The organism is Azospirillum picis (assembly GCF_017876115.1).
GTDB classification, from domain to species: domain Bacteria; phylum Pseudomonadota; class Alphaproteobacteria; order Azospirillales; family Azospirillaceae; genus Azospirillum; species Azospirillum picis.
Genome location: NZ_JAGINO010000025.1, coordinates 55,860 through 107,201, shown reverse-complemented (window position 1 = coordinate 107,201; position 51,342 = coordinate 55,860). Strand labels below are relative to the sequence as shown.

49 protein-coding genes, 1 tRNA gene, 1 pseudogene and 1 riboswitch (1 of these 52 cut by a window edge) are annotated in these 51,342 nt (G+C 67.9%); of the genes and pseudogenes, 25 read left to right on the top strand and 26 right to left on the bottom strand.

All coding sequences use genetic code 11. The features are described 5' to 3' along the window. Positions 1-190, top strand: a pseudogene (locus J2850_RS26465) (methyl-accepting chemotaxis protein); the annotation flags it as partial. A 51-nt stretch (positions 191-241) separates the two neighbouring features. On the opposite strand, the gene J2850_RS26460 reads toward J2850_RS26465, so the two are convergent. The 4 genes from J2850_RS26460 to J2850_RS26445 form a co-directional block, all read right to left on the bottom strand. Continuing rightward, the gene (locus J2850_RS26460; RefSeq protein WP_209988822.1) at positions 242-994 is read right to left on the bottom strand and encodes an arginyltransferase; all 753 of its coding nucleotides are present in this window, start codon (positions 992-994) and stop codon (positions 242-244) included. Between the two features lie 66 nt (positions 995-1,060). Beyond that, positions 1,061-2,038, bottom strand: a complete 978-nt coding sequence (locus J2850_RS26455; protein WP_209988819.1) for an alpha-E domain-containing protein — start codon at positions 2,036-2,038, stop codon at positions 1,061-1,063. After that, the gene (locus J2850_RS26450; protein ID WP_246513583.1) at positions 2,035-3,423 is read right to left on the bottom strand and encodes a circularly permuted type 2 ATP-grasp protein; all 1,389 of its coding nucleotides are present in this window, start codon (positions 3,421-3,423) and stop codon (positions 2,035-2,037) included. Before J2850_RS26450 ends, J2850_RS26455 begins: the two co-directional genes overlap by 4 nt. Before the next feature lie 289 nt (positions 3,424-3,712). Beyond that, positions 3,713-4,891, bottom strand: coding sequence for a flagellar motor protein MotB (locus tag J2850_RS26445; protein WP_209988817.1), 1,179 nt, complete (start codon positions 4,889-4,891; stop codon positions 3,713-3,715). Between the two features lie 279 nt (positions 4,892-5,170). On the opposite strand from J2850_RS26445, the gene J2850_RS26440 reads away from it, so the two are divergent. Beyond that, positions 5,171-5,737, top strand: coding sequence for a flavin reductase family protein (locus tag J2850_RS26440; RefSeq protein WP_209988814.1), 567 nt, complete (start codon positions 5,171-5,173; stop codon positions 5,735-5,737). 5 nt (positions 5,738-5,742) lie between these two features. Here J2850_RS26440 and J2850_RS26435 read toward each other — a convergent pair whose 3' ends face one another. Beyond that, complete coding sequence (locus J2850_RS26435; protein WP_307354535.1) at positions 5,743-7,164, bottom strand: FAD-dependent oxidoreductase; 1,422 nt, start codon at positions 7,162-7,164, stop codon at positions 5,743-5,745. A 76-nt stretch (positions 7,165-7,240) separates the two neighbouring features. Beyond that, the gene (locus J2850_RS26430) at positions 7,241-8,338 is read right to left on the bottom strand and encodes a polysaccharide pyruvyl transferase family protein (protein ID WP_209988812.1); all 1,098 of its coding nucleotides are present in this window, start codon (positions 8,336-8,338) and stop codon (positions 7,241-7,243) included. 239 nt (positions 8,339-8,577) lie between these two features. Between J2850_RS26430 and J2850_RS26425 the strand changes: the two genes are divergently transcribed. Both J2850_RS26425 and J2850_RS26420 read left to right on the top strand, forming a co-directional pair. Further along, complete coding sequence (locus J2850_RS26425) at positions 8,578-10,530, top strand: acetoacetate--CoA ligase (RefSeq protein ID WP_209988809.1); 1,953 nt, start codon at positions 8,578-8,580, stop codon at positions 10,528-10,530. After that, a complete protein-coding gene (locus J2850_RS26420; protein WP_307354536.1) occupies positions 10,527-11,000 on the top strand; it encodes a hypothetical protein in 474 nt (157 codons plus the stop codon). Before J2850_RS26425 ends, J2850_RS26420 begins: the two co-directional genes overlap by 4 nt. A gap of 63 nt (positions 11,001-11,063) precedes the next feature. Here J2850_RS26420 and J2850_RS26415 read toward each other — a convergent pair whose 3' ends face one another. Then, positions 11,064-12,083, bottom strand: a complete 1,020-nt coding sequence (locus tag J2850_RS26415) for a TerC family protein (RefSeq protein ID WP_209988807.1) — start codon at positions 12,081-12,083, stop codon at positions 11,064-11,066. Between the two features lie 411 nt (positions 12,084-12,494). Here J2850_RS26415 and J2850_RS26410 point away from each other — a divergent pair, with 411 nt between their 5' ends. From J2850_RS26410 to J2850_RS26390, 5 genes are all read left to right on the top strand, one after another. Then, the gene (locus J2850_RS26410; RefSeq protein ID WP_209988804.1) at positions 12,495-12,770 is read left to right on the top strand and encodes an HU family DNA-binding protein; all 276 of its coding nucleotides are present in this window, start codon (positions 12,495-12,497) and stop codon (positions 12,768-12,770) included. Positions 12,771-12,805: 35 nt separating this feature from the next. Next, positions 12,806-13,216 (top strand): Ros/MucR family transcriptional regulator, encoded by a 411-nt coding sequence (locus tag J2850_RS26405; protein ID WP_209988803.1) that lies wholly within the window; start codon positions 12,806-12,808, stop codon positions 13,214-13,216. Between the two features lie 731 nt (positions 13,217-13,947). Next, positions 13,948-14,838 carry an RNA polymerase sigma factor RpoH gene (gene rpoH / locus J2850_RS26400; RefSeq protein ID WP_209988800.1) on the top strand — a complete coding sequence of 297 codons (891 nt, stop codon included), beginning with the start codon at positions 13,948-13,950 and terminating at the stop codon, positions 14,836-14,838. Between the two features lie 346 nt (positions 14,839-15,184). Beyond that, complete coding sequence (locus J2850_RS26395) at positions 15,185-16,531, top strand: globin-coupled sensor protein (RefSeq protein ID WP_209988797.1); 1,347 nt, start codon at positions 15,185-15,187, stop codon at positions 16,529-16,531. A 680-nt stretch (positions 16,532-17,211) separates the two neighbouring features. After that, entirely contained in the window at positions 17,212-17,844 is a 633-nt protein-coding gene (locus tag J2850_RS26390) for a GNAT family N-acetyltransferase (protein ID WP_209988794.1), read from the top strand. Positions 17,845-17,852: 8 nt separating this feature from the next. On the opposite strand, the gene J2850_RS26385 is transcribed toward J2850_RS26390, so the two are convergent. Continuing rightward, entirely contained in the window at positions 17,853-18,335 is a 483-nt protein-coding gene (locus tag J2850_RS26385) for a hypothetical protein (protein WP_209988791.1), read from the bottom strand. Between the two features lie 247 nt (positions 18,336-18,582). On the opposite strand from J2850_RS26385, the gene J2850_RS26380 reads away from it, so the two are divergent. Further along, positions 18,583-19,689: an alpha/beta hydrolase gene (locus J2850_RS26380; RefSeq protein ID WP_246513577.1), complete on the top strand. Its 1,107-nt coding sequence runs from the start codon at positions 18,583-18,585 to the stop codon at positions 19,687-19,689. A 31-nt stretch (positions 19,690-19,720) separates the two neighbouring features. Here J2850_RS26380 and J2850_RS26375 read toward each other — a convergent pair whose 3' ends face one another. The 6 genes from J2850_RS26375 to J2850_RS26350 form a co-directional block, all read right to left on the bottom strand. Then, positions 19,721-20,578 (bottom strand): alpha/beta fold hydrolase, encoded by an 858-nt coding sequence (locus J2850_RS26375; protein ID WP_209988841.1) that lies wholly within the window; start codon positions 20,576-20,578, stop codon positions 19,721-19,723. Positions 20,579-20,620: 42 nt separating this feature from the next. Then, entirely contained in the window at positions 20,621-21,532 is a 912-nt protein-coding gene (locus J2850_RS26370; RefSeq protein WP_307354537.1) for a lytic transglycosylase domain-containing protein, read from the bottom strand. 95 nt (positions 21,533-21,627) lie between these two features. Beyond that, positions 21,628-23,769 carry an excinuclease ABC subunit UvrB gene (uvrB, locus tag J2850_RS26365; RefSeq protein WP_209988786.1) on the bottom strand — a complete coding sequence of 714 codons (2,142 nt, stop codon included), beginning with the start codon at positions 23,767-23,769 and terminating at the stop codon, positions 21,628-21,630. A 142-nt stretch (positions 23,770-23,911) separates the two neighbouring features. Beyond that, positions 23,912-24,298: a DUF6285 domain-containing protein gene (locus J2850_RS26360; protein ID WP_209988783.1), complete on the bottom strand. Its 387-nt coding sequence runs from the start codon at positions 24,296-24,298 to the stop codon at positions 23,912-23,914. Then, a complete protein-coding gene (locus tag J2850_RS26355) occupies positions 24,298-25,380 on the bottom strand; it encodes a phosphotransferase family protein (RefSeq protein WP_209988780.1) in 1,083 nt (360 codons plus the stop codon). Before J2850_RS26355 ends, J2850_RS26360 begins: the two co-directional genes overlap by 1 nt. Positions 25,381-25,571: 191 nt before the next feature. After that, positions 25,572-28,217, bottom strand: a complete 2,646-nt coding sequence (locus J2850_RS26350) for a glycosyltransferase (protein ID WP_209988777.1) — start codon at positions 28,215-28,217, stop codon at positions 25,572-25,574. Between the two features lie 216 nt (positions 28,218-28,433). On the opposite strand from J2850_RS26350, the gene J2850_RS26345 reads away from it, so the two are divergent. Further along, a complete protein-coding gene (locus J2850_RS26345; protein ID WP_209988774.1) occupies positions 28,434-28,649 on the top strand; it encodes a hypothetical protein in 216 nt (71 codons plus the stop codon). A 68-nt stretch (positions 28,650-28,717) separates the two neighbouring features. Here J2850_RS26345 and gcvPB read toward each other — a convergent pair whose 3' ends face one another. The 5 genes from gcvPB to J2850_RS26320 all read right to left on the bottom strand — a co-directional run bounded on the left by gcvPB (position 28,718) and on the right by J2850_RS26320 (position 34,146). Further along, a complete protein-coding gene (gene gcvPB / locus J2850_RS26340; protein WP_246513575.1) occupies positions 28,718-30,289 on the bottom strand; it encodes an aminomethyl-transferring glycine dehydrogenase subunit GcvPB in 1,572 nt (523 codons plus the stop codon). Next, positions 30,286-31,644, bottom strand: coding sequence for an aminomethyl-transferring glycine dehydrogenase subunit GcvPA (gene gcvPA, locus J2850_RS26335; RefSeq protein ID WP_209988771.1), 1,359 nt, complete (start codon positions 31,642-31,644; stop codon positions 30,286-30,288). The genes gcvPB and gcvPA overlap by 4 nt, the downstream gene beginning before the upstream one ends. A gap of 1 nt (position 31,645) precedes the next feature. Further along, on the bottom strand, positions 31,646-32,020 hold the full coding sequence (gcvH, locus tag J2850_RS26330) for a glycine cleavage system protein GcvH (protein ID WP_209988769.1): 375 nt from the start codon (positions 32,018-32,020) through the stop codon (positions 31,646-31,648). Positions 32,021-32,129: 109 nt separating this feature from the next. Next, positions 32,130-33,242, bottom strand: a complete 1,113-nt coding sequence (gcvT, locus tag J2850_RS26325) for a glycine cleavage system aminomethyltransferase GcvT (RefSeq protein WP_209988762.1) — start codon at positions 33,240-33,242, stop codon at positions 32,130-32,132. A gap of 168 nt (positions 33,243-33,410) precedes the next feature. Further along, positions 33,411-33,524: riboswitch (glycine riboswitch) on the bottom strand. Positions 33,525-33,618: 94 nt separating this feature from the next. Beyond that, on the bottom strand, positions 33,619-34,146 hold the full coding sequence (locus J2850_RS26320) for a hypothetical protein (RefSeq protein ID WP_246513574.1): 528 nt from the start codon (positions 34,144-34,146) through the stop codon (positions 33,619-33,621). Positions 34,147-34,362: 216 nt separating this feature from the next. On the opposite strand from J2850_RS26320, the gene ispH reads away from it, so the two are divergent. After that, positions 34,363-35,349: a 4-hydroxy-3-methylbut-2-enyl diphosphate reductase gene (ispH, locus tag J2850_RS26315; RefSeq protein ID WP_209988746.1), complete on the top strand. Its 987-nt coding sequence runs from the start codon at positions 34,363-34,365 to the stop codon at positions 35,347-35,349. Between the two features lie 159 nt (positions 35,350-35,508). Here the strand turns inward: ispH and J2850_RS26310 are convergent, their stop codons facing one another. The 4 genes from J2850_RS26310 to J2850_RS26295 are packed head-to-tail and all read right to left on the bottom strand — an operon-like array spanning position 35,509 to position 38,684. After that, positions 35,509-36,990: a cobyric acid synthase gene (locus tag J2850_RS26310; RefSeq protein ID WP_209988744.1), complete on the bottom strand. Its 1,482-nt coding sequence runs from the start codon at positions 36,988-36,990 to the stop codon at positions 35,509-35,511. A gap of 4 nt (positions 36,991-36,994) precedes the next feature. Further along, positions 36,995-37,636, bottom strand: a complete 642-nt coding sequence (gene cobO / locus J2850_RS26305; RefSeq protein WP_209988740.1) for a cob(I)yrinic acid a,c-diamide adenosyltransferase — start codon at positions 37,634-37,636, stop codon at positions 36,995-36,997. After that, positions 37,633-38,169 carry a bifunctional adenosylcobinamide kinase/adenosylcobinamide-phosphate guanylyltransferase gene (gene cobU, locus J2850_RS26300; protein WP_209988833.1) on the bottom strand — a complete coding sequence of 179 codons (537 nt, stop codon included), beginning with the start codon at positions 38,167-38,169 and terminating at the stop codon, positions 37,633-37,635. Before cobU ends, cobO begins: the two co-directional genes overlap by 4 nt. A 14-nt stretch (positions 38,170-38,183) precedes the next feature. Next, on the bottom strand, positions 38,184-38,684 hold the full coding sequence (locus J2850_RS26295; protein ID WP_209988737.1) for a cupin domain-containing protein: 501 nt from the start codon (positions 38,682-38,684) through the stop codon (positions 38,184-38,186). A gap of 173 nt (positions 38,685-38,857) precedes the next feature. Here J2850_RS26295 and J2850_RS26290 point away from each other — a divergent pair, with 173 nt between their 5' ends. Continuing rightward, positions 38,858-39,664: an alpha/beta hydrolase gene (locus J2850_RS26290; protein WP_209988736.1), complete on the top strand. Its 807-nt coding sequence runs from the start codon at positions 38,858-38,860 to the stop codon at positions 39,662-39,664. 88 nt (positions 39,665-39,752) lie between these two features. On the opposite strand, the gene J2850_RS26285 is transcribed toward J2850_RS26290, so the two are convergent. After that, complete coding sequence (locus J2850_RS26285) at positions 39,753-39,941, bottom strand: hypothetical protein (RefSeq protein ID WP_109443668.1); 189 nt, start codon at positions 39,939-39,941, stop codon at positions 39,753-39,755. Positions 39,942-40,014: 73 nt separating this feature from the next. After that, entirely contained in the window at positions 40,015-40,203 is a 189-nt protein-coding gene (locus J2850_RS26280) for an entericidin A/B family lipoprotein (RefSeq protein WP_307354538.1), read from the bottom strand. 241 nt (positions 40,204-40,444) lie between these two features. On the opposite strand from J2850_RS26280, the gene J2850_RS26275 reads away from it, so the two are divergent. The 4 genes from J2850_RS26275 to J2850_RS26260 all read left to right on the top strand — a co-directional run bounded on the left by J2850_RS26275 (position 40,445) and on the right by J2850_RS26260 (position 45,642). Next, the gene (locus J2850_RS26275; protein WP_209988732.1) at positions 40,445-41,815 is read left to right on the top strand and encodes an MATE family efflux transporter; all 1,371 of its coding nucleotides are present in this window, start codon (positions 40,445-40,447) and stop codon (positions 41,813-41,815) included. 171 nt (positions 41,816-41,986) lie between these two features. Next, positions 41,987-44,794 carry a DNA gyrase subunit A gene (gene gyrA / locus J2850_RS26270; protein WP_209988729.1) on the top strand — a complete coding sequence of 936 codons (2,808 nt, stop codon included), beginning with the start codon at positions 41,987-41,989 and terminating at the stop codon, positions 44,792-44,794. 26 nt (positions 44,795-44,820) lie between these two features. Then, positions 44,821-45,384 carry a pantetheine-phosphate adenylyltransferase gene (gene coaD / locus J2850_RS26265; RefSeq protein ID WP_209988726.1) on the top strand — a complete coding sequence of 188 codons (564 nt, stop codon included), beginning with the start codon at positions 44,821-44,823 and terminating at the stop codon, positions 45,382-45,384. A 182-nt stretch (positions 45,385-45,566) separates the two neighbouring features. Further along, positions 45,567-45,642: transfer RNA gene (locus J2850_RS26260), tRNA-Lys, on the top strand. A gap of 90 nt (positions 45,643-45,732) precedes the next feature. Here J2850_RS26260 and J2850_RS26255 read toward each other — a convergent pair. Further along, entirely contained in the window at positions 45,733-46,278 is a 546-nt protein-coding gene (locus J2850_RS26255) for a hypothetical protein (RefSeq protein ID WP_209988722.1), read from the bottom strand. A 184-nt stretch (positions 46,279-46,462) separates the two neighbouring features. Here J2850_RS26255 and J2850_RS26250 point away from each other — a divergent pair, with 184 nt between their 5' ends. From J2850_RS26250 to J2850_RS26215, 8 genes are all read left to right on the top strand, one after another. Beyond that, entirely contained in the window at positions 46,463-46,756 is a 294-nt protein-coding gene (locus J2850_RS26250) for a helix-turn-helix transcriptional regulator (protein ID WP_209988720.1), read from the top strand. 46 nt (positions 46,757-46,802) lie between these two features. Continuing rightward, complete coding sequence (locus J2850_RS26245) at positions 46,803-47,186, top strand: hypothetical protein (protein WP_209988717.1); 384 nt, start codon at positions 46,803-46,805, stop codon at positions 47,184-47,186. A 239-nt stretch (positions 47,187-47,425) separates the two neighbouring features. After that, on the top strand, positions 47,426-47,782 hold the full coding sequence (locus J2850_RS26240; RefSeq protein ID WP_209988714.1) for a DUF968 domain-containing protein: 357 nt from the start codon (positions 47,426-47,428) through the stop codon (positions 47,780-47,782). Beyond that, the gene (locus tag J2850_RS26235) at positions 47,779-48,399 is read left to right on the top strand and encodes a hypothetical protein (protein WP_209988711.1); all 621 of its coding nucleotides are present in this window, start codon (positions 47,779-47,781) and stop codon (positions 48,397-48,399) included. Before J2850_RS26240 ends, J2850_RS26235 begins: the two co-directional genes overlap by 4 nt. A gap of 53 nt (positions 48,400-48,452) precedes the next feature. Then, complete coding sequence (locus J2850_RS26230; RefSeq protein ID WP_209988708.1) at positions 48,453-48,935, top strand: hypothetical protein; 483 nt, start codon at positions 48,453-48,455, stop codon at positions 48,933-48,935. Further along, the gene (locus J2850_RS26225) at positions 48,935-49,360 is read left to right on the top strand and encodes a hypothetical protein (RefSeq protein ID WP_209988704.1); all 426 of its coding nucleotides are present in this window, start codon (positions 48,935-48,937) and stop codon (positions 49,358-49,360) included. Before J2850_RS26230 ends, J2850_RS26225 begins: the two co-directional genes overlap by 1 nt. Before the next feature lie 3 nt (positions 49,361-49,363). Next, positions 49,364-51,223, top strand: a complete 1,860-nt coding sequence (locus tag J2850_RS26220) for a DNA polymerase III subunit beta (protein ID WP_209988701.1) — start codon at positions 49,364-49,366, stop codon at positions 51,221-51,223. 2 nt (positions 51,224-51,225) lie between these two features. Further along, positions 51,226-51,342, top strand: partial view of a DNA cytosine methyltransferase gene (locus J2850_RS26215; protein WP_246513570.1) — the start only. It continues 1,965 nt past the right edge of the window; only the first 117 of its 2,082 coding nucleotides appear in the window; the start codon lies at positions 51,226-51,228; the stop codon falls past the right edge of the window.

Genomic DNA, 51,342 nt, shown 5'->3' with positions numbered 1-51,342 from the left:
CCGCAACGTCCAGCAGGCCGCCTCCGGCACGCAGGAGGTCTCAGGCAGCATCGTCCAGGTCAATCAGGCCGCCGACGAGGCCGGCAGCGCCGCCGGCCAGGTGCTCACCGCGGCAAGCGAGCTGTCGCGCCAAGCCGAGATGATGCGACGCGACGTCGAGACCTTCCTCGGCGACATCAAGGCCGCCTGACCGCCGGGCGGGGCAGCAGGGAGCGGGGAGCGTCGCCGCCCCGCCCCGCTCCTAATCCAGTCCGCCGGCATCCGGCCCGACCGGCATGGCGCGCCAGCCGTCGTCGCCGAGACATTCCAGCGGGTGGAACTTGGCCTTGTAGGCCATCTTGCGGCTGTGAGCGATCCAGTAACCGAGATAGACGTAGGGCATGCCGGCAAGCCGGGCCCGCTCAATCAGGCCAAGGATCATGAAGGTGCCGAGGCTGCGGCGATCCTGGGCGGCATCATAGAAGCTGTAGACCGCCGAATACCCGTCGGCCAGCCGGTCGGTCAGCATGCAGCCGATCAGCCGGCCCTGCTCGTCGCGGGCCTCCAGCAGGTTGGTGTCCGCCCGCCCCTCGTCCACCATGGCGGCGAAGTCCCCCATCGCCATGCGGGCCATGTCGGAATCGCCGTGACGGGAGTTCTGGTAGAGCGCGAACAGCCGGTACTGTTCCGATGTGGCATAGGCCGGCCGTTCGCTCAACGTCAGCCCGGCATTCAGCTTCAGCACCCGCCGCTGCGACCGCGAGGGGATGAATTCGCCGACCGGCACCCGAACCGGCACGCAGGCTTGGCAGTTCGGACAGACCGGCCGGTAGACGATGTCATGGCTGCGGCGGAAGCCGGCCCGCGACAGGGTGGAATTGACCTCCGTCGCGTAGGGGCCGATCAGCCGGGTGAACAGCTTGCGCTCCACGCGCCCGGGCAGGTAGGGACACGGCATCGGCCCCGACCGGAAGAACTGCTGCAAGGGACGCTGGGGCGGCTGGATGACCGACATTCTGACCGCGAACCATCACGACTGTGACCGGGAGGCGGAGGGGGGCTTCCCCTCCGCGGCGGCAGCTTACTGCGACTGGCTCTGAACTGCCAGAGGCGGCTGGAAGCCGAAGAACGCCTGCGCGATCTCCGTGGTGATGCGGCTCAACTGAAGCTGTATCCAATCGAGATATTCGTGCAGTCCATCCCGCAGCACCGCGTCGATGGGGCGCGACATGAGCGCCGCCAGCAGTTCGTCCACCTGCTCCATCGCCGCGGCCCCGCCCCGCATCTCGTAGCGCGAACGCATCCGGGTGAGGACGCCGTCGATCTGGCGGACGCACATCACCAGCGAGCGCGGGAAGCCTTCGTTGTACAGCATGAAGCCCGCCACCGTGGCCGGCGACATGCCGCGCGGATAGACGCGGCGGAAGGCGTGATAGCCGGCGGTGGAGCGGAGCACCGTCATCCATTGGCTGGCGTCCAGCGGCGAACCGACGTCCAACGGCGAGGGCAGCAGCGTGTGGTACTTGATGTCGAGCAGGCGCGTTGTCTGGTCGGCCCGCTCGATGTACTTGCCCATCTGGTAGAAGTACCAGCCCTGGTCGCGGTAGAAGGTGCCCTCGGTGATGCCGGAGTGGGTCTGGCACTCCTCCTTGATCCAGGTGCAGATCTTGGACAGGTTCTGCGCCGCGACGTCCTTGACGGACATCTCAAGCAGCTTGTTGTGGAACACGTTGATCTGCGTCCACATCTCGGTCGAGATCCAGGGACGCAGGGTCCGCGCGTTCTCCCGCGCCATGCGCAGCATCGACAGCAGCGAGTTCTGGTTCTGCGCGTCGAACATGTAGTAGTGGACCACCGCATCCGCCGTCGGACGGTCGTGGCGGCTGAAGAAGTCCTTCTCGTCCGCGTTCAGTTGGACGATGGAGAACCAGTTGGTGGCGCCGCGGGTGTCGCGCGCAAAGGTCTCGTGCACGTCGAGGATGCGGGCCATGTTCTCGGCCCGCTCCATGTAGCGGGCCATCCAGAAAATGCACTCGGCATAACGGGCGAGCAGGTTCATGCCGCACCACCTTCCAGAACCCAGGTGTCCTTCGAGCCGCCGCCCTGGGACGAATTGACGATCAGCGTTCCCTTCTTCAGCGCCACGCGCGACAGGCCGCCCGGCAGGACCCAGGTGCTCTTGCCGGTGATGGCGAAGGGACGCAGGTCGACGTGGCGCGGCTCGATGGCGTCGTCGCAGACCGTCGGGCAGACCGACAGGTCGACGACCGGCTGGCTGATGTAGTTGGCCGGATCGGCGAGCAGCTTGGCCCGGCAATCCTCCAGCTCGGCCTTGCTGGCGCGCGGGCCGATGGTGATGCCGTAGCCGCCGGCCTCGCCGACCGGCTTGACCACAAGTTCGCTCAGGTGGTCGAGCGTGTATTGCAGCGCATCGTCCTCGCGGCAGATGCGGGTGTCGACGTTGGGGATGATCGGGTCCTGGTCCAGGTAGTACTTGATCATCCGGGGAACGTAGCAGTAGACCGCCTTGTCGTCGGCGACGCCGGTTCCGATCGCGTTGGCCAGCGCCACGTTGCCCTTGCGGTAGGCCTCCAGGATGCCCGGCACGCCCAGCAGGCTGTCGGGATTGAATGCCTGGGGATCGAGGAAGGCATCGTCGAGCCTGCGGTAGATCGAATGGACCGGCGCCAGACCGTTGGTGGTCTTCATGTAGACGCGGTCGTTCTCCACCACGAGGTCGCGCCCCTCCACCAGCGGCACGCCCATCTCGCGGGCAAGGAAGATGTGCTCGAAATAGGCGGAATTGTAGGTGCCCGGCGACAGCAGCACAACTTGCGGGTCATCGACGCCCTGCGGCGCGATCTCGACCATGGCGTCGAGCAGCCGGTGGCCGTAATTGTCGACGGGGCGGATGCCGATGTCCTGCATCAGGTCGGGGAAGACCCGCTGCATCATGTGCCGGTTCTCCACGACGTAGGACACGCCCGAGGGCACGCGGCCGTTGTCCTCCAGCACCCGGAAGGTGCCGTGCCGGTCGCGCACCAGGTCGGTGCCCATGATGTGGATGTAGGTGTCGAAGGGAACGTCCAGCCCGATCATCTGCGGCCGGAAATTATGGTTTCCCTCCACCAGCTCGCGCGGGATGATGCCGTCCCGCAGGATCTTCTGGTCGTGATAGATGTCGTGCAGGAACAGGTTCAGCGCAGCCACGCGCTGCTTGACGCCCGCCTCCAGGTGCGACCACTCCGGCGCGGAGATCACGCGCGGGATCACGTCGAACGGCAGGATGCGGTCGACGGCGTCCTTGTCGGAATAGACGATGAAGGTGATGCCGAGGTTGTAGAGCTCCCGCTCCGCATCCTGGGCGCGCCTGCGCAGCTCCTCGAAGTCGAGCGCTGCCAGCCGCTGTCGGATCAGCGCCGTGTGTTCGGCCGGCAAATCCATCGATCCGAACAGTTCATCGAAGTACAGCCCGGGATCATAGGATGACAAAAGGTCGGACGGTTTGCCCTCGGGTACGCTCACAGACTCCCCCGCGCTTGTATCTGACCGATCGTCGTGGGCCGGTCGGCATTGCGCCGGCCCCGGCCGCATTGTGCAGGAAGTATGACCCATCGCCGCGCGATTTGAACAGGGCATTCGAGCGTTCTGTTGTGCGACGCAATGGTAAAGCAAGAATTCAAGCAGGAGAGCTTAAGGATTTTAGCGCCAAAGTACCGGCTTGGTCCGGCTATTACCGTGCTTTGGTCGTATTCGGCGAGGAAGTCGGGCCGGTTGCTGCGGGGGATTGCCCGCCTGCCGCCGGCGCGGCCTGGGTTTCGCGCAGCAGGACCATCGTTATGCGGCGGTTGCGCGGGCTGTTGGGCTGGTCGGGCACCAGCGGATCTCGGTCGGCCTTGCCGACGACATCCTGGATTCTCGTCGGATCGATGCCGCCGGCCAGCAGGGCGCGCCTGGTCGCATTGGCCCGTTCGGTGGAGAGATCCCAGTTGTCGCGTCCCGCCCCCGACCCGAACGGCGTGGAGTCGGTGTGGCCGCTGATCGACAGCCGGTTCGGCAGCTTCGACAGCGCCTTGGCCACCTGCTGCACCAGTTGGCGCGTCTGCGGGTACATCTGGCCCGAACCGCCCGGGAACATCGAAACCCGGTCCTGGTCGACGATCTGGATGCGCAGGCCGTCGGGGGTCTGGTCGATCATCAGGTTCTGGGCCAGCGGCTCCAGTTCCGGCACCGACTGGATGGCCTGGCGGATCTCGCTGGCCGCCTGCTGGAACTGGCGCGCCTCCTTGGCGGCGCCCTGCAGGCTGTCGGCCGCCTCCTTCACGCGGTCGGCGAAGTCCGACAGCCGTTCGCCGGACTTCTGCCCGGGAATGCCGAGCTGCTTGGCCAGCTCCTCCATCCGCTTCTGGTACTCGCCCCGCGTCTCGTTGGGCTTCTGGTCGCCGAGGTCGGTGGCCTCGCCGGCCGAGGCGCTGCCGTTGGCGGCGGCGTTGCTTCCCGACTGGCCGGGCCCGGTCCCCTGCCCGGGGCCGGAGGCGGACTCGGTGGGATCGTCGGCGTCCTCCGTCTGCTGGGCGGAATAGCCGGGCGGACCGGACACCGGCACGTCGGCCGACATGGGCGAACTGGGCGAAACCTGGGCGCCCGGCACGGTGATCGTCTTGCCGCCGAGCATGCCGCCGGAGCCCGACTGCTCGCGGCTGACCGACACGGGCGAGAAATAGTCGGCGATGCCCTTGCGCTGGTCCGAGGTGGTGACGTTCAGCAGCCACAGCAGCAGGAAGAATGCCATCATCGCGGTCACGAAGTCGGCATAGGCCACCTTCCAGGCGCCGCCATGATGGCCCCCGTGCCCGCCCTTCTTCTTCTTGATGATGATCGGCCGCTCGTTGCCGCCGGAATTCCCGCTCATGCCCTGGCCGTGGCGAAAGGTTCGGGGCCCGAAGGCCCTGTCACCCCGGCGGCCGTCCCGCGCACCAGGGCACGGCTGTCGCCGCCGCTGAACCGTGCAGGGGTTTGATTAAGATCCGTTTAATGACGTTGTCTGGGGCGCGATCCGGGCTTGCCACGGGGTGCGTGCTGGATTAATTCCCCGGATTTCCTACCTTGAGTGTTCACCGGCCGGCTCTGCCGTCCCGGCCACGCCACCGCCGCCAGCGCGACCACAGCGCGGGACGCCCACAGGACGCCCATGACCCCTGAACAGCCGACCTCCGAACAGGCGACCGCCGACAACCTGACCGCCGAAAGCCCGGCCTCCGAAAGCCCGGCTGCCGAAAACCCGATCGATCCCCGGGCGTTCCGTTCCGCCCTCGGCTGCTTCGCCACCGGGATCGCCGTCATCACCACCATCGCACCGGACGGCCTTCCGATCGGCGTGACGGTGAACTCCTTCTCCTCGGTGTCTCTCGATCCGCCGCTGGTGCAGTTCTGCATCGGGCGGGCCGCGATGTCCTTCGCGGCCTTCACCACGGCGCGGCACTTCGCGGTCAACATCCTGGCCGCCGACCAGCAGGACATGTCGTCCCGCTTCTCCCGCCGCGACCTGCAGGAGCGTTGGAGCGGCCTGGACATCATCACCGGCCGCGGCGGCGTCCGCCTGCTGCCCGGCTGCCTCGCCACGCTGGAATGCGACCGCGAGCACCTCTACGACGGCGGCGACCATCTCATCGTCGTCGGCAGGGTGCGCAACCTGACGGCCCGCGAGGACGGCGAGCCGCTGCTGTATTTCCGCGGCGCCTACGCCCACCTGACCTGACCCGCCTACTCCACCGGCCGCAGCATCGCGCCCTGGCGCAGCAATTCCGCCTGCACCGCCCGGTGATGGATGTCGCGCGGCTGTTCGGTCCGCCGGCTGGCGAAGGCCGCGCAGACGCCGGCCGCCTGCCCCGTCGCCATGCAGGTGGGCGTGACGCGGTAGGAGGAATGGGCCTCGTGGCTGCCGGAGATGCAGCGGCCGGCGACCAGCAGGTTGTCCACGCCCTTGGGCAGCAGGGCGCCCATCGGGATTTCGTACCACTCCCCGGACGGCACACGCTTCAGTGTCGTGCCCTTGCCGGTCGGGCTGTGGATATCGACCGGGTAGGTGCCGCGCGCCACCGCGTCGTCGAACTTGGCGGCGCCCAGCACGTCCTCCACGCTCATGCGGTACTGGCCGACGATGCGGCGGGTCTCGCGCACGCCGGCGGCGACGCCGGTCTGGCACAGGTGGGACTCGGCGAAGCCCGGCACGTACCTCTTCATGAATGCGGCGATCTGTGCCGCCTGCCGCCGGCTTTCCCACTCCGCCCGCGTCAGGTCGAAGACGTCGGTGCCGAGCACGCCGGTGACGCGGGTGCAGTTCAGCGCCACTTCGTCGGGATGGGTGGTGCCGAAGAACAGGATGTCCTCGCGCGCGAGCGCCAGATCGCCGTTGGCGGTCGCCTTCGACACCAGGTCCCACAGCCCGTGGACGCCGCGCCATTGCGTCGGGTTCTCGTGCACGAAGGCGGAGAAGAGGCCATGGTCGAAACCGACCATGCGGAACATCAGCGTCATCGGCTGGGTCAGCCCGTCCTCCTCGCGGCCGATCTCGTAGTCGGCGCCGGACAGGGCGGCGATGTCGCCGTCTCCGGTGCAGTCGACGATGGTCGCCGCTTCGATCACCAGCGGCCCGGACTTGGTCTCGAAGACGACGCCGGACGGACGGCCGCACTCGCCGACGATGCCCGATGCGAAGGCATGCAGCAGCACCCGCACGCCGGCCTCGTCCAGAACCTCCTGCGACACCGCCTTCAGGATTTCCGGATCGAACGGCACGGTGAAGCCGGTGTCCGCGGACGGCGGGATGGCCCCGTGGGCGGCATAGAGCCGGCCGAGGAACACGGCCAGCGCCCCGCCCACCACCGGCTCGCCCGGACCATGGTCCTGCGGCATCAGCTTGGTGTTGTCGACCTCGGCGACGGAGCCGCGCTGGGTGTAGAAGCTCATCCAGGGCATCACCAGCGCCACGGTGGCGTTGCCGCCGAGGAAGCCGTAGCGCTCGACCAGGATGGTGTCCGCGCCCGCCTGCGACGCGCCGATCGCCGCCGCCATCCCCGCCGGGCCGCCGCCGACGACCAGCACGTCGCAGCGCCCGACGCGGGTGGCGGAACGCGGCGGCAGCGTGATGGTGGCAGGGTTGTGGGGCAGCGTCAGGACGGGCACGGGTCGATCTCCCAGTTTCGTTGCGCCACTTGGCGACGAGGGCGTTACGTCCCCTGGCGACGAGGGGGCGGCCGGATCAGGTGGTGCCGCGCGTGGCGAGGGGGGCGGTCCGGCGGGCGAGCTCCTGCAGGTGCGGGACGCGGTCGCGCAGCAGCGCCTGCTGGTCGGCCCGGTGGTCCCACAGCCGGTCGAGGTCGGCCAGGAAGGTGCCGGCGGTGGTGTGGGCGGCGGTGGAGCGCGGCTCCATTCCCAGCGACCCCAGGAAGTCCGCCACTTTGGAGGCATAGGGCAGCGCCATCACCGGCGTGCCGGTGATGGCGGCGAAGATCAGGAAATGCAGGCGCATGCCCAGCACGAGGTGGAGATGCTCCATCAGCCCGATGATCTGCCGCGGGCTGTACTGGTACTTCAGCAGATGCGCGCGCTCGGCCATGCTCATATGGCCCATCACGCGGTGCGCCTCGCGGACGTCGGCGCGCTCCATCGGGACGAACAGGACGTCGGCGTCGAAGCGCTCAACGATGAAGTCGGCGGCCTCGGCCAGAAGCTGGTGGTAGGCCGCCTCCGACAGCTCCGGTGCCGCCCCGCCGCGTTCGCGCACCGACAGCCCGACCAGCGGGCGGCCGCGCGGGATGCCGGCCTCCGCCAGCATCTCGGCGGTGAAGGGCTCCGGCGTCAGCAGCAGCGCCGGGTCGGCAGTGACCTCCACCGGCACCCGGACCCCAATCTCCTCGATCAGCCGCTTCGCCGACGGCTCGCGCACGGTGATGCCGTCCATCTGGTCGAGGCCGGCGCGCACGGCGTCGCGTTCCGTCTGGTGCTTCAGCGGCCCGACGCCGATGGCGAAGGTGCGGGTCGGGATGCCCAGCCGCTGGGCGATGGTGACCTCGCGCAGGTAGGTCTGCGCCTCGCTGTCGTAGAGGATGCCTCCGCCGCCCAGCAGCAGCAGGTCCAGCCTTTCCACCTCGGGCATGATCTCGTCGCGCATCGCCTCGCGCGGGTTCAGGACCCGGTCGACGGCATGGTTGGCGCGCGTGTGCTCCGCATCGCGGGTGAAGACGACGATTTCCACCCCCGGCACCGTCGCGCGCAGTTGCTCGACCGCCGAGGTCAGGATCGCTTCGTCCCCGAGGTTCAGGCCACCGTAGGAGCCCGATATTCCGATCACCGCCATCACGCCCCCCCCCGACAGCTCCGCGCCCTTGCAGCCGGCGCCATCCAGGGAAAACCCGGCGCGTCGCGGTGAAGTTCCCTGTGCCCGCGGCAGCACGATTGTTCAGCGAATGCAACGCTTAAGACCAGACAAGCCGCGGGAAGCTGCGCTATGCTGCCCTGCAATCCGCGGGGCGAAGCACCCGCATGGGCCAAGAGCATCGACAGCAAGACCGACAACGAAGCCTGAGGGAACCGAGAATGGACACTCCGCTGTGGAGCCCGAGTGAGGAACGCGTCGCGCAGTCCAACCTGACCGCCTTCCGCGAGGCGGCGAATGCGCGCTTCGGGCTGCGGCTGGACGACTACGAGGCGCTCTACAACTGGTCCATCGCCGAGAAGGAGCGCTTCTGGCGTTACCTGTGGGAATGGGCCGGACTGACCGGCGAGCTCGGCGCGGTCGACCTGCTCGACGGCGACAGGATGCCGGGCGCCCGCTGGTTTCCCGAGGCGAGCCTGAGCTACGCCGAAAACCTGCTCGCCGGCGCGCCGGACGGCGATGCGGTCGTCTTCTGGGGCGAGGACAAGGTGAAGTACCGCTGGAGCGGGGCCGAGCTGAAGGACACGGTGTCCCGGCTCCAGCAGGCGCTGAAGGCCACGGGCGTCGGCAAGGGCGACCGGGTGGCCGCCATCATGCCGAACATGCCGGAAACCCTGGCGGCCATGATCGCCACCGCCAGCCTGGGCGCGGTCTGGTCCTCCTGCTCGCCCGACTTCGGCGTGCAGGGCATCACCGACCGCTTCGGGCAGATCGAGCCGAAGGTGGTCTTCGCCCCCGACGCCTACTGGTACAACGGCAAGAGCCACGACGTCCGCGCCAAGGTGGCGCAGGTCCTGACGGACCTGCCGACCGTCGCCGCCACGGTGATCGTGCCCTACGTCGACAAGGCGCCCGACCTGTCGATGGTCCCGGGCGCGGTCGGCTTCGAGGACTTCATGGCGCCCTACCGGGCCATGGAGCCGAGCTTCGAGCGGGTGGCCTTCGACCATCCGCTGTTCATCCTCTATTCGTCCGGCACCACCGGCAAGCCCAAGTGCATCGTCCACGGCACCGGCGGCGCCCTTCTGCAGCATGTGAAGGAGCACCGGCTGCACTGCGACCTGAAGCCCGGCGACCGCCTCTTCTACTTCACCACCTGCGGCTGGATGATGTGGAACTGGCTGGTGACCGGCATCGCGTCGGGCGCGACCCTGGTGCTGTATGACGGGTCGCCCTTCGCGCCCGACGGCAACATCCTGTTCGATTATGCCGACGCGGAGAAGGTCACGCTGTTCGGGACCTCGGCGAAGTTCATCCAGTCGCTGGAGAAGTCTGGGCTGGAGCCGGTCCGGACCCATTCGCTCGCCAGCCTGCGCACCCTGACCTCCACCGGCTCGCCGCTGATGCCGGAGAACTTCGAGTTCGTCTACCGCGCCATCAAGCGGGATCTCCATCTCGCCTCCATCAGCGGCGGCACCGACATCATGTCCTGCTTCGTGCTCGGCAACCCGATCGCCCCGGTCTGGAAAGGCGAGATCCAGACTCGCGGGCTGGGAATGGCGGTGGAGGCGTTCGACGACAACGGCCACGCGGTGCGCGGAGAGAAGGGCGAACTGGTCTGCACCCGTCCCTTCCCCAGCATGCCCGTCGGATTTTGGGCCGATCCGGACGGGTCGAAATATCGTTCGGCCTATTTCGACCGCTTCGCCAACGTCTGGGTCCACGGCGACTTCATCGAGCAGACCGAGCATGGCGGCTGGGTGATCTACGGACGCTCCGACGCCGTTCTGAACCCCGGCGGCGTGCGCATCGGCACCGCGGAGATCTACCGGCAGGTGGAACAGCTTCCGGAGATCATGGAGGCGGTCTGCATCGGCCAGGAGTGGGACGGCGACGTCCGCGTCGTCCTGTTCGTGGTGCTGCGCGAGGGCATGACGCTGACCGAGGAGATGGCCGCGACCATCCGCAAGCGGATCAAGGACAACTGCTCGCCCCGCCACGTCCCGGCGAAGATCGTCCAGGTCGCCGACATCCCGCGCACCCGGTCCGGCAAGATCACCGAGCTGGCGGTCCGCGATGCCGTCCATGGCCGGCCGATCAAGAACACCGAGGCGCTGGCCAACCCGCAGGCGCTGGACGAGTTCCGCGACCGTGACGAGTTGACCGGGACGTGACGACCGGCCGCTCCAAGCCGACGCTGTTCCTCGACCTGGACGGCGTCCTCGCCGACTTCGACCGCGGCGTCGTCGCGACCACCGGCAAGCGTCCCGAGCAATTGGCGATGAAGGACATGTGGCGGGCATTGTCCCGCCACGACGACTTCTTCGGAACGCTGGAGTTCATGCACGACGCGCAGGAGCTGTGGGCATTCTGCGCGCCGCACCGGCCGACCATCCTGACCGGGCTGCCGCTCGGCAGTTGGGCACCGGAGCAGAAGAAGCGATGGGTCGCCCGGATGCTCGGCGCCCATGTGCCGGTCATCACCTGCATGGCGCGCGACAAGGCGCGCTATGCGACACCGGGATCGGTGCTGGTCGACGACCGGGAGAAGGCGCGCGCGCCCTGGGAAGCGGCGGGCGGGCACTTCATCCTGCACCGAAGCGCCGCCGGCAGCATCGCGGAGCTGGTCGCGCTCGGCTTTTGAAAAGGCGTCGTGGAGGGGGCATGACGGCCCCCTCCACGATCGTGCATCGCTTATGGCTTCGCCTTACTCGGCGGGAGCCGCCTTCCTCTCCTGGCTGGTCTTCCACAGGGAGACCAGCACGCCGCCGCCGATCAGGGCGAAGGTGACGCCAAGCGCGATCAGCGGGTCGGGCTTGGCGACGAGCTGGGTATAGAAGATCTTGCCGCCGATGAAGACCAGAACCAGGGCCAGCGCGTATTTCAGGTAGCGGAAGCGATGGACCATGGCCGCCAGCGCGAAGTAGAGGGCGCGCAGGCCGAGGATCGCGAAGATGTTGCTGGTGTAGACCAGGTAGGGATCGGTGGTGATGGCGAAGATCGCCGGAACGCTGTCGACCGCGAAGACCAGGTCGGCGAGTTCCACCATGATCAGCGCCAGCAGCAGCGGCGTCGCCGCCCAGCGGGCCGCGCCGCCACCTCCGTTGCCGCTGCCGCTTCCGTTGTCACTGGGGACCTTGACCAGGAAGTGATGGCCGTGGAAGCGGTCGGTGACGCGGATGTGCCGCTTCAGGAAGCGCAGCACCACGTTGTCGCCGAGGTCCGTCTGCTCGTCGGACGACGCGAACAGCATCTTCACGCCGGTCAGCAGCAGGAAGGCGCCGAACACGTAGAGGACCCAGTGGAACTCGGACACGAGGGCGGCGCCGGCGGCGATCATCAGGCCGCGCAGGAAGATGACGCCCAGGATACCCCAGAACAGGACCCGATGCTGCAGCGCTCGCGGCACGGCGAAGTAGCTGAATATCAGCGATATGACGAAGACGTTGTCGAGCGACAGGCTCTTCTCGACGAAGAAGCCGGTGTAATATTGCAATCCGGCTTCACTGCCCATCGACCACCATATCCAACCGCCGAACAGCACCGCGATGGTGATATAGAAGGCAGACAGCTTCAGGCTTTCCCCGACGCCGATCTCGTGGTCGCGCCGGTTCAGCACTCCCAGGTCGAGCGCAAGCAGCGTGAGGACGACGCCGACGAAAACAAGCCAAATCCAGACAGGTTTTCCCAAAAATTCGAGAAAGACCGGTGCGATCACACTGTCCATCGCAAAACCCACTTGATGACGCTGCGTCAGCGAAGAGATCAAGCGGTTCCGACATCACGACCGACGCCTCGGTCGCCAGAGGGGCCCGGACCCGAATGCCTTGCCAGATGGTGTTTCCTTTGCACCAGTCAAGACTGCCCAAGTCCTCGCCACGGCACTTGGGGCACCGCGGTGCGACAGACAGTACGAGTCGCAGCGGAATCCCTGGAAATATACGGGGATGATGCGGTTGCAGCCGGCCACGGCGCTGCGAACACGCGGTCTTGATGCAGCTTCGCCACAGGTCGGGACAGAACAGAGGGCAAGAAAAACACCGTCGGTTGCCAAAACGTTGTTCGCTCTTGTGCGGATGGAGCCGTTCTGCCAATAACTCCGAAAAACCGAAACCAAACCGACCAAATGGAGTTTTGAATGAACCAGGCCGAGCTGATCGAGACCGTCGCCACCAATGCCGGCATCAAGAAGGCCGATGCAGCCAAGGTCGTCCAGGCGGTGTTCGAGGGCATCTCCGGCGCGCTGGGCCGTGGCGATGACGTCCGTCTGGCCGGTTTCGGCATTTTCGAGGTGGCCGAGCGCGCCGCACGCGAGGGTCGCAACCCCCGCACCGGCGAAGTCGTCGCCATTGCCGCCTCCAAGGCCCCGAAGTTCAAGCCTGCCAAGCAGCTCCGCGATCTGGTGAACGGCTGAGCCGACGGCCGCCACCCTCACTGGAGAGCGCAGTCATGACCATCGATCAAACCGAACTGCAGACGCTGACCGCCAGGGTCGTTGCCGCCTATGTCGGCAACAATTCCGTGCCGGTCCATGATCTGCCGACGCTGATCAACAGCGTCCAGACCGCTTTCCGTTCCCTCGGCGAAGAGAAGCCGGCTCCGGCGAAGACGGAACTGGTTCCTGCCGTGGCGATCAAGAAATCGGTGACCCCCGAGTTCATCGTCTGCCTGGAGGACGGAAAGAAGCTGAAGATGCTCAAGCGGCATCTGAAGACCGTCTACGACATGACGCCGGACGAATACCGCAGCAAGTGGGGTCTGCCGCCGGAATATCCGATGGTGGCGCCGAACTACGCCAAGGCGCGCTCGGAGATGGCGACCAAGCTCGGCCTCGGCCGGAAGCGCGCTGCCGCGGACTGAGCGGCGGCCAAGTTGATTGAAGGCGCCGGCCAAGGGCGCCGACGGACGACGATTGAGGGCGCGCCCGCGGGGCGCGCCCTTTTCTTGTGGCGCTTGGCAGGCCGGTGTCCTTGCAACCGGTCTGCCGGGCATCGCCGCTGCCGTCGGCACGGCGGTCTGCCCCGAAGTCATAACCGGCAGCCTATGACCAAGGTTCGAATGGCGAAGCCGGTCGGCCTTCCCATCTAGGGTTCCTAGGCTCGGCGATCCTCTATCCTCTTCCTCGCCGCATCGGCATAGACCTCCCTGCCCTGTCCGACCAGACTTTGGTGGATGCATTCCCTGGGGCAGGCAGCGGGTCCGATGCGGGGGACCTTGGGACGCCCGGCCGCGAAAGGGCGACCTGCCCAAAAGGCGATCTGCGAATCGGCTGGTGTCATAGACACACACCCTCCCACAGACCGGGGGTACGGGTGGAAGAAGAGCCGGGGTATACGCCGAAAAACACCCGGAACATGCCCTTTAACGGCTTGATCGAATTGGCGTGTCCGGCCACATTAACATTATCGGAAGGACGCGGTTCCTTTCGAAGCCCGGTGAAAACCAAAACCCACAACAGCAAGAGCCGAAACGGCGGACGAGAATCCTACGTCCGACGACGGATCATCGCCTCAGGCGATCCCCGCGCCAGAATCCGGTTGGGCAGACCTCCCGCGGGTTGCCACTGGAAGCGTAGAAGAGGAGGCATTCGCGTGCTGAAGAAACTGCTGACCGGTGAGAACGCCAGCCTGACCCGCTACATCGAGGAGTCCAAGCGCTTCCCGATCCTTGCGCCGGACAACGAACGCGATCTTGCCATCGCCTGGCGCGAACGCGGCGATGCACAGGCACTGGAGCAGCTTGTGGGCAGCCACCTGCGCCTCGTCATCAAGATCGCCCGCGGTTTCGGCGGCTACGGCCTGCCCCTGGTCGATCTGGTGGCGGAGGGAAATGTCGGCCTGATGCAGGCCGCCCAGAAATTCGATCCGCAGCGCGGCTTCCGTTTCGCCACCTATGCCACCTGGTGGATCCGGGCTGCGATCCAGGAATATATCCTGCATAGCTGGTCGCTGGTGAAGATGGGCACCACCGCAGCCCAGAAGAAGCTGTTCTTCAACCTGCGCCGCCTGAAGAGCCAGATGGCCGAGTTGGAACAGGGCGACCTGTCGCCCGAGACGGTGGCGACCATCGCCGCCGAGCTGGATGTTCCGGAGAACGAGGTGGTGGAAATGAACCGCCGCCTCGCCGCCAACGACAGCTCGCTCGATGCCACGCTGTCGACCGACGGCGAGACCAACTGGCTGGAGCTGCTTGCCGACGAGCGTCCGACCCAGGACACCATGCTGGCCGACGCCGACGAACTGGCGCTGCGCCGCCGGCTGGTCGGGCAGGCTCTCGATCGTCTCGACGCACGCGAGCGGCGTATCCTGTTCGAGCGCCGGCTGAAGGATGACCCCTCCACCCTGGAGGCGCTCAGCCAGCAGTTCTCGGTGTCCCGCGAACGCGTTCGCCAGATCGAGGTGCGGGCCTTCGAAAAGCTGCAGAAGGCGGTGCTGAGCGCGGCGCAGGCCCTGCGCCGTCCGGCCACCCCGATGGTCGCCTGACCCACGTCCATTCCCGTCCGGCGCCGGCAGCCCCGGACGGGTCCATGGCGGGCGGACAGCCCGTTCCTTTGCCTCCAGACCTGTCACCTTGTCCGCCGGCGGCGCCCATCGCACCGCCGGCCTTTTTTTGCCTGCACCGCGGCAGGGGCTGGGACTGGACCGGGGTGGGGCGCCAAGCCGGACCGGCGATGGCGTCCATCGAGCCGTTCGGTGGGCGCCACCTGCGACAAACTGTCCGGTTCAAAGATGCGAATGCCTGATCATGATGTGCCTCCCGGTGGACAGGCTGGCCCCCGCAGAAAATCCCAGCACCCTTGTCTTAGGCTTAAACGGGGAAAGGGCTTCCATGTCGTACGGTGCGCAAACCCAGTCGGTGCTGGAACGCATGTCCTTCCTGCGCATCGATGAGGCGACGAAAGCCACCCTGCGGGAATTCCAGCCATATCTGGCGCAGCGCATCGACCAGATCATGGACGATTTCTACAATTATCTGCATGGCGTCCCGCAGGTGGCGCCCCTGGTGGCGAACCCCGCCGTCACCGGGCGGGCGCGGGAGTTGCAGAAGCAGCACTGGCTGCGCAACGTCTTCACCGGCACCTTCGACGAAGCCTATGTCAATCAGGTCCTGAAGATCGGCCAGACCCACCAGCGGATCGGCCTGGAGCCGCGCTGGTACACCGGCGCCTATTGCTTCACGCTGAACAGATTGATCGACCTGGCATCCACCATCCACCGCAAAAAGCCCGAGAAGCTGTCGCAGCTCCTGCAGGCAATCAACAAGGCGGTGTTCCTGGACATGGATCTCGCCACCTCCGTCTACATGGACCTGAACACGGCGGCCATCATCAGCCGCGAGCTGGGCACCACGGCCGACAGCTTCGAGCTGGAAGTGAAAAGCGTCGTGCAGGCCGTCGCGTCGGCGTCCCAGCAGCTCCACGTCACGGCGCTGGCGATGAGCCGGACCGCCGAGGCGACCAGCGAACAGTCGACGCAGGTCGCCGCAGCGGCGGAGGAGGCCTCGGTCAATATCCAGACGGTCGCCGCGGCCGCGGAGGAACTCACCGCCTCGATCGGCGAGATCAGCCATCAGGTCACACAGTCGGCGGCCATCGCCAACGCGGCGATGACCGAGGCAGAACGGACCAATGCCACGGTCCAGGGACTTGCGGACGCCGCCAGCCGCATCGGCCAGGTGGTGAAGCTGATCCACGATATTGCAAGCCAGACCAACCTGCTGGCCTTGAACGCCACCATCGAAGCGGCCCGTGCCGGCGAAGCGGGCAAGGGCTTCGCCGTCGTCGCCGGCGAGGTGAAGAGCCTGGCAAACCAGACGGCCAAGGCGACCGACGAGATCAATGCACAGATCGGTGCCGTTCAGAGGGCAACGCAGGAGGCGGTCGGCGCCATCCGCTCGATTTCCGGCACGATCGCCCGCATCAACGAGATCTCGACGTCCATCGCCACCGCGATGGAGGAGCAGGGTGCGGCGACGACGGAGATCGCCCGCAACGTCCAGCAGGCGTCCATCGGCACGCGCGAGGTGAGTGAAACCATCGTCGCGGTCAACGCGTCGGCCAACAATGCCGGCGGAGAGGCCCGCCAAGTGCTGGAGGCGACCGTCGAGCTGTCGTGCCAGTCTGCCACCCTTCACACGGAAGTCGACCGCTTCCTGGCCCGCGTGCGCGCCGGGTGACCACCTTGCGCAGGACCATGGAGGTCCTGCCTGAGTTTTCCGTCAGCGTCAGAGTGGGGGATTGAGGGGCGCGCTTGGCTGGGCGCGCCCTTAAGCCGACCGCAGCCGATAGCCGTCAGGAGACGGTACGTACCACGAGATCGCTGACAGGGATGTTCTCGGCCCGAGCCGCAAGTCGGACTTCCTCGGCCGAGTGCCAGTGGCTACGACCTCCAAGATCAGCCAGAACACCGCCGCGGAGCGCGACGAATACCCCTGTGCGGGAAAGCTTAATGATCCTCATCATAGTCCGCCCCGTCATTATTTAATATTTTAGGGAAAACAAGAGCTCTACCACATCCGAACGGATGATACCGACAAATGGGTACGTCGCTCAAGAGGCCGCTCGCTGCCACGGGAAGCTCGTTTCTGCGCTCTTCATGGTCACGGTGGTTCGCAATGCCCGACCGTTGCTGGACGGTTCACACAAGATCAACACCCGGAAACGAGAGGTTCAGTAATAATCTAAATTTTTACATAAAATGATCTTAAGAGCCTTTCCCTATCCGGCCAGACCCACCCGAAAGCTCTATACCCTCCGCACGACACCGGAACGCCCGCGCGCCATGTACGGTTATCTCGGCAACCGGTGCCTGTGTCGGCACCGTGAGCGCGAAATTTTCGTGTGAGGCAGCGGCACCATGGCAACGGCAAACCGGCGCGGCGATGCGAAGGGCACGGTTGCAAACAGCGTCTTTGGTCGTGGCGCAGGGGGGACGGCGCATTCCGGGCCGCAGACCGGAACGGCCACCATCCTGAAATTGCCCGCGATCATCAGGGCGGCCCGACAGGAGGATCTGCCGAGCCTGGAATGGTACGGGCTTCATACTCCGCACCGGGAGATCATAGCCGGCGCCTATCGCCTTCAGGAACGCGGCGACGGCGCCATGCTGCTCGCCGAAGTCAACGGCTTCCCCGTCGGTCAAATCTGTATCGATTTCCTCCGCAAACGGCCGAGCGGCCGTGCGACCCTGTGGGCCTTGCGGGTTTTCCAGCCGTTCCGCGGGTTGGGACTTGGCGCCCTGCTGGTCGCTGCGGCCGAACGCACGGTGATCCAGCGCGGCGTCGCGATTGCGGAGCTGGGAGTCGACCGCGACAATGCGGGCGTGCTGCCCTTCTATGAACGCCTCGGCTACGACCATTGCGGCCGGGAGCGCGGCCACTTCCTTTACCACACGCCCGAGGGGCGTCTGGTCCGCGTCGCCATCGATCAATGGCTGCTGTCCAAGCGGCTACCGGCGGATGGCGCCGGTCTCCGTCTCGCCGCCGAGTAGCCGGTCCTTCACTCTGCGGCCAGCGCGGCCGGCATCGGCGCCAGCCGCGCCGCCCGGCGCCGCGGCAGGTAGATCCGCGCACCGTCCAGAATCGCCGCGAGTTCGCGCATGGCGTCGCTGGCCATGCACAAGGCCACCATCGGCAGCCAGCGGTCGAGAACCTGGTTCGCGACCTCGGCGTCGCCGCCCTGCACCGCTGCCAGCGCATCAAGAAGCGCGGCTTCGTCGGTGCTGATGCGGCTACAGGCCGGGCAGCGGATTTCCGGAGACCGCACACCGGAAACGGCGAACGTGCCGAGCACGGCGAACAGCGGCAGCAGTGCGGTGTTCGGCACCCCTGCGACGTTCAACCCGATCCGCATCGACGCCATCGCGCCGGCCGTCCCGGCGCGGAACCACTGGCGTATCCCGGTCAGCAGGGCTCGTTCGGCCGCGGTCAGGTCCGATACCGTCCAGGGCGACGGACGCCCCTCTCCCACCGTCCCGCACATGCTGAAGCTCCTTCGTTCGATTGTCTGCGCACCTTAGAACATCGGCCGAGTAATTGCGAGTCATTCTTATTTTCATTGTGTATCCTGTGACAAAAAGTGGCCGCAACGACTCGGAAAGGTCCCGTTAACCACCCGCATCAATCCTGAAAAGACTCGCAGCTAGGGGGGACCGGTGGGGATGATTCGGACGCTACGAGGTGCTTTCTACGGATTGGTCGCGATTGTCGGGATCTCGGTTGCCGGAGGGATGGCAACGGCGGCCCGCCCGGCGGCGGCACAGATCGTCCTCAAGCCGGCCTATGGCGACACGTCGCTGATAGGCCCGGCGAAGGCACGCGGAGCGGTGGTCTGGAGCCACGGCCGTTCGGTCGATTCCGAAGATTCGGAAGCCCCGACCCCCCTCTACATGAAAGTGATGCGCGATGCCGGCTGGGACGTGTACCGGCTGGACCGCATGCGCGTCAGCGATACCCTGCCCAACAGTTCCCGCGCCCTCGCCGGCTATGCCGAGTCACTGAAGGCCAAGGGCTATCGCAAGGTCACACTGACCGGCCAGTCCTTCGGCGCCTTCATCTCGCTGATCGCCGCCGGCCGCACCGACGCCGTCGACGCCATCGTCGCCACCGCCCCCGCCGCCTTCGGCAACTTCAGCGAAGCCTATGACAGCTACCGCGAGAACGCGGCGCAGCTCTGGCCGATCCTTCGCGACGTCCGCCGCGCGCGCGTCATGATGTTCTTCTTTCACGGTGACGACTTCGATCCGGGTGGGCGGGCCGAGCCGGCACGCAGCATCCTGGCGCAGCGCGGCCTGAGCAGCCTGATCGTCGACCAGCCCTCGCTGCTGACCGGTCACGGCGCGGCCAACACCGGTTTGTTCGTCCGCCGCTTCGGAACCTGCATCCTCCGCTTCGCAGAGGCGCCGCCAACCGCGAACGATCCGCCGTGCGACGACTCCTGGGGCCGCAGCCCGAGCGCCGAGCTGATGCAGGCGGCCCTTCCCTCCACCGGTTCGGGCTCGGCGACGGACGCCGTCAGTTCGACGACCGCCGCGCGCCCCTACCTGGGGCTCTGGTACGGCAGCTACATCAATGGGCGCGAGGTGGCGCTCTCGGTCGAGAAGGCCGAAGGCGACACCATCTATGCCGATTATGTCCTTGGTGCCGGCATGGAGTCCGACCAGCCCTTCGAGCGCGTGCGCCGCAAGGGCCGGATCGAGGACGGCGAACTGGTGTTCGACGAACGCGGCCGTAACGTCCTGCGCTACCGCCTGCGCCCGGACGGCCGCGTCGCCGCCTCCTGGCTCGACCGCGACGGCCATGGCCGGCTCGACACCGTGCTGCGCCGGGTGAACTGATCCCCGGCCGTCACGGCACTCCCGGTGGGGGTCAGTCCTCCGCCAGGAACTTGCGGACGACCGCGATCTGGTCGTCCGACATCAGCGACGGCGCGTGGCCGGCCCCGGCGATCTCGACCACCCGCACCAGCCCTGCCGCACCCGGTCCCCGCCGCGTCATTTCCTCGGCGGTTGCGGCGCTGAGCAGATCCGACTTCGCCCCCCGCAGGACGAGGACGGGGCAGCGGACACGGTCCCACAGCGACCACAGGTCGACATCGGCGATCGGGCCGTTCTTGAACGCCTCGCCGATGGCGGGATCGTAGGCCAGACGGAAACGGCCGTCGGGCAGCGGCCGTGCGCCGTGCACGGCCATATGGCGCCAGCACTCGTCGCTGATCGTCCCGAAGCCCATCAGGATGAAACGCAGATAGGCTTCGACCGCCGCGATGTCCTCGAAGACGGGATCCTTGCCGACGTAATCGGCGATGCGCTGCAGGCCCGCCTGGGCGATGAACGGGCCGACGTCGTTGATCACCATCCGGCGGATCGGGCTGTTCGCCTGGGCCGCCAGCGTCATGCCGATCAGCCCTCCCATGGAGGTGCCGACCCAGTCGACCGTCTCCGTTCCCATCCGGGCGATCAGGGCCACCATGTCGGCGCAGTATTGCGGGTAGCCGTAGAGGGCGGGCGCGGGCAGCCAATCGCTCCGCCCCCGCCCGACCACGTCGGGACAGGCGACCCGCCAGCCGTCGGCAAGCGCCAGCGCCAGCCGGTCGAAGTCGCGTCCGTTGCGGGTCAGGCCATGGACGCAGACGGCGGTGCGCGCCGCATCGTCACGGCCCCACTGGGTATAGGCGACTCTGTGGAACCCGGCGGCGCTGAGGCCGAGAACGGTGCGTTCGGACATCGGCACGGGCGGTGACTCCTGTGTTCCGGGTTGTGGGGGTGGTCACCCTTTCTTGGGCGATTTGGCCGGGCGTGGCAATTCCTGTTCGGTCAGCGTGGCGGCCGCGTCGCGGATGGCCGGAAGGGCCGGCGACGGATTGGCGACGCTGTCGTCATAGGGATGGTTGAGATTGCCGTAGATGCGGCGGATGACGCGGATGTAATTGCGCGTCTCATCGTAGGGCGGAACCCCCTTGTAGCGGTCGACCGCCCTCTCGCCGGCGTTGTAGCCGGCGAGCGCCAGCGTCACGTCACCCTGGAAATAGGCCAGCAGCCAGCGCAGGTACTTCACGCCGCCGGTGATGTTCTGGCGGGGATCGAAGACGTCGCCGACGCCAAAGCGGTCCGCGGTGTCGGGGATCAGTTGCATCAGGCCGGCGGCATCCTTCGGCGAGACGGCATTCGTGCGGAAGGCGCTCTCGGCCTGGATCACCGCGAGCACGAGGGCCGGATCGATGCCGTATTTGGGAGCGACCGCATTCACCATCGCCACCACCTCGGCGGGCGGCGGCCCGGCTTCCCGCACCGGACCGGCACCCGGGCGGCACCATGGACGGATGCGGCCCATGCGGCCCGGCACGTAGTTGACCAGCCGGCGCGCGTCCGGATGCCCGCGGGAGGCGGCGGCCCGCAACCAGGCGGTGCCGAGCCGCTGGTCCTTGCGCACCCCCTTGCCGAACAGGTAGCGGCGGGCCAGCCGGAACGCCGCGTTCGCGTCGCCCTGCTCGGCGAGCTCGCAGTCGCCGGAGACAGCCTTGGCGGGTGCGGCCTTCACCGGCGGGACCGGAAGCTCGGCGACCGCCTCCGCCTTGGCGGCCGGCTTGCGCTCGGCCGCCTGGACTGCCGGAACCGCCATGGCGCAGGCGGCGAACAGCGCCAACGCTGCCAGCGGACCCTTCAGGACAGGACCGAGCACCTCATGCCTCCTTCGCACCGGCGTCACGCCACGGGAACAGCAATGTGGGCATGCAACCGGCCGGCGGCAAGCCGGGCGGACCCTGATGGAATCGCTCACGGCCCGCGCCGGCGGCGGCCCTGCTTCTTCGGCGCCCCCTCCGGAATGCCGCGCCCCTGGCGAGCGCTGCTGATGCCGATGCTTCCGGGGGTTTCCAGCCCGAGGTCCATCGCCTCCAGCCGGCGCAGCTCGTCGCGCAGGCGGGCGGCCTCCTCGAATTCGAGGTCGGCAGCGGCGGCGCGCATCCGCTTCTCCAGGTCGGCGATGACGGTCTTGAGGTTGTGGCCGACCAGTTCGGTGGAGTTCAGGCCGGTCTTCACCGTCACATGGTCGCCGCGCTCGAACACGCTCTCCAGGATGTCGCCAATCGCCTTCTTCACCGATTCCGGCGTGATGCCGTGTTCGAGGTTGTAGGCCATCTGCTTCTCGCGGCGGCGCGCCGTCTCGTCGATGGCGTACTTCATGCTATCGGTGATCTTGTCGGCGTAGAGGATCGCCCGCCCGTCGACATTGCGCGCCGCGCGTCCGATGGTCTGGATCAGCGAGGTCTTCGAGCGCAGATAGCCTTCCTTGTCGGCATCAAGGATCGCCACCAGCGCGCATTCCGGGATGTCCAGCCCCTCGCGCAGCAGGTTGATGCCGACCAGCACGTCGTAGGCGCCGAGCCGCAGGTCGCGGATGATCTCAATGCGCTCCAGCGTCTCGACGTCGGAGTGGATGTAGCGCACGCGCAGGCCCGCCTCGTGCATGTATTCGGTCAGCGCCTCGGCCATCTTCTTGGTCAGGGTGGTGACCAGCACGCGATAGCCCTTGGCGACCACCTCCTTGCATTCGCCGATCAGGTCGTCGACCTGCGTCTCGGTCGGCCGGATGATCACCGGCGGGTCGATCAGGCCGGTCGGACGCACCAACTGCTCGGTGAAGACGCCGCCGGTGCGCTCCAGCTCCCATGGGCCGGGCGTGGCGGAGACGAAGACCGTCTGCGGCCGCATCCCCTCCCACTCCTCGAACTTCAGCGGGCGGTTGTCCTTGGCGCTCGGCAGGCGGAAGCCGTAGTCCGACAGCGTCGATTTGCGCATCAGGTCGCCCCGGTACATGCCGCCGATCTGCGGCACCATCACGTGGCTCTCGTCGACGATCAGCAGGGCGTCACCGGGAAGATACTCGAACAGCGTCGGCGGCGGCTCGCCCGGCGCCCGACCGGTCAGGTAGCGGGAATAGTTCTCGATGCCGGCGCAGGAACCGGTTGCCGCCATCATCTCGATGTCGAAGGTCGTCCGCTGCTCCAGCCGCTGGGCCTCCAGCAGCTTGCCCTCGGCGGCGAACTCCTCCAACCTGTCCTTCAAGTCCTTCTTGATCTGCGCGATCGCCTGGTTGAGCGTCGGCTTCGGCGTCACATAGTGGCTGTTGGGATAGACGCGCACCGCCTCCAGCGCCGCCAGCTTCTCGCCGGTCAGCGGGTCGATCTCGTGGATGCCCTCGATCTCGTCGCCGAACAGCGAGATGCGCCAGGCGCGGTCCTCCATGTGGGCCGGGAACAGCTCCACCGTGTCGCCACGCACGCGGAACAGGCCGCGGCCGAAGGCGGCGTCGTTGCGCTTGTATTGCAGCTCGGTCAGCTTGCGCAGAAGTTCCGGCTGGGCGATCACCTCGCCCTTGCGCAGGTCGACCGTCATCTCGGAATAGGTCTCGACCGAGCCGATACCGTAGATGCAGGACACCGAGGCGACGATGATGACGTCGTCGCGCTCCAGCAGGGCGCGCGTGGCCGAATGGCGCATGCGGTCGATCTGCTCGTTGATCGAGGATTCCTTCTCGATGTAGGTGTCGGTCCGCGGGACGTAGGCTTCCGGCTGGTAGTAGTCGTAGTAGGAGACGAAGTACTCTACCGCGTTGTTGGGGAAGAAGGACTTCATCTCGCCGTAGAGCTGGGCGGCCAGCGTCTTGTTCGGCGCCAGGATCAGCGTCGGCCGCTGCACCGTCTGGATGACGTGCGCCATGGTGAAGGTCTTGCCCGACCCCGTCACGCCGAGCAGGACCTGGTCGCGCTCGCCCTGGCGCAGGCCGCCGGTCAATTCGACGATGGCGTTCGGCTGGTCGCCCGACGGCTTGAAGTCCGACGAAATGACGAAGGGCTTTCCGGCTTCCAGCTTCGCGAGCGGCTTGGCTGGAATGGCGGACAGGACGGGACTGGCCATGGGGCGGCGATCCGGATCAGGAGAGGGGTACGGAACGGGAACCGATTATATGGCGCAAGATGGCGGCGGTTCCAGTGGAGCGTGCCATCCCGGGAACGGTCCCGATTTGTACACAGCCATTCCCCCGGCCGTTCCAGCGCCCCTATCCCAGCGCCTTCGGGTTCGAGATGCCCAGTTGGGCCTGGACCATGGCTTCCAGCGAGTCCGCCAGCAGGTCCCGGCCGTCATGGTCGAAATCGCCCGCCGCGATCTCGATGCACAGGCGGTGCTGCAGGGCTTCGACACGCTGGCGCAGGTCCTCGCCGGACAGGCCGTCGTCGGCATCCTCGCCATAGAACGGCGCCAGCGCCGCCAGCATGGAACGGCCGGCGGCGTCCCCACCCTTGAGTTCCCGTTCGACGATGGCCAGCGCATTGGCGACCATCAGGGCGGCATAGCGTGCCTCGGGCGCGACATGCGCAAGCACGTCGGTCCGGAAGGTGGCGGCGGCGATCTCCAGCAGGCCGCAGGCGTCGGACGTGTTCCGCATCAGGCCACCTTCTCCACCGCGCCCGAAGCCGTTCTGCCGATGGCGCGCAGATGGCGCAGCAGGTCCATCTCGATTTCCGGCAGCATGCGGCCGGTCAGCGCCAGTTCCAGCGACGGCTCCGCGCCGGAGCTGTGGCGGTTCCCCTGCTCGACCGCCACCGCTGCCCAGCGCAGGTAGGCGGCGGTTTCCCAGTAGGCGACACGGACCGGATCGATGCGGCGGCCCGAGGTTTCCTCATAGCCGGCATAGAAATCCTCGCGGTCGGCGATGCCCCCGGCCTCGCGGTCGGGGCGGCGGAACCGCCAGGACCGCGCACAGAACCAGCCGAGATCCTCCATCGGATCGCTGAAGCCGGCGAACTCCCAGTCGAGGATCGCGGTCAGCGCGCCGTCCTTCACCAGATAGTTGCCGGTGCGGTAGTCGCGGTGGCAGAGCACCACCGCACCGGGGGCCGGCGCGTTGATCTCCATCCAGCGCAGGCCCCAGGCTATGACCGGGTCGCGGCGGGCCAGTTCCCCGAACCACTGGCGGAACTGTGACAGCGTGGCCTGCGCCGGGCAGTCCGGCGCTTCGGCCAGTCGCTCCAGGCCGGGCGTCTCCGGCCCGACGCGATGCAGAAGGCCGAGTTGACGGCCGAGCGCGCGCGCCAGCTCCGGCTGCGCCGCCTCCGTCCGCGTCACGGCATGGCCGGCACCCAGCCCTTCGGCGCGGCGCATGATGTAGAAGTCGCGTCCAAGGATCGCCGGATCGTCGCAGGCGATCAGCGGCTCCGGCGCCATTACCCCCGCCTCGAAGGCGACGCGCAGGACGGCGAATTCGCGCAGTTTGCCGATGCTGGCGGAGATGCGGCCGCCGCCCTCCGCACGCAGCACGCAGGCGTGGCTGCCGGCGAAGGGGCCGCCCTCGACCTCCAGGGTCACCGCGAGGTTCAGGGAGATGGCGCCGCCGCCGAGGCGGCCGTCCTCGCTCACCGTGACGCGCGATGCCCCTGCCTCGGCGGCGAGCCATCGTTCCAGGCGGCTACGGCTGTCCCCCGCCAGCAACGGGTGCGACGGCTGGTCGGACGCGGTGACGACATGCATGGTTGCCTCCCGGATCTGGCGGTTACGGACGCGTTGCCTCGCGGATTATTTTGCCGCCGATGGTAGGCACGAAGAAGGCCGGCCCACAAGATTGACCTTTGTGGGACTCCCGAACCACTCCGAAAAAGACGGCCCCTCCCCCGCCGGACGGGCGGGAGAGGGGCCGTTGCTGCTGCGGATGCGCCGACGGATCAGGCGGCGATCGGGCTGTTCGCCCCCTGCTCCTGGCCGGCCGGAACGGCCTGCTGGACCGCGGGAACCGGCGCCGGCTTGGCCTCGCGGACCGGCAGCATGTCGCCGACCGCGAAGAAGACGGCCATCAGGTTGGGCACCGCCATGGCCGCCAGCAGGACCGACCACAGCTCCAGCGACAGGGTGCCCAGCGGGTTGACCAGTGCCGCGGTGGCGGAGGCGGCGACCAGGGCGCCGGACAGCCAGGCCTCGGGCCGGGCGCAGAAGGCGCCCTTGGTCCGCTTGCCGCCCTTGGCGGTCACCCGGAAGGCGTCTTGGCTGCGGAACAGGCCGCGGACGACGGCGAGCGCCACCGTGGTGGACAGCGCCATGCCGACGGCGCAGGCGCCCAGGCTGTGGCTCCACGAGTTGCCCGAGGCATAGCGCGAGGCCAGCAGGCTGGAGCCGGCACGCAGCACCAGGGCGCCCAGCACCGCGGCGGTGGCGGCGACCGGCGGCAGGTGCAGCGGCAGCACCAGCGAGGCGAAGGTCCAGACCACGGCGGCGGCGGCGGCGAACAGGCCGACGGCATCCGACCACCAGCGGATCCAGTTGGTGACGTAGCCCAGCTTCTGCCCGACGGTCAGTTCGCCAGCACCCGGCAGGAACTTCCTCCAGTGGGCCCGGACGATCTGGGTCGACCCGAACACCCAGCGGTCACGCTGCTTGCGGAACTGCATGAAGTTGTCCGGAGCCAGGCCGGCGCCGAGGCGCTCGTCGGTGTAGGCGGCGCGATAGCCGGCCGACAGGATGCGCAGCCCCAGTTCGGTGTCCTCGCAGATGCCGGCTTCCGACCAGCCGCCGACCCGGTCCATGGCGGAACGGCGCAGCATGATCATGGTGCCGTGGCAGATGAAGGCCTGGCTCGACAGGCCCTCCTGCATGCCGACGTCGAAGAAGGGACGGTATTCGGCGGTCATGGCGGCCTTCAGCGCCGTCTCATGGCCGTCGCGGTGCTCCTGCGGGGCCTGGACGATGCCGACCGACGGATCGGCGAACACCGGGGCCAGCTTCGAGAGCCAGTCGGGGGACACGGTATAGTCGGCGTCCAGCACGGCGACGATCTCGGCGGCCGGGTCGGTGTGGCGCAGCGCGGCGTTCAGGGCGCCGGCCTTGAAGCCGGAGATCTTCTTGTACCAGTGGAACTTGAACTTGGGGCCGAGCGCCCGGCACATCTCCTCCACCGGGCGGACCAGATGCTCCTCCTCGGTGTTGTTGACCAGGACGACGACCTCGTAGTTCGGGTAGTCGAGCCGCGACAGCGAGGCCAGCGTGGCATTCAGCACGTCCGGCTGCTCGCGGCAGGCGGCGACATGCACCGACACCATCGGCTTGTGGTCGGTCTCCGGCACGGCGTGCGGCAGCAGCGCCGGGGCGCGGCCGGTCAGCAGGCGGCGGGCGACATCCACGAGGTCGGCGAAGGCGACGCTCATCATCAGGGCGCCCAGCGCGAAGGCGGAGCCCCAGGTGGTGACGGCGCCGAAGGTCAGGTACTCGGCGAAGGCGCCGGCGACGGCGGAACCGATGGCGAAGCCGATGATGTTGCCGCCGAGCGAGGCGGCCAGCGCGAAGGCGGTGTTGGTCCGGCGGCGGAACGCCGCGAAGGCGGACAGCGCGAGGCCGACGGCCAGCGCCACGGCGGCGCCGACGCGGTCGCCGTAGGGCGCGGCGACGTCGCCGGTCATCGCCCATTTCGGCTGGCGATCGGCGTCGAGCACGCCCCAGCTCGGGCCCGGCGAGCCTTCGATCGTCGACTTCCAGATGCCGTCGAACGCTTCGACGACGTTGTAGTGGATGCCCAGCGCGTTCGCCTCGGCGGCGAAGCCGCGGACGACCGCGGCCTGCGCCTCGGGCGTCGGGTAGGCGTCGTGGAAGTTCTCGCCGCCCGACGGCCAGCCGACCTCGCCGACGAAGAGCTGCTTGCCCGGATGCGCCTTGCGCACGGTGTCGAGCCGGTCGCGGATCCAGGTCAGCGCGTCGGACACCGGCACGCCTTCCCAGTAGGGCAGGACGTGGACGCCCATGAAGTCGGACGCCTTCACCGTGGCGTCGGCCTTGACCATCTCCGACCAGACGTCGGCGGTGCCGACCTTGACGCCGGCCGGCACCGCGGCGCGGACGCGCTTGATGTAGCCGGCCAGCTCGGCGTCGGTCAGCTCGGCGCGCAGCAGCGTCTCGTTGCCGACGACGATGCGCTTGATCCCGCGGAATTCCTTGGCCAGCGCGATGCCGTGCATCACCTCGCGCTCGTTGCGCAGCTTGTCCTTGCTCAGCCAGATGCCGAGCGTGACGTCGAGGCCCTTCGACACCGCGATCTCCGGCACCTCGCCCTGGGAGCCGAGGGTCGAGTAGGTCCGCACGCCGTCGGCGAAGCCGGCGATGGCGGTCATGTCCTTCTCGATCTCCCTGCGCGGCACCACCGGCTGGTGGTTGGGATCGTAGTCGCGGCCCGAGGGCGAATAGGAGACGGATTCGATGCGTCCAGGCTCCGCCCCCACCGGCGTCGGCGCATTGCGCCAGGACCAGAAGGACGCGTGGCCGGCGGTCACGGCCAGCATGGCGGCGGCAATGGCTGCGCGCCGGATCGAGTTCTTCGGGTTGCTCATGGGGAGTTCGCGTTGCCCTGTTGCAGGGTGGCCTGGGCCACCGGGTCCGTCCGCTGGCCGCTGCGCCATCGAACGTCCCCACAAACGGGCAGACCGACTTCCCTATTCCATGCCATTCAAAAATTTTTTGTGCGCTGCGGTGACCGGAACTCGGCCGGACGGATCCTGTTGGAAAACGTCCCGATCACACAGTCGCTCAACCGAGGAGAGTCACCCATGGCAACCCGCCACGAAGACAGTCCGGAGCACAAGAAGGCCCACGACCTCGCCGAGCAGGCCCTGGACAAGGCCGCCGACGGCGATGCCCGCAAGGCGCGCGACCTGATCGAGGAGGCCAAGAGCATCGACCCGAAGATCGGCGAGGAAATGTCCCGCGAAGCCGCCGAAGAGCAGCGGCAGGCCGACAAGTACGTGAAGAAGACCGACAAGTAAGCGGCACCCCCTCTCCGGCCCTCCCGCCAAGAGCGGGGAACCAGGGAGGGGGCACCGTTCGGCAGCCCTTATTCCGCCGCCACGGCCTCCTTGGCCACCGGCGGCGTCCAGCGCAGGACCGGCTTGCGCGCAGCGGCGGTCTCGTCCAGCCGGCGGCGCGGGGTCAGGCGCGGTGCCGCCTGGAAGTAGGCGGCGTCTCCCGACTTCGCCCGCTCGGCAAGCGCCCGCAGGGCGTCGACGAACTGGTCGAGACTGGCCTTGCTCTCCGTCTCCGTCGGCTCGATCAGCAGGGCTCCGTGGACGACCAGCGGGAAATACATGGTCATCGGGTGGAAGCCCTCGTCGATCAGGGCCTTCGCCATGTCCAGCGTCGTGACCCCCGTCCCCTTCAGGAAGCGGTCGTCGAACAGGCACTCGTGCATGCACGGACCTTCGAACGAGGCCGTCATCACGTCCTGCAGCCGCGCCATCACGTAGTTCGCGTTCAGCACGGCGTCGGACGATGCCTGCCACAGCCCGTCGGCACCGTGGCTGAGCATGTAGGACAGGGCGCGCACGAACATGCCCATCTGGCCGTGGAACGCTTTCATGCGGCCGAAGGCCGGGCCGTCACCGGCGTTCTCCACCAGCGCGAAGCCGTCCGTCCCATGGGTGACGTAGGGCACCGGGATGTAGGGCGCCAGCGAGTCCGCGAACACCACCGGCCCCGACCCCGGCCCGCCGCCGCCATGCGGGGTGGAGAAGGTCTTGTGCAGGTTGATGTGCATGACGTCGATGCCGAGGTCGGCCGGACGTACCCGCCCGACGATGGCGTTGAAGTTGGCGCCATCGCAGTAGAAATAGGCCCCCGCCGCATGCACCGCCTCGGCGATGGCGATGATGTCGCGCTCGAACAGGCCGCAGGTGTTGGGGTTGGTCAGCATCAGTCCGGCGACGTCGGGGCCGAGCTTGGCCTTCAGCGCTTCCAGGTCGACGCGGCCGTCGGCGGTCGCGGGAATGGCATCGACGGCGTAGCCGCATGCGGCGGCGGTCGCCGGGTTGGTGCCGTGGGCGCTCTCCGGCACCAGGATCTTGGTGCGGGCCTTGTCACCCCTGGCCTCGTGCGCGGCGCGGATCGCCATGATCCCGCACATCTCGCCATGGGCGCCGGCAGCCGGCGCCAGCGTCACCGCCGCCATCCCGGTCAGCGTCTTCAGCCAGTAGGCCAACTGGTCCATCAGTTCCAGCGCCCCCTGCACGGTGCTGACGGGCTGGAGCGGGTGGACGTCCGAGAAGCCGGGAAGCCGCGCCATCTTCTCGTTCAGGCGCGGGTTGTGCTTCATCGTGCAGGAGCCGAGCGGATAGAAGCCGCTGTCGATCGCATAGTTCTTCTGCGACAGCCGGGTGTAGTGGCGGACCACCTGCGGCTCGGCAAGACCCGGCAAGCCGACCCCGGCGCGCGGCTTCACCGCGCCGAGGCGGCTGGCGACCTTCGGCACCTCGGGCAGGTCGACGCCGGTGCGGCCGGCGCTGTCCTGCTCGAAGATCAGCGGTTCTTCGATCTGCAGGCCGCGGTTGCCGGTGACGGTGCCGGTCACGCCGTCGAACCCGGCGCTGGCGGCGGGAATGGCCGAGGGACGGCCCTGGTTGTTCATGCTCATGCCGGAACCTCAGCCCCAAGGATTTCAGTGAGCGCAGCCGCGAAGGCGTCCATGTCGGCCTCGGTGTTGGTTTCCGTCACCGCGACCAGCAGCAGGTCCTCCATCTCGCCCGGATAGAGGCGCGACACCGGCACGCCGCCCAGGATGCGGCGCTTGGCGAGGTCCTCGACCACCGCGGCGGCCGGCTTCGGCAGCTTCACCGTGAACTCGTTGAAGAAGCCGTCGTTCAGCAGTTCGACGCCGGGGACGGCGGCCAGCCTGTCGGCCATCTGCACCGCCTTGGCGTGGTTCAACTGGGCGAGCCGGGTGATCCCGGCCTCGCCGAGCAGGCTGACATGGATCGAGAAGGCCAGCGCGCACAGGCCGGAATTGGTGCAGATGTTGGACGTCGCCTTCTCGCGGCGGATGTGCTGCTCGCGGGTGGAGAGCGTCAGCACGAAGCCGCGGCGGCCGTCGGCGTCCACCGTCTCGCCGCACAGGCGGCCCGGCATCTGGCGGACATACTTGTCCTTCACCGCGAACAGCCCGACATAGGGGCCGCCGAAGTTCAGGGCGTTGCCGAAGGACTGGCCCTCCGCCGCGACGATGTCGGCGCCCATGTCGCCCGGCGGCGTCAGCAGGCCGAGCGACAGCGCTTCCGTCACCACCACCACCAGCAGGGCGCCCTTGGCCTGACAGGCGGCGGCGAGATCGCTGTGGTCGCGGACATGGCCGAAGACGTCGGGATTCTGCACGACCACGCAGGCGGTCTTGTCGTCGACCAGCGCCAGCAGGTCCTCGCCGCCGGTCGGGGCCGGCGGCATGGCCACCGCCTCGAAGCCGATGAAGCGGGCGTCGGTGGTGGTGACGTCGCGGTAATGCGGGTGCAGGCCACCGGACAGGATGGCCTTCTTCCGCCGGGTGATGCGGTTGGCCATCATCACCGCCTCGGCGCAGGAGGTGGCGCCGTCATACATCGAGGCGTTGGCGACATCCATGCCGGTCAGCAGCGCGACCTGGGTCTGGAACTCGAACAGCACCTGCAGCGTGCCCTGGCTCACCTCCGGCTGGTAGGGGGTGTAGGCGGTCAGGAACTCGCCGCGCTGGACCAGGTGGTCGACGGTGGCCGGGACATGATGGCGGTAGGCGCCGGCGCCGAGGAAGCTCGGCACCGCGCCGGCCGGCAGGTTCTTGGCCGCCATGGCGCCCAGCAGCCGCTCGACCTCGAGCTCGCCCATATGGTTGGGCAAGCCCCCGATCGGGCCGGCCAGACGGGCCGCCTCGGGTACGTCGCGGAACAGGACGTCCACCGTCTCCGCGCGGATGGCCTCCAGCATCGACTGCCGGTCGGCCTCGGTCAGGGGCAGGTACCGCATGTCAGTGCGCTTCCTCCAGGAAGGACTTGTAGGCCGCTTCGTCCATCAGCCCGTCCAGTTCCGAGGCGTCCTTGATCTGGATCTTGAAGAACCAGCCGTCGGTCTCGGCGGCGCTGTTGACCATGGCCGGATCATCGACCAGCGCCTGGTTGGCCTCGACGACGGTGCCGGAGATCGGGGCGTAGACGTCGCTGGCGGCCTTCACCGATTCGACGACGGCGGCTTCCTTGCCCTGCTCCAGCACGCGGCCGGCCTCGGGCAGCTCGACGAACACCACGTCGCCGAGCTGGCTCTGCGCGAAGTCGCTGACGCCGACGGTGGCAACGTCGCCCTCGACGAGCACCCACTCGTGGTCCTTGGTGAATTTCCTGGTCATCTGGGTCTTCCCTGTTCCTGAAGATCGTTCGTTGGCAAGCGGTTCGAAACGTCCTGGGACGATCGTCCCCGCGAAGACGGGGATGATGGTCGACGCAGCGTCGGTCGGATCAGCCGCGGTAGTAACGCTGCGGCACGAAGGGCGTGGCGGCGACGCGGGCGGCCAGTGGCTTGCCGCGCACCACCAGCGTCAGCGGCGTGTCCACCGCGGAGTTCGCGATATCGACATAGCCCATGGCGACCGGTGCCCCGGCGGTCGGCCCGAAGCCGCCGCTGGTGACCTCACCGATGCGGTTCCCGGCGGCGTCCTGGATTTCGGTGTGCTCGCGGGCGGGCTGACGGCCGTCGGGCTGGATGCCGACGCGGCGGCGGGTGGCCCCTTCGGTCAGTTGCCGGTGGATGATGTCATAGCCGGGGAACCCGCCCTCGGCGCGGCGGCGCTTCGGCAGCGTCCATTCCAGCGCGCCTTCGACCGGCGTGGTGGTGGTGTCGATGTCGTGGCCGTAGAGGCACAGCCCCGCCTCCAGCCGCAGCGAATCGCGGGCACCCAGCCCGATCGCCTCGACCTCCGCCTCGGCCAGCAGGGCACGGGCGATCATCTCCGCATCGGCCTTGTCGCAGGAGATCTCGTAGCCGTCCTCGCCGGTGTAGCCGGAGCGGGTGAGCACCACCGGCACGCCCTTGAAGGTCGCGGGCAGGTAGCTCATGAACTTCATGGTGGCGGCTTCCGGCACGAAGCGGGCCATTACCGCGGCAGCCATCGGCCCCTGCAGCGCCATCAGCGCCAGATCGTCGAGCAGTTCCACCTCGGCCTTCCCGGCGAGCTTCTCCCGCAGATGGGCGACGTCCTGCTCCTTGCAGGCGGCATTGACCACCAGGAACAGGTGGTCGCCGGCATTCGTCACCATCAGGTCGTCGAGGATGCCGCCCTGTTCGTTGAGGAACAGCGTGTAGCGCATGCGGCCGCGGGCCAGCCCCTTGATGTCGCCGGGGACCAGGGTCTCCAGCGCCGCCGCGGGGTCCTCGCCGGTCAGGCGGACCTGCCCCATATGCGACACGTCGAACAGCCCGGCCTTCTCGCGGGTGTGCTGGTGCTCCTTCAGGATGCCCAGCGGGTATTGCACCGGCATGTCGTAGCCGGCGAAGGGAACCATGCGGGCGCCAAGCTCGACATGGAGCGCGTGCAGCGGGGTGGTCTTGAGCGCGGATGCAGCCTCGGTCACGCGGGTCCTCCAACAGGGTTTGCACGCCCGCACCGGGATCGGTGCAGGACGATGCCCCCTCTGTCTTGGACCTGAGAGATTCACCGCCGCCGGTCGAGCCGGACGGCTGGTTTACTCCTTCGGTGAGTCGCGGCGGGTAAGCGCCGAGGCTGCTTTCCAGAGTTGCCTTATCCCCTTGCGGTCCTTTTGCCTGAGAGTTTCCGGGGGCGGTTGCTCCTTCGGCGCCGCCTGCGGACCCTCCGTTTCCGGCCGGCCCGCGGCGATCTCTCCCGCGAGGGATCATCGGCGTGATAGCGGCACACTGTCGCTATCGGATGGCTTTGTCAATCGACGGGATCGACCAGAGGCCGGCCATTGGACCGGTGCTGCCCTTCCCTTACTTCCTCACCTGCGCCCGATTGAACGCCAGTTGCTCCGGCGTCAGTTGGAAGCCGAGATAAACCTTCCAGTCCTTGGCGTTGCCGTCCTTGGGCAGCGGAATCTTCGGCGTCAGCTCCTCCCTGCTGCCGGCACGCTGCTGGCCGGGCTGGAAGGTGACGTCGGTGTCGAAGAACGCCTTGGACACCAGCGTGCCGTCGGGCTGCGCCAGCGCCACGAAATACTGGTACTTCGCCCCGTCGCCCTTCAGCGCCGGCCCGCGTTCCGCGACCAGGAAGGCATTCACGTTCACCGTGACGCCGTTGCTGGTGTATTCGCAGTTGCCGGTGAAGTCGACCAGGGCGGCCCGCGACTCCATGTCGGTCAGGTCCTTGCCGCCGGGGCGGAAGACCGTGACCTCCTGCAGGTCTCGCACGATGTTGACCTTGGGACAGGCCAACGCCAGATCGGCCGGGCTGTTCGACCCGCTGGAGCAGCCTGAGAGCGCCAGCACGGCCCCGGCCGCCAGCAGCGCAGGGCGGCTCATCCCGAAGAGGGACGCCAGCGGGCTTTTCCGGGCAGGGGTTCCTATATTACGGTCGCGGCGGTCCATCGGTTCGGCCTGATCGGTTAACGGGCTGTTGGATCGAGACATTAGTGTCCCAGCTTGACCGGCACAAGACCGCGCGGGGGGCTATCCCCTGTGGCGGGCCGGCTGTGGCGGTTGGGCGCAGCACACAACGGCAAGGGCGGAACAGCGCATATGACCACGAGCACACCTTCCACCACCCTGCCCTTGACGATTCTGCTGGCCGCCCCGCGGGGCTTCTGCGCCGGGGTCGACCGGGCGATCCAGATCGTCGAGACGGCGCTCGACCGCTACGGCCCGCCGGTCTATGTCCGGCACGAGATCGTCCACAACCGCTTCGTCGTCCAGAGCCTGGAGGCCAAGGGTGCCGTCTTCGTCGACGAGTTGACCGAGGTGCCGGACGGCCGCCCGGTCGTCTTCTCCGCCCACGGCGTGCCGAAATCGGTGCCGAAGGCGGCGGACGCCCGCGGCCTGTTCTATCTCGACGCCACCTGCCCGCTGGTCAGCAAGGTCCATCGCGAGGCCGAGCGCCATTACGAGGAGGGCCGCCAGATCGTGCTGATCGGCCATGCCGGCCACCCGGAGGTGATCGGCACCATGGGCCAGTTGCCCGAGGGCGCCGTGGTGCTGGTTGAAACGGTCGCGGACGTCGCCGGGCTGCAGGTCCGGGATCCGGACAACCTCGCCTACGCCACCCAGACCACGCTGTCGGTCGACGAGACCACCGAGATCCTGGCGGCGCTGCAGGCGCGCTTCCCGGCCATCGCCGGTCCGAAGAAGGAGGACATCTGCTACGCCACCACCAACCGCCAGGCGGCGGTGAAGGCCATTGCGCCGAAGGTGGAGGCACTGCTGGTGCTGGGCGCCCCCAACTCGTCGAACTCCAAGCGTCTGGTGGAGGTGGCGAAGACCCATGGCTGCCCGGCCGCCCAACTGGTCCAGCGCGCCGCCGACATCGACTGGTCAGCGCTGGCGGGCGTGCGCATGCTCGGCATCACCGCCGGGGCCTCCGCCCCCGAAATCCTCGTGGAGGAGGTCATCGAGGCCGCCCGTGCCCGGTTCGACGTGACGGTCGAGGAGTTGCGCACGGCGACCGAGAACATCGTCTTCAAGCTGCCGCGCGCGTTATTGGAGGACCGGGTGGCGGCCGAGGAAGTGTAACGCCTCGCCCCTCTCCAACCCTCCCCCGCATTCCGCGGCAGAGGGGGCCGCGGAACAGGAAGCCGCGGGAGAGGGTGCCTCTTGCGAAGCGGCGGCAGGTCACTTCACCGCCATGGGCGGGGGAGGGCTAAGGAAGGGGCTTAGCCGCCAGGGCCCGCCTCACTCCGCCACCGCCAGCAATCCGTCCACGTCGACCACGCCTTCCAGCCGGTCGGCGATGGCGTCGAGCGCCCGTTCCACGGCGACGCCGTAGGCCAAATCCGACCCGCCGCCCAGCGCGCGCAGCCAGACGGCGCGGAAGCCGTCGGCCGTGAACAGCCCATGCAGGTAGCAGCCGGCAACCCGGCCGTCCGCCGTCCCGGCCCCATCCGTGACGCCACCGGCCAGATCGAGCATCGGCCGAACCCGGTCCGGCCCGTCCGTGCGGCCCATATGCATCTCGTAACCGGCGACCGCCTCGCCGCTCCGGCGCTCGGTGCCGCGCGCCTCCTCCAGCACCTTCGGACCCTTCATCACGGTCTCGACATCGAGGAGCCCAAGCCCGGCGATCTCGCCCGGCGGCCCTTCGATGCCGTCGGGATCGGCGATGCGGCGGCCGAGCATCTGGTAGCCGCCGCAGATGCCGAGCACCCGGCCGCCGCGCCGCCAATGGGCCAGCAGGTCGATGTCCCACCCCTGCGCGCGCAGGAAGACGAGGTCGGCGATGGTCGCCTTGGTGCCGGGCAGGATCACCACGTCCGCGTCGGCAGGCAGCGGCTGCCCCGGCGGCACCATCGTCAGGGCGACGCCGGGCTCCTGCGCGAGCGGATCGAAATCGTCGAAGTTGGCGATGCGCGACAGCATCGGCACGGCGATGCGGATCGCCGCCCCGCCACCCTCCCCGTTGCCCCGCGGCCGGTCGAGCGCCACCGCGTCCTCCGCCGGCAGCGTCGCCGCCTCTCCCAGCCAGGGCACGACGCCGAAGCCGCGCCAGCCGGTGTGGCGCTCGATCACCCGCAGGCCCTCGTCGAACAGGCGGACGTCGCCACGGAACTTGTTGATCAGGAATCCCTTGATCCGCTCCCGCTCGTCCGGCGGCAGCAGCGCGTGGGTGCCGACGAGACTGGCGATCACCCCCCCGCGGTCGATGTCGCCGACCAGCAGCACCGGCACGCCGGCGGCGGTGGCGAAGCCCATGTTGGCGATGTCGCCGGCACGCAGGTTGACCTCCGCCGGGCTCCCCGCCCCCTCGACCACCACGATGTCGGCCTCGGCCTTCAGCCGGCCGAAGCTGTCGAGCACGGTGCCGAGAAGCTCGCGCTTGCGCGCCTGGTAGTCGGCGGCCCTGGCCGTGCCGACGACGACGCCGCGCACCACCACCTGCGATCCGATGTCCGACTGCGGCTTCAGCAGCACCGGGTTCATGTGGACGCTCGGCGCCACGCCGCAGGCCCGCGCCTGCAGCGCCTGGGCGCGGCCGATCTCGCCGCCGTCGGCCGTCACGGCGGCGTTGTTGGACATGTTCTGCGGCTTGAAGGGCCGGACGGTCAGCCCGCGCCGCACCAGCGCCCGGCACAGCCCGGCCACCAGCAGCGACTTGCCGACGTCCGATCCGGTGCCCTGCAGCATGATCGCGCGCGATGCCGGCGCTCCGAAGGTCATCGCGTCAGAACTCGATGCCGGCCTGGGCTTTCACCCCGGCCTCGAAGGGATGCTTCACCAGCGTCATCTCGGTCACGAGGTCGGCGGCGGCGATCAGTTCCGGCTTGGCGTTGCGCCCGGTGATGCAGACATGCAGCTCGGGCCGGCGGGCGGCCAGCGTCGCCAGCACCTCGTCCAACGGCAGATAGTCCATCCGCAGCACGATGTTCAGCTCGTCCAGCACGATCAGGCCATAGCGCGGATCGGCCATCATCTCCTTCGTCTTGGTCCAGGCGGCCTCGGCGGCGGCGATGTCGCGGGCCCGGTCCTGGGTGTCCCAGGTGAAGCCCTCCCCCATCGTGTGGAAGTCCACCAGGTCTTCGAAACGCTCCAGCGCCACGGTTTCGCCGGTGGACCAGGCACCCTTGACGAACTGTACCATGCCGACGCGCATGCCATGGCCGACGGCCCGCATCATCAACCCGAAGGCGGCGGTCGACTTGCCCTTGCCCTTCCCGGTGTGGACCATCAGCAGGCCCTTCTCCACCGTCTTGGCGGCCAGCGTGCGCTCCTGCAGCGCCTTGCGGCGCTTCATCTTCTCGGCGTGGCGGCGGTTGATCTCGTCCTGGCCGTCCGGCCCGTTGCCGGAGGGGGGAGTATCGCTCATGCAGGGGTTCCCTTAACGAACATCGGCAGACCGGCGACGGTCAGCACGACGCGCGGCGCGACGGCCGCGATGGATTGATGCAGGCGGCCGGCATGGTCGCGGAAGCGGCGTGCCATCGCATTGTCCGGCACGATGCCGAGCCCGACCTCGTTGGAGACGAGCACGACCCGGCCGGGCAAGGCCGGCAGCAGGTCGACCAGCGCCACGGTTTCCGCAGCGACGTCGGCCAACCCCTCCTCTTCGGCCATCATCAGGTTGGTCAGCCATAGGGTAAGGCAATCGACCAGGAGCCCGGTCCCGGCGGCGGCATGGCGGCGGAGCATGCCGGTCAGGTCGCGTGGTTCCTCCACCGTCGTCCAGCCGGGACCGCGGTCCTCGCGGTGCCGCGCCACCCGCTCAGCCATTTCGGCGTCCCAGATCCGCGAGGTTGCGACATAGACGCGCGGTCCGCCCAGTGCCGTCACCAACCCCTCGGCATAGCGGCTCTTGCCGGAGCGGGCGCCGCCCAGCACCAGCGTCAGGTCGGCGGCCATCGCCGGGGCTGTCGTCACCAGGGCGTTCCGTCGCGGTGGTGATAGGCGCCGTCGCGCCAGACCATGTCCTCGTCGGAATAGTCGATCTCGTCGCCGGCGCTGCGGTCCCCGACCTCCAGGTAGCTGGCCGGCCGGCCGCTGCGGTTGACCAGCCGGTGGCCGTCAGCCACCCCGGCCGGGAAGCCGGCGCACATCCCGGGCGTCAGCAGGGTTTCCCCGGCGTCGGTGACCAGGGTCAGTTCGCCCTCCACCACATAGACGAACTCGTCCTGCCGGCTGTGCCAGTGCCGGAGGGCGGAGGACGCACCGGGCGCCAGCCGCGTCAGGTTGACGCCGAAATTCGTCAGCCCCAGCGGGTCGCCCAACGCGGCCCGGTGCCGGCCGGCGACTTGCGCCCGGAACGGCTGTGGGTAATCGGTGGCTCCGGTTTCCGCGTCGAGGGCAGCGGAATCGAGAACCGGCGGATTAGGGCGCGAGGTCTGCCGCGGGTTCGGCGATCGGGCTTTGTCGGGCACAGGCCGTCTCCGGATCGGGTTTTGGTCGGTCGCGAGCGGACTGTCGCAAAGCGCACGGGCGGCGTCAAACGGCGCCTGCCGGGATGCGGATCAGGGTTGCCCGGCCAGCCGCTGGACAACCCCGCCTTCGCGCCCCATGCTTTTTGCAAAGCGAAACCACAACCTGCGGTCAGATGTCCAATCTGGAAATCATCAGCCGCCGCCCGGCGGCGGTCGCGAAGACACCTCCGCTCCTGTTCGTGCATGGCGCCTTCAGCGGCGCCTGGATCTGGGACGCCAAGTTTCTTCCCTGGTTCGCGGACCGCGGCTGGGAGGCGCACGCCGTCTCGCTGCGCGGCCATGGCGGCAGCGAAGGGCGCGACCGCCTGCACGGCTTCGGCATCGCCGATTATGTGGAGGATGTGCTGGAGGCCGCCGGCCGGCTGTCGGCCCCGCCGGTCCTGATCGGCCATTCGATGGGCGGCATCGTGGTCCAGCGCGCCTTGGCCAGGCGCCGCTTCCCGGCGGGCGTTCTGATGGCGTCCGCGCCTCCCTACGGCCTCTGGTCCTCGACCATGGGGCTGGCCTGGCGGTCACCCTACGTCTACCAGCAGATGTCGATGCTCATGGCGTTCGGAGAGGACGCGATCGATCCGGAGGCCGTTCGCCGCGCCATGTTCTCCGACGCGATGCCGCGTGTCGAGGCGGCGAAATACGAATCGTTCCTCCAGGAGGAGTCGCGCCGGGTCCTTCTGGACATCGGCGGCTGGGTCCCCTTTCCCGTGCTTCCGCCACGGGATGTCCCCGTCCTCGTCATGGGGGCGGAGGAGGACCTGCTGTTTCCCCGTGCGGAGGTCGTCGCCACCGCGGCCGCGCTGGGCACCAAGCCGGTGTTCATGCCCGGCATGGGCCACGCGATGATGCTGGAACGCGATTGGGTGGCGGCCGCCGAAACGGTCGAAGCCTGGGTCGAACGGACGGTGGCGGCCGCGGCGGCCTGAAGGGCCGCCGGCCTTCCCCGACTGGCGGGGAAGACCCGGCCAGGGGTCGCGCCCCCGGACTTACGCCCCAGAATTTACGCCCCAGAATTTACGCCGTTGTCGGGTTCGGCATTCCCGGCATCGGTTCGTCCGCCGGCGGCGGAACCTCCGGCAGGACGCCGGGGTTGTCGGGTACCGGATAGGGATCCGGGGTGGTCGGCCGGTCGGGCTGCGGCGGATTGGGATTGGATGGCGGCGGAATCTCGCCGGGCGTGCTGGGCTTCTGCTGATCGCTCATACGGAAACTCCCTGATGGTCGAAGGGCGCTGGTCGGCGAGGGCCATCGAAGGACAGCCCTGAAGGACAACGCGTCATTGGGCCGTTCGTTCAATCGCACGCCCGCCCGACTGGACATCCTGCCCCACGCCTTCGACCGTGTTGCAGCCGGTCAGCATCGCCGCCAGGGCCATCAGGAAGGTCAGCAGCACCACCTCGCGCGCGGGGAACGGAATAGCGCGAGCCATGGCGCGGCGCTGGGCACGATGCTTGGCGTGGTGCATGGTGTGTCTCCGTGTCTGGAACTGAGTGGATACTGGATAGTGCCCGGATCCGACGTTGGTCTCTGATCCTGACAACGGCATGGCGCCCGCTTGGTTCCGCTGCGCCATGCGTTGTATGCAACGGTCCTTTCGGTAGGTCCTAAAGCCTTGACGCAGTACACCCGCCGGGCAAGATGACCAGCTTTTGCGCAGCCTGCATGTTTTCCGGTCATCGCCTCCATTTCCCACGGGTTCAAGCACCATGAGCACCGCCACCCTCCCCGTCCCCGAGCCGACGCCCGAACCGCTGCGGGTGCGCCTGCTCGCGCACATCGGGGAACTGCTGGGGCTGGCGGCGCCGGTCATCGTCTCGCGCGCCGGGCTGATGGTGATGATGGCGGTGGACACCGCCATCGTCGGCCGCTTCTCGGCGCAGGAGCTGGCCTATTACGGGCTGGCCCACCTGCCCGGCAACATCATGGTCGGTACCGGCGTCGGGCTTCTGATGGGAACCGTGATGATCACCGCCCATGCCTTCGGCGCCGGCAGCGATGCGGAGTGCGGGCGGGCCTGGCGGCGCTCGGTGCCCTACGCCCTGCTGCTGGGCGTCCTGTTCGCCCTGCTGTCGCTGCCGGGTGGCCCGATCTTCCGCTGGGGCGGCCAGACCGACGAGATGGCGCAAGGCGGCGCCCATGTGCTGGCGGTCCTCGGGCTCGGCGCGCCCGGCATGATGCTCTACATCACCACCGGCTTCTTTCTGGAGGGAATCAAGCGCCCCCTGCCTGGCATGGTCGCCATGCTGATCGGCAACCTCGCGAATGCCGGGCTGGCCTGGGCGCTGGTCTGGGGTCATGTGGGCCTGGATCCGCTGGGGGCCGTGGGCTCGGCCTGGGCGACCACCATCGTCCGCTGGGGCATGGGCCTCGGGCTGGTCGCCTATGTCTGGTGGATGCACGACCATGAACGCTGGCACCTCCGCCGGCCGGTCGCCGACTGGTGGCGCGGCGCGGCGCGGCAGCGCCACCTCGGGTTCGCCGCAGGCCTCAGCATCGGCGTGGAGAGCGGCGCCTTCGCCGGCCTCGGCCTGTTCGCCGGCATGATCTCGCCGCTGGCGCTCGGTGCCTACACCATCGGGTTGAACCTGACGGCCCTGCCTTTCATGGCGGCGGTCGGCCTGGCATCGGCCACCGCCGTACGGGTGGGCGTCGCCTACGGCCGCGGCGACCGCAGCGACATGGCGCTGGCAGGCTGGACCGGACTGGGCGTCACCAGCGCGATCCTGGCGGTGGTCGGCGTGGTCTACCGCAGCCTGCCGGACGCCCTGGGCGCCATCTACACCGGCAACCCCGAACTGCTGGAGGCGGTCGTGCCGCTGATCGCGTTCGCCGCCTGGATCCTGATCGCCGATGGCGGCCAGACGGTGATGGCCAACGCGCTGCGCGGCCGGCACGATGCCTGGGTCCCGACGGCGCTGCACTTCTTCTCGTACGCCGTGGTGATGATCCCCGTATCGGCGCTGCTCGCCTTCGGATTCGGCCACGGCGTCCACGGCCTGTTCGAGGGAATCCTCATCGCCAGCCTGGTGTCCGTGACCATCCTGTCGCTGCGGTTCGCCTACCTGAGCCGGCGCTGAAACCGCGCCGGAGATGGCCGGCAATCGGTCGCGGGCCGGTGTTTTCCGGCCCGAATCATTGTGTGCAATTGCGAGAGTTGCTATATTTCCTGGGCAAAACCTTCGGCCCGCAAGGCCAGTGTCCGTCGCGGATTCGTTAGCGGCGGCGCCTTCGAAGAATGAGTGTCCTGCTTGAGCAATACGCCCCTTCCTCCCGCCTCCGACATCGCGCCGATCAACATCGAAGACGAGATGCGCAAATCGTATCTCGACTACGCGATGAGCGTGATCGTGAGCCGTGCCCTGCCCGACGTCCGCGACGGGCTGAAGCCGGTTCATCGGCGCATCCTCTACGCGATGAAGGAGGGCGGGTACGATTCGACCAAGCCCTACAAGAAGTCGGCGCGCATCGTCGGCGACGTGATGGGTAAATACCACCCGCACGGCGACAGCGCGATCTACGACGCCATGGTCCGCATGGCGCAGGACTTCTCGATGCGCCTGCCGCTGATCGACGGCCAGGGCAACTTCGGTTCGATGGACGGCGACCCGCCGGCGGCCATGCGCTACACCGAGGCGCGCCTGGCCAAGGCAGCCGAATCGCTGCTGGACGACATCGACAAGGACACGATCGACTTCCAGGCCAGCTACGACGATTCGGGCCGCGAGCCGACCGTCGTCCCGGCGCGCTTCCCGAACCTGCTGGTGAACGGCGCCGGCGGCATCGCCGTCGGCATGGCCACCAACATCCCGACCCACAATCTGGGCGAGGTGATCGACGCCTGCTGCGCCTACATCGACAATCCCGACATCACGCTCGAAGAGCTGATGGAGCATGTGCCCGGCCCCGATTTCCCGACGGGCGGCCTGATCCTCGGCCGGTCGGGCAGCCGGGCGGCGCTGCAGACCGGGCGCGGGTCGATCATCCTGCGCGCCAGGACGCATTTCGAAGAGGTGCGCAAGGACCGCACCGCCATCATCGCGACCGAGATCCCCTATCAGGTCAACAAGGCCAAGCTGATGGAGCGCATCGGCGAGGTCGTGAACGACAAGACCATCGAGGGCATCGCCGACCTGCGCGACGAGTCGGACCGCGACGGCGTGCGCGTGGTGATCGAGCTGAAGCGCGACTCCGTTCCCGACGTCGTGCTGGCCCAGCTCTTCCGCCACACCCAGCTCCAGACCTCCTTCGGCGTCAACATGCTGGCGCTGAACGGCGGGCGTCCGGAGCTGATGCACCTGCAGCAGATCATCGCCGCCTTCATCCGCTTCCGCGAGCAGGTCATCACGCGGCGGACCGAGTTCCTGCTGGGCAAGGCGCGCGAGCGGGCGCACACCTTGGTCGGCCTGGCGGTCGCCGTCGCCAACCTCGACGCGATGATCGAGCTGATCCGCAGCGCCCCCGACCCCGTCTGGGCGCGCGAGGAGATGATGAACCGCGAATGGCCGGTTCATGACGTCGGCCCGCTGATAGAACTGATCGACGAACCCGGCCGCGGCGTCAGCGAGCAAGGCACCTACCGCCTGTCGGAGGTCCAGGCCCGCGCCATCCTGGATCTGCGCCTTCACCGCCTGACCGGGCTGGAACGCGACAAGATCGGCGCCGAGCTGACCGACGTCACCGACCAGATCGCCGATTTCCTCGCCACGCTCGCCAACCGGCCGAAGCTGATGGGGATCCTGCGCGACGAGCTGGTGGAGATGAAGGAGCGGTTCGGCACCCCGCGCCGCACCGAGATCCAGGACCTGGAATTCGAGGCCGACATCGAGGACCTGATCCAGCGAGAGGAGATGGTCGTCACCGTCAGCCAGTCCGGCTACGTCAAGCGGGTCCCGCTGTCGACCTACCGGGCACAGAAGCGCGGCGGCAAGGGCCGGTCCGGCATGTCGATGAAGGCGGAGGACGCGGTCAGCGACCTGTTCGTCGCAAACACCCACACGCCGCTGCTGCTCTTCTCCAACCGCGGCATGGTGTACAAGCTGAAGGTCTACCGCCTGCCGCTTGGCAATCCGCAGGCCCGCGGCAAGGCCTTCGTCAACCTGCTGCCGCTGATCGACGGGGAAACCATCACCACCGTGCTGCCGCTGCCGGAGGACGAAGCGGCCTGGGCCGACCTGCACGTCGTCTTCGCGACGTCGCGCGGCAACGTCCGCCGCAACCGCATGTCGGACTTCGCCAACATCCGCTCCAACGGCCTGATCGCCATGAAGCTGGAAGAGGAAGGCGAGCGGCTGATCGGCGTCCACACCTGTTCGGAGACCGACGACATCCTGCTGGCGACCCGCGGCGGCAAATGCATCCGCTTCGCCGTGGACGACGTGCGCGTCTTCGCCGGCCGCACTTCCACCGGCGTGCGCGGCATCAGGCTGGCCGATGGCGACGAGGTGGTTTCGATGTCGATCCTGACCCATGTCGACGCCACCGCCGAGGAGCGCGCCGCCTTCTTCAAGATGAAGCGCGACGAAGGGTTGGAGATGGTGGGCGAGGCGGCCCCGGAAGCCGACGAGGTCTCCGCCGAAACCGTCACGCTGCCACCGGAACGCTACGAGGAACTGAAGCGGCTCGAGCAGTACATCCTCACCGTCTCCGACAAGGGATACGGCAAGCGCAGCTCGTCCTACGAATACCGGGTGACCGGCCGCGGCGGCCAGGGCATCTGGAACATGGAGATGGGCGACCGCAACGGCTCGATCGTCGCCACCTTCCCGGTCGAGGCGAACCATCAGGTGATGATGGTCACCAACGGCGGGCAGGTGATCCGCATGCCGCTGCACGACGTGCGGGTGGCCGGCCGCAAGACGCTGGGCGTCACGCTGTTCCGCGTGGGGGCGGACGAGCGCGTGGTGTCCGTCGCCACCATCGCCGAGGAAGACGGCGAGACCGGCGACAGCCCCATTGATGGCAATGGCGGCGATGCGAACGGCGGCGAAAGCGGTGAGAACGGCGGCCAGGTCGAAACCGGCGGAGATGCCGGAAACGCCGCGTCGCCGAACGACTAACGGAAGGGTGTAAGGGGGGAACCTTCATGGCGACCAGCCAGACCGAAACCAGCAAGGGTCGTCGAATCGGTGTCTATCCCGGCACCTTCGATCCGATCACCAACGGTCACATGGACATCATCCAGCGTGCCGCCCGCCAGGTCGACCACCTGATCATCGGCGTTGCACGGAACGCCGGCAAAGGCCCGCTCTATTCGACGGACGAGCGGGTCGGCATGGTGCGTGAGGACGTCGCCGCGTTGAACGAGACCGGAGCCAGCATCGAGGTTCGGGCGTTCGACAACCTGCTGATGCATTTCGCCGTGGAGATGAACGCGAGCGTCATCATCCGCGGACTGCGCGCCGTCTCGGATTTCGAATATGAATTCCAGATGGCCGGAATGAACGCGCGGCTGAATCCGAAGGTCGAGACGATCTTCCTGATGTCTTCGGAAAAGCATCAGTTCATCTCGTCGCGCTTCGTGAAGGAAATCGGGCGGCTCGGCGGCGATATCCGTCACTTCGTCTCCGCCCGTGTCGCGCAGCGCCTGGCGGAACGCTTCGCGCTGGAGGCCGGCAACGGCACCGCCCCGACGACCAACCAGACCTGATCGGCATGCCGGCGGGCCCGGCATGACGGCTTGGTCATCATGGGTCCTGCACCGTGGGCTTGAGGAATGAAGGGCGGCAATTTTCCGCCTTTCCCTTCAAGCCCATTGTTGACCTTTGGGTCGTGTCTTTCTATGGTGCGCCCACCTTCGGCGGGGACAGTTCCTCCACCGCCATGCAGGATGATCCGGTAGCTCAGTCGGTAGAGCACGTGACTTTTAATCATGTGGCCGTGGGTTCGAATCCCACCCGGATCACCAATCCCCTCAAGGATTTCAAGGCTTACGTAGGGCCGCTCAAGCGGTCTGTTTGCTTTATGGGGCACGCTTTGGGGCACAGGGCACAAGGCTTTACTTTTCGCCCTCCCCGCCCCCTGGCGCTGCGGGCAAATGCCAGAGCTGGGCAATTCGCGCGAACGTCCCCGCCGGAAATTCGACGTAAGTTTTGGGTTTCTCGTCCGTTGACCGGCGGCCGTACTCTGTCTTGGCAACCTCGCGTAGCGACGTGACGGTGACATAAGGGTGAGCCAGCATAACCATCACGCTGATGCTCCCCCATAGGCCGTGCGCCACTGCTGTTTCGCCATTCTCTATGTAGGCCCGCAACGCAGCCGCGATGTGCTTCCCTGCCGTGCGAAATGGCGCCGCACCCGGATAATACCCTTCAAGATCGAAGTACGACTGAGCGATTTCGCAAGCGCCTTTCTTCGGAGTTGTCACATGGACGGCAATTAGCAATAGAGCAAACTGCTCGACATCCATCTCAGCGACCCGACGACCTCGGCTCTTCGGAAGAAATCCTTCATCGATCAACCTCCTGGCCATTCCGCGGATTTGCGGCTCTGGCACATGCGTCGTCTTTTTCAGAATTTCTACAGCGCGGGACGTAGAGATCATTGGTGCGTTCCTGTCGGATATAACCAGACATAACCGCACATAACATTTCATAGAAATTTCGTTTTGTCACGATAAAACCAAACAAATTCCCTTGCCTGCCCGCTGGTTTTGTTTCAACCTGTTAAAACAAAGCATGACGGTGCGGCGCTGATTGCCCCGCCGCAGACCGATTGAGGGGTGAGGAATGTCGGTGCCCACGAAACTACTGCGCTTCCCTGATGTGCAGGCCCGCGTCGGCTACACCCGCGTCCACATCGACCGGCTGGAACGTGGCGGACGGTTTCCGAAACGCGTTCAGATCGGCGCACGGGCCGTCGCCTGGGTTGAGTCCGAGATTGAGGATTGGCTGCGGCGCAAGATGGACAGCCGCGAGGAGGTTGCCACCAAAAACAAGGAGATCGGCCGGAGTCTTGCGGAAGCTCGAGCGAGGGCGAGCGCCAAGAAGCGGACAGAAGGTCAAATCAACGCAACTCAGTGAGTGCCGAGCACATCGATAAATCAACATCAATGTTCGAGGTGACCACATGAGTCGCAATCGACTGAATAATCATCCCAATGACGCAACACAGTTGCTGCGTCTCGCTCTATTCGCCCATTCCGCAGACGGAAACGGCCTCGCCAGCATGTGCGCCGCCTTCTCCGCCGCGCACAACCCCTCGGACCAGGCGATGAACGACCACCTTATCCGCCCCATGGGCGCCGCAACCCTCCGGATCGCGCGGGACACCCAGGCCGGCCGAGTGGCGGTGGCCATCGTATGTGCCAGTGGCCGTTGCCACGGCATCGACAGCGTTCCTGACGACGTCGCTGGTACGCTCGCTTTGGAAGCGTCCGCCCAGCACTTCGCTACCCCGGCCGCTGCCTGGTTGTGGGCAGCCGGCCGGATTGGAGAGCTGACCAACCACTGACCAGCTTCGCGGCGAGCGCCGCGTCCTGATGCCGGGAGCACCCAGTTCCGCGCTCGGCACTTCCTCCGACTTGGCCGCCGGGCCATCCCCCGGCCCGGCGGTACCTTTCCAAGCCCCTGACCCATGCCTGCCGGCTGGGTGGGGCCACAAGCCGTTGCGGGCGCCAGACTCAAACGGAGTAGCCCGCCGGCAAGCCGCTCTCCGAAATCGCGCGGCGCTCGAAGCAGAGATTGCCCGCCATGGCTCTCCCCGCCCGCAGAAAGCGCGAGACCGCCGATACCGGCCGCCAAAAGCGCGCCCGCTGCCCCGCCCACCTGTCGTTCATCCGGTCGCATGAGTGCTCTATCCCGGGCTGCAAGGGCATGCCCATTGAGGTCGCCCATGTCCGCACCGGCACCGATGGCGGCACCGGCCTGAAGCCGTCGGACAACTGGACCATCAGCTTGTGCCGCGACCACCACCAGGAGCAGCACGCCATTGGCGAGCCGGCTTTCGAGGCCCGCCACCGGATCAGCATGAGGGGCCTCGCCCAGGAGTTCGCCGCCGCAAGTCCGGCATGGCGGCGCCACCTCCAGAAGACGGAGGCGCAGCGGTGATCGGCGCTCCCGCCACCCAGGCCGCGCGCCCGGTCATCAACTACAAGACGACCGCAGCGCGCCTGTGCATCTCCGCCGCCTCCGACACCATCACGCTGGACGGCATGCCGATCGGCACGCTTAAGCGCGAGCCGGACGAATCGCGCATGGTGTGGGCTGCCCACCTGACGGACGTCCTGGGCCACCGGGCCGGCTATCACAAGTCCGCCCTGCTGCCCGAGGTGATCAAGATGGTCACCAACAAGGTCACGGACGTGCTCCGCCGGCACAACCCGGACGCCGACTGGGGCGTGCTCCACCTGGAGGCCACGCCCGGCGAGCTGCGGGAGATCGCCGAGAGCGGATGTCGGGTCCTGCGCTACCCGCACGCCCTGCGCTACTCGCGCCGCGCCTGCCCTGAGGGCCGACGGGTGCTGATCCGCAACCCTCACGCCCGGGGGCCTGGCCATCCGCACTTCGAGGGCACCCTCGTGCAGGTCCGCAAGGTCCCGCGCGCCGAGGCCATCGCTGCGGACCCTCGCCTCGAATACCGCCACGCGGACGCAAAGCACTTCGCCGAGGTGATCTTCATCCTCGCAGCCGCCGCGCCCGATTCCCAGCCCTGTGAGGTCCGATGAACGCCCTCGCCACCAGTCCGTCCGGCCTCCGGAAGGAGACCCAGGCTTCCATCATGGAATGGAAACTCTCGACCTTCGGCCGCTCGACGCCGATCAGGCAAATGGCCCGCGCCACCGAAGAGTTGGGCGAACTTTTCCGCGCCATCACCTCCGACGCTGCGCCGGAGAAGATCGTCATCGAGGCGGCCGACGTCGCCCTGATCCTCGCCGATATCGGCGTCTTGCTCGGGACGGCCGACTGGTTGTTCGGCGCCCGCCCGCCGCGGATCAGCCGCCCGGTGCGCCTGGTGACCTACACCGTCACCCAGCTCGGGCTGCTGGCCCACGAGGTGGAGATGATCTCCTCCGGCGACGCGGGTCGCAGCCAGTCCATGGCTCTGTCCGCCCTGCGCGCCGTCATCGGCGCCCTGCAGGAGCTGGTCGGCTGCTACGGCCACGATCTCAAGCTGGCAATCGACGCCAAGATGGCGATCAACCGTGGTCGCAAGTGGACCCTGGACGGCACCGGCCACGGCTATCACCAGGGTGCGATCTGATGGCGGCCGATCTCCTCCGACGGGCTGCGGCGCGCGTCGCCGCCGCGGTCGCCACCATCTCCCCGGCCGAGGCTGCCCGCAACCGCCTCCGGGCCTGCCTCCACGCCGATGGCCGGACCAGCTATCCCGAGGTGGTGCGGTACCAAGTCAAGGAAGCTGATCCCGAGACGGGCGTCTATCGTCCTGTCGGCCCGCTGATGCCGCTGCCACCGACGGCCGAAAGCCACCCGGACGCCAATGCTGCCGCCATGGCTGCCCGATCCGGCAAGGGCGCCCTCCCGGTGTCGCTCCCCTACGTGGCCGTCGTCCACGACCTGCCGGCGTACGACGCGCTGAAGGCCCGCGGCCTGCTGGAGATCGGGCACCGCGTCCGCCTGGACGACATCGGCACGCCGGTCGACCGCCGTCCCGCACCGGGAGCATGAGGCATGCGCATCCCCGCAACCTGCGTCAGGGACGCCCCGCTCTATGCCAAGCTGACCGGCTCTGCAGGCTTGGTCACAGCCACCAAACTCACGCTCGTCAAGGGTGGGGCAAAGGTGGAGGTCAGCGCCCGGCCCCAGGACCTCCCCCACGGCGCATTCGGCCGGCTCGTCCGAGACAAGATCGACCCTCTGTGGGGTGCTCGTGACGTGGATCCCGACGGCTATCAGACGCTGATGGACCAAGTGGCGGAACTGCGGGAGCGGGGCGAAGGCACCGAGGCCGAGGCCCTGCTCGCCAACCACTTCGACCCGCACTCCGCGGCGAACCGCGTGGCGCGCGCTGTCTACGACAAGAGCGCCAGGGAGTTCCCGGACCAGCCGATGTTCGGGACGTTCGACTATCTGGGTGAGCTGGCAGAGAACAATCCCGACTTCGCGTTCCTCGGCGATGACGAGGATGACGATGCCGACGGGGCGGACGCCTCGCCGACAGCCGCTACCGATGCCGCCGCCATCGCTGAGGCTGTGAAGCAGGTCCCCCCCGAGCCTGAACCCACTCCCACCAACGTCGCTCCGCTCCGCCCGATCGAGGCGCCCGCCGCGGCGCAGCCCGCGAGCGCGCCCGAACCGGCCGCCGCCTCCCAGCCCAAGGGCAATACCCCCATGCAATTCACCGTCGACAAGGGGCCGCTCCTCTCGGCCTTGAAGCGTGCCGTCGCCATGGTCGGCAAGAAGACCACCATGCCCATCTTGGAGTGCGTCCTCCTCGACGTCTCCGACACGGCCCTGACCATCTCCGCCACGGACCTCGCCATGGACGTGCAGGTCAAGCTGCCGATCGGCCTCGGCGCACAGCCCGGCCGGCTGGCCGTCCCCGGATCGGCCCTGGCGACCGCGGTGGACGCCATGCCCGACGGCGCGCAGCTCTCCCTGGAGGCGGTCGACGCCAAGGCCGAGGGCTGCCGCCTGCGGATCCTGTGCGGGAAGACCCGCTTCCATCTGCCCACCTACCTGGCCGAGGACTTCCCGGCCTTCGCCCAGCCCGCTGGCGCCGAGCTGGTGGTGCAGGTCTCCGCCCTCAAGCAGGCCATCGACCGCGTGTCGTGGGCCATGTGCTCGGACGAGACCAAGCCCAACCTCATGGGCATGTTCCTGCACGCCCGGCCCGAAGGCCTGCGGGTGGTGGCCTGCACCACCAATGTGATGTCCCGGACTGACCTGATTGTCGCCTCCGGTGCCCCCGAGTTCGCGGCGACATTCTCCGGCACTGAAGGTCCTCCCGGCATCCTGATCCCCAACGTCTCAGTCGCCGCCCTGCGCCGGCTGCTGGACGCCGTCGGCGACGAAACCGAGGCGCGCCTCACCGTCGGCTCGCGGCGCGTCGACCTCGACCTGTTCCCTTACCGCTTTGGGACCACGCTCTCGGCCGCCCCCTTCATCGGCTACGAGCGGACCATCGACTTCGCGCTCGGCCAGACGAAACAGCGGATGACCGTCACCCGCGCCGACTTCCTGGCGACGGTCCGCCGCGTCCGGGCCATGGCCGGTGACAAGAACCGCGCGCTCGCGCTGTCGATCACCGCCGAGGGCGTCCGGGTGGAGACGGCCGAACGCACCGCCACCGACGCCACCGACATCATCGAAGCGCCCACCGGCTACGGAGGCGGCTCCCTGGACATCGGATTCGCCTCCGGGCTGTTCGTGCCGGCGATCGAGGCCCTCAACGCCACCCGGCTGTCCTGCGAGCTGGGCGACCCCGCCACGCCGACCTTCTGGCGGGCCGAGCAGGAGGAGGACGTCGCCGTGGCCGAGCACCTGGTCGTGGTGATGCCGTATCGCCTGACCGCCCGGACGGGGGCCTGATCATGGCGATGGATGTTCGCGAGATCCGGCACTTCCATGTTTGCTGTGGCATCGGCGGCGGCGTGAAGGGGTTCAATCGCGGCTCAGCCCGCGTCGGCAACATGGTGGCCGCCCCCAGG

Bases quoted from the DNA above. Each gene is read 5' to 3' on its own strand.
- cobU (WP_209988833.1), bottom strand. From the start codon at position 38,169: ATGGCCGCCGACCTGACGCTGGTGCTGGGCGGCGCCCGCTCCGGCAAG.
- J2850_RS26240 (WP_209988714.1), top strand. From the start codon at position 47,426: ATGGCTCTCCCCGCCCGCAGAAAGCGCGAGACCGCCGATACCGGCCGC.
- J2850_RS26395 (WP_209988797.1), top strand. From the start codon at position 15,185: ATGTCGTACGGTGCGCAAACCCAGTCGGTGCTGGAACGCATGTCCTTC.
- J2850_RS26230 (WP_209988708.1), top strand. From the start codon at position 48,453: ATGGAATGGAAACTCTCGACCTTCGGCCGCTCGACGCCGATCAGGCAA.
- J2850_RS26445 (WP_209988817.1), bottom strand. From the start codon at position 4,891: ATGAGCGGGAATTCCGGCGGCAACGAGCGGCCGATCATCATCAAGAAG.
- J2850_RS26280 (WP_307354538.1), bottom strand. From the start codon at position 40,203: ATGCACCACGCCAAGCATCGTGCCCAGCGCCGCGCCATGGCTCGCGCT.
- gcvPB (WP_246513575.1), bottom strand. From the start codon at position 30,289: ATGAGCATGAACAACCAGGGCCGTCCCTCGGCCATTCCCGCCGCCAGC.
- cobO (WP_209988740.1), bottom strand. From the start codon at position 37,636: ATGAGCGATACTCCCCCCTCCGGCAACGGGCCGGACGGCCAGGACGAG.
- J2850_RS26250 (WP_209988720.1), top strand. From the start codon at position 46,463: ATGTCGGTGCCCACGAAACTACTGCGCTTCCCTGATGTGCAGGCCCGC.
- J2850_RS26455 (WP_209988819.1), bottom strand. From the start codon at position 2,038: ATGAACCTGCTCGCCCGTTATGCCGAGTGCATTTTCTGGATGGCCCGC.
- J2850_RS26285 (WP_109443668.1), bottom strand. From the start codon at position 39,941: ATGAGCGATCAGCAGAAGCCCAGCACGCCCGGCGAGATTCCGCCGCCA.
- J2850_RS26385 (WP_209988791.1), bottom strand. From the start codon at position 18,335: ATGTGCGGGACGGTGGGAGAGGGGCGTCCGTCGCCCTGGACGGTATCG.
- J2850_RS26245 (WP_209988717.1), top strand. From the start codon at position 46,803: ATGAGTCGCAATCGACTGAATAATCATCCCAATGACGCAACACAGTTG.
- gcvPA (WP_209988771.1), bottom strand. From the start codon at position 31,644: ATGCGGTACCTGCCCCTGACCGAGGCCGACCGGCAGTCGATGCTGGAG.
- J2850_RS26225 (WP_209988704.1), top strand. From the start codon at position 48,935: ATGGCGGCCGATCTCCTCCGACGGGCTGCGGCGCGCGTCGCCGCCGCG.
- J2850_RS26415 (WP_209988807.1), bottom strand. From the start codon at position 12,083: ATGGACAGTGTGATCGCACCGGTCTTTCTCGAATTTTTGGGAAAACCT.
- J2850_RS26275 (WP_209988732.1), top strand. From the start codon at position 40,445: ATGAGCACCGCCACCCTCCCCGTCCCCGAGCCGACGCCCGAACCGCTG.
- J2850_RS26375 (WP_209988841.1), bottom strand. From the start codon at position 20,578: ATGTCCGAACGCACCGTTCTCGGCCTCAGCGCCGCCGGGTTCCACAGA.
- uvrB (WP_209988786.1), bottom strand. From the start codon at position 23,769: ATGGCCAGTCCCGTCCTGTCCGCCATTCCAGCCAAGCCGCTCGCGAAG.
- J2850_RS26430 (WP_209988812.1), bottom strand. From the start codon at position 8,338: ATGGCGGTGATCGGAATATCGGGCTCCTACGGTGGCCTGAACCTCGGG.
- J2850_RS26450 (WP_246513583.1), bottom strand. From the start codon at position 3,423: ATGGATTTGCCGGCCGAACACACGGCGCTGATCCGACAGCGGCTGGCA.
- ispH (WP_209988746.1), top strand. From the start codon at position 34,363: ATGACCACGAGCACACCTTCCACCACCCTGCCCTTGACGATTCTGCTG.
- J2850_RS26345 (WP_209988774.1), top strand. From the start codon at position 28,434: ATGGCAACCCGCCACGAAGACAGTCCGGAGCACAAGAAGGCCCACGAC.
- J2850_RS26390 (WP_209988794.1), top strand. From the start codon at position 17,212: ATGGCAACGGCAAACCGGCGCGGCGATGCGAAGGGCACGGTTGCAAAC.
- J2850_RS26440 (WP_209988814.1), top strand. From the start codon at position 5,171: ATGACCCCTGAACAGCCGACCTCCGAACAGGCGACCGCCGACAACCTG.
- coaD (WP_209988726.1), top strand. From the start codon at position 44,821: ATGGCGACCAGCCAGACCGAAACCAGCAAGGGTCGTCGAATCGGTGTC.
- J2850_RS26350 (WP_209988777.1), bottom strand. From the start codon at position 28,217: ATGAGCAACCCGAAGAACTCGATCCGGCGCGCAGCCATTGCCGCCGCC.
- J2850_RS26410 (WP_209988804.1), top strand. From the start codon at position 12,495: ATGAACCAGGCCGAGCTGATCGAGACCGTCGCCACCAATGCCGGCATC.
- J2850_RS26425 (WP_209988809.1), top strand. From the start codon at position 8,578: ATGGACACTCCGCTGTGGAGCCCGAGTGAGGAACGCGTCGCGCAGTCC.
- J2850_RS26310 (WP_209988744.1), bottom strand. From the start codon at position 36,990: ATGACCTTCGGAGCGCCGGCATCGCGCGCGATCATGCTGCAGGGCACC.
- J2850_RS26405 (WP_209988803.1), top strand. From the start codon at position 12,806: ATGACCATCGATCAAACCGAACTGCAGACGCTGACCGCCAGGGTCGTT.
- J2850_RS26380 (WP_246513577.1), top strand. From the start codon at position 18,583: ATGGCAACGGCGGCCCGCCCGGCGGCGGCACAGATCGTCCTCAAGCCG.
- J2850_RS26320 (WP_246513574.1), bottom strand. From the start codon at position 34,146: ATGAGCCGCCCTGCGCTGCTGGCGGCCGGGGCCGTGCTGGCGCTCTCA.
- gcvH (WP_209988769.1), bottom strand. From the start codon at position 32,020: ATGACCAGGAAATTCACCAAGGACCACGAGTGGGTGCTCGTCGAGGGC.
- J2850_RS26290 (WP_209988736.1), top strand. From the start codon at position 38,858: ATGTCCAATCTGGAAATCATCAGCCGCCGCCCGGCGGCGGTCGCGAAG.
- J2850_RS26360 (WP_209988783.1), bottom strand. From the start codon at position 24,298: ATGCGGAACACGTCCGACGCCTGCGGCCTGCTGGAGATCGCCGCCGCC.
- J2850_RS26460 (WP_209988822.1), bottom strand. From the start codon at position 994: ATGTCGGTCATCCAGCCGCCCCAGCGTCCCTTGCAGCAGTTCTTCCGG.
- J2850_RS26255 (WP_209988722.1), bottom strand. From the start codon at position 46,278: ATGATCTCTACGTCCCGCGCTGTAGAAATTCTGAAAAAGACGACGCAT.
- J2850_RS26220 (WP_209988701.1), top strand. From the start codon at position 49,364: ATGCGCATCCCCGCAACCTGCGTCAGGGACGCCCCGCTCTATGCCAAG.
- J2850_RS26355 (WP_209988780.1), bottom strand. From the start codon at position 25,380: ATGCATGTCGTCACCGCGTCCGACCAGCCGTCGCACCCGTTGCTGGCG.